This window comes from Aquiflexum sp. TKW24L (genome assembly GCF_023502205.1).
GTDB lineage: Bacteria > Bacteroidota > Bacteroidia > Cytophagales > Cyclobacteriaceae > Cognataquiflexum.
Window position 1 is genome coordinate 115,343 of sequence record NZ_JAMFLG010000004.1, and the last position, 57,671, is coordinate 173,013.

Sequence of the window (57,671 nt, forward strand, 5' to 3'; positions counted from 1 at the left end):
TCTGATGAATCATCAGTTCTTGACTGAAAATCTGTACCGGCTCTACCCATGACATACAACCAATCTGTAAGGTCATATCTCAATGATACTTTTCCCAAAACCCTGTCAGTTACATCCTCGCGATAAAACTGATGCGCCGCCCAATATGGATTGGTCTGGAAAACGTTTGGCTGGTATCTCAATTCAAAGCCATCTTCCTGGGCACCCAATTTGTCAGTTGTCCCTCTCATGGCAGAAAGCGGAAGATTGCCAGGTCTTGTCATCATCGCAAAGTTGGCGTTACCGGGAGAATCTGAAAGTCTCGGACGGTTTTGTGCATTTTGCTTGGAATACTGACCGCTAAAATCTAATGTGAGCTTTTTAAGTTTACTGTTGACATTCATGTTGATTACGTCTCTAGTAAAACCTGCATTTGGCATGATATCATTATTATCAAGCTTAGAATAAGCAAATCTATAAACCCCAGATTCGTTACCACCACTTAATGCGACAGAGTTGTTTACAGTATATCCTGTTTCATAAAAGGCATTTAATCCTTCACCTGTATGTGAATACGGTCTGGATACGCCATCAAACTGAGGTGTGCTTGCACCATTGTATTTACCTCCCCAATGTAAATTCCCTGCATCCAATGCATCACCCGAGCTTGCAGGAACTCTACCATCAATACCCGGTCCGTAAGACCTTTGGTATTCCGTGAAGTCCAGAACATTGTCAAAAGTGATGTTGGAGTTCAAGGATACGCCAATACCTTTTCTGGCTTTACCGGTTTTGGTTGTAATCAAAACAACACCATTAGCTGCTCTTGCACCATATAAAGCTGCGGCTGCATTTCCTTTCAATACTGAAATACTTTCGATATCATCAGGGTTGATGGAGGCAAGACCGTCACCGGCATCATTACCACCCCACATACCCGCACTACCAAGGTTTCCTGTCTCGATTGGCATACCATTGACCACATAGAGAGGCTGGTCATTGCCGGTGAGCGAAGAACCTCCCCTGATTACAACTCTCGTAGAGCCTGCTGCACCTGAAGCAGGGGGAGAAACGTTCACCCCGGCGATTTTACCAGTTAGAGCATTACCAAGGTTAACCGCTCTTGATTCGGTAAATTTATCTCCGCTGACCTGAGTGACAGAAAAACCAAGTGCCTTCTTATCTTTTTCCATACCAAATGAAGTCACCACAACCTCAGATAATTCGGAAAGATCTTCCTGCAAATTCACATCTAGTGAACTTCTGTTTCCAACCAGAATCTCTTGAGGGGAAAATCCGATAAAAGAAAATACCAATAACGATGTATTGGTCACCGTAATTGAATACCTACCATCCAAATCGGAGGTAGTACCCGTATTTGCTTGCTTGTCCAGGATATTTACTCCTGGGATTGGCTCTCCGGTAGAATCTACTACCCTACCTGTGAGCACTCTGCTTTGGCCATATGCCTCAAAACCTGAGGCAAAAATCATGACCATCGCTAACATAATTAGTACAACTCTGTTCATAGGAATTATTTAAAGGTTACATTTTTATTGGTTTAGGGAATTTTAATGGTATTAGTTTACTCATTTTGATTTTTAATTCGTCAAATGGCGGATTTCCCCAATAAATGTTTAATCATTTTTAGATTAAACAATGAAATAATAGAGGTTAAATACGATTTATTGAAATATCAGCCATTTGTAAATGTATCTAAAAAAAATTGTTGTCAAAAATATTTAATAATTTTTTTTAATTAAGTTCATCGACTTTTATGATTTATTATATTTAATAAAACGGTTTAGCAAATAAATTTACTTATGGCCCTTTTTTTGAAAGAATTCGAATTCGTTTACATAATAATGTCGTACACCACTCAAAAGTATATGATTCCATTCAAAACCAATAATTTATGGTTCAATTAGGAATTTAGGATTTGACCAGGAATTTCGGGCATGATTGATTTTTGTCAACTTTTTGAAAAAAATTGTAAAAGATTATAGTATCAATCTATGTTTAAACAAGGGTTAAGCGGATTCAAACCAAAAAAAAACCGCCCGAAGGCGGTTTATTCAATTATTTGATAAATAACATTTCTCTATACTTCACCAAAGGCCACAATTCGTCATCGACGACAAGTTCAAGTTTGTCAACTGCATACCTGATTTTATCAAAATAAGCTTCTTTCACATCAGTGCAATACCCTTTCGCTCTTTTGACGATATCGTCTTCTTTGTTCAGTTGTTTTCTTGCCTCAGTCATCCCCTGCACATTCTTATTGATCGACTCTAGATGTTTGCTGATTTCCTTGATGGTTTCAATGGCAGCAGTGTTGTCCAAGCCTAATCCTGCCAAACCATTTGCATTTTCTATCAGTTTGTTTTGATACATAATAGAAGTTGGAATCACATGATTCAATGCCAAATCTCCTATCACCCTTGATTCAATCTGAACCTTTTTAATATAATTTTCCAACATGATCTCATGTCTCGCATGAAGTTCAATTGAATTTAGGACATTATGTCTTGAGAATAGTTCTGCCACCTTTTTGTCATGATAGATATCAAGTGCAAATGGGGTACTTTTCAGATTGGATAAACCTCGCTTTTCAGCTTCCTTAGCCCATTCTTCTGAATAACCATCTCCTTCAAATCTGATTTTCTTGCTGTCTTTGATATATTTTCTCAAGACATTGACAATCGCAATTTTCTTTTCTTTGCCTGCATTCACTTCTTTATCGATGTCTTTCAACAAGCTTCTCAAAGTTTCCGCAACGATGACATTCAAGACTGTCATTGGTTCAGCTGAATTTGCACCTGAACCTACCGCTCTAAATTCAAACTTATTGCCTGTGAATGCGAATGGCGAAGTCCTGTTTCGGTCTGTGTTGTCCAATATAATTTCAGGAATCTTGGAGATCCCTAATTTCATATACATGTTATCCCCCTTTTCAATTTTTACATTTCCGTTTTTCTCCAATTCATCTAAGACGGATGACAATGTTGATCCTAAGAAAACAGACATGATGGCCGGAGGAGCCTCATTGGCACCTAATCTAAAATCATTGCTAGCTGAAGCGATACTGGATCTCAGCAAATCTGCATGGTCATATACTGCTTTTACTGTAGCAATCACAAAAGTCAAAAACTGAAGGTTTTCTCTAGCAGAACTGCTTGGCTGGAATAAATTAACACCTGTATCAGTGATCAAAGACCAGTTGTTGTGCTTTCCACTTCCATTGACACCTGCAAAAGGTTTTTCATGGAACAACACTTTCAAATTATGTTTTTCAGCTACTTTATCCATCAAGTCCATCAACAGTTGGTTGTGGTCGATGGCTTTATTGATTTCCTCAAATAAAGGAGCAACCTCAAATTGGCCCGGGGCGACTTCATTATGACGTGTAGAAACGGGAATACCCAATTTGTGCGCTTCAATCTCAAAGTCCATCATAAAGTCTTTGACTCTAGTAGGAATTGATCCAAAATAGTGGTCTTCTAATTGTTGACCCCTCGCAGGACTATGGCCAAATACAGTCCTACCTGACATGACCAAGTCGGGTCGAGTTGCAAATAGCGCCTTGTCAATTACAAAATATTCCTGCTCGACTCCCAAGGATGGACTTACTTTTCTGACATTTCTATCAAACAATTGGCAAACTTCAACCGCAGCAGAGTTGATCGCTTCCATTGATTTCAATAATGGAGTTTTGTAATCCAGTGCTTCTCCAGTGTATGAAACGAATATAGTAGGGATACAAAGAGTCTTGTCGAATATAAATATTGGAGAAGAGGGATCCCATGCAGTATAACCCCTAGCTTCAAATGTCGATCTGATTCCTCCATTAGGGAAAGATGAAGCATCTGGCTCTTGCTGAACCAAAGCAGAACCTTTGAATTTCTCCAGCCCCGCATAGGCGTCAAAGAAAGAATCATGTTTCTCTGCTGTAGATCCTGTAAGTGGCTGAAACCAGTGGGTATAGTGGGTAACACCTTTGGAAAGAGCCCAAACTTTTACAGCCGATGCAATTTCTTCTGCGGTGGAAGAATCAATCTTGCTACCTTTATCTATAGCCTCCATAACCTTTTTGAATACTGAAGGAGCCAAAGATTCTTTCATTTGTTTTGTCCCAAAAACCTGAGTTCCATAATAATCGGAAATCTTATTAGAAGGGGGAGTCACAATGACTTTTGACCTGCCTTGGGCCAATAATAGTGCTGTTTGTCGTAAAGTTGCCATTTTCTACAATAAGTGGTTTGATTATACCCACAAAAATAGGAAAATATATGAATTTCAAAGCCAAAGGGTAAAAAATGGGGTCATTTTTAATAAAATTTACATTTTTTCTAATTAAATAACCCAAATTATCCCTAAAAATGTCAAAAAAATCAATTTTTGATCTCAAAAAATAGAAAATTGAAAACTGAATGATAATATTTAAATTTGCGACCGGTAAAAAGAAAGGTTAGCGTGAAAAAAGTTGCATTTTATACTTTGGGCTGTAAGTTGAATTATTCAGAAACTTCCACTATCAGCAGGATGTTTGAAGCGAAAGGCTATGAAAAGGTCGATTTCGACAATACGCCTGATATTTTTATCATCAACACCTGTTCTGTGACAGAAAACGCAGACAAAAAGTGTAAAAAAATCGTCCGTGAGGCAAAAAAAATCTCTCCCAATTCTTATATAACGATTATAGGTTGCTATGCGCAATTGAAGCCGCAGGAAATCTCAGAAATAGAAGGAGTCGACGCCGTCTTGGGCGCAGCAGAGAAATTCAGGTTGATCGAACTGCTTGATGGCTTTGCCAAAGAGCAGGAGACCAAAGTTTTGGCATCTGAAATCCAAGAGGCGAATATTTTTAACAATGCCTACTCGATGCATGACCGGACTAGGACGTTTTTGAAAGTTCAGGATGGCTGTAATTATGGATGTGCTTTTTGCACCATTCCTTTGGCGAGAGGGAAAAGCCGGAGCGATACCATTGAAAATATTCTGAATTCTGTAAAAGAAATCGCTACAAATGAAGTGAAGGAAGTGGTTTTGACAGGAGTCAATATCGGGGATTTTGGTATTCAGGAAGGAAAAAGAAAAGAAAGGTTTGCAGACCTTGTGATGGCTATAGATGAAATCGAGGGAATTGAAAGGTTCCGGATTTCCTCCATTGAACCAAACTTACTTACAAATGAGGTCATTGAGTTTGTATCCACTTCCAAAAGATTTGTTCCCCATTTTCATATCCCACTCCAATCCGGCAGCAATACAATATTAAGGAGTATGGGCAGAAGGTATCTCAGGGAATTATATGAGGATAGGATTTCCAAGATCAAATCCCTGATGCCGCATTGCTGCATAGGAGTTGATGTGATTGTGGGATTTCCGGGCGAAACAGATGATTTGTTTTTGGAGACATATAATTTCTTGAACGAACTCGATATCTCCTACCTGCATGTTTTTACGTATTCCGAAAGGGCAAATACGCGTGCAGTAGAATTGGATGGGGTCGTCCCAATCAAAAAAAGGAATGAGCGCTCAAAAATGCTCAGAATACTATCTGAAAAGAAAAGGAGAAAATTTTATCAGGAGAATCTCGGAAGAACCTTCACCGTCCTATTTGAAGAAGATGTGGAGGATGGTAAAATGCACGGCTTCACAGAGAATTATATCCGTGTCGCAGCCAAGTACGATCCTATTCTAATCAATGAACTGAAGACCCTCACCCTCAGCGAAATCAATGAAAAGGGCAATGTGGAAGCTGTCGAACCTGAGATGATGTACGAAAGGCATTGATTATTGCTTAAACTTCCAAACAGGGCTTAGTTAACTGTAATAAATTTGGCTTAAAGGTTTACAAAAGCACTAAAAAATAATCAGATAGGATTATAAATCCCCTTTTTTAAGGCTTTTGACAGCATAATCTACTGCACGGGCAGTCAATGCCATATAGGTAATGGAGGGATTTTGGGTTCCTGTGGATGTCATACAAGCGCCATCCGTGACAAAAACATTCTTGCACAGGTGTATTTGATTCCATCCATTCAATAGAGATGTTTCAGGATCTCGGCCCATTCTTACCCCTCCCATTTCATGGATATCAAGTCCTGGTGCCTGCATGGAATCTGATGTTCTGATGTTTTTGCAACCTGCTTTCTTCAGCATTTCAGTTCCTTGTTCAAAAAAATCCCTTAATACTTTTTCATCATTCTCATCATAATCGACCTTGATCTTAAGTAATGGGATTCCCCATTCGTCTTTCTCTGTGTCACTCAAGCTTACAAAATTTGATTCTTTGGGAATCGTCTCCCCCTGCATCATCATCGATACATGCCATCCGCCCGGGATTGAATTTTTTTCTTTGAATTCTTCACCAAAAGGTACATTTTGTGCACCTCCCCACCCACCTCTTCCGGCGGTATAAAAAGTCATATAACCACGGAGGAAGTCCATTTCCTGCTCCTTCACATTTCTGAAATTAGGCATCATGACCGCTGTCGGTCTTCTTCCAAAATAATAAGATTCCTCATGGCCTTCGTAAGATGCTGAAATATTGCCCCTGTAATTATGGAAAGCAATGAATTTGCCAAGCAGGCCATTGTCATTTCCGAGGCCATTAGGAAATCTTGCCGATTTGCTATTGAGGAGGATCAGATTGGAATTTAGTGCAGCGGCATTTAGAAAAATTACTTTGGCAAAATATTCAATCACTTCTTTGGTATTCCTATCCACTACCCTGATTCCTGTCACCTTTTCCTTTTTGTCATCAAAAATAATAGAATGAACCACGGAGTCCGGTCTCAGGGTAAGGTTACCCGTAGCAGCAGCAACAGGTAAAGTAGATGAATTTGAACTGAAATAGGCACCGAACGGGCAACCTCTGTAGCATTGGTTCCGGGCCATACATTGACCGCGACCCTGCTTAGAATGATGTTCTTGGGGTTTGGTCAAATGCGCACACCGCCCGATCATCACATGACGGTCTTTATACTCGGAAACTATCCTGTCCCGGATTTCTTTTTCTACACAATTCATCTCCCACGGGGGTAAAAAATCCCCATCAGGCAATGTTTCTACTCCATCTTTGTTGCCACTGATGCCGACAAAGCGCTCTACATAACTATACCATGGATCAATATCATCGTACCTGATAGGCCAATCAACTGCAAAACCATCCCTGCCCGGACCTTCAAAATCATACTTGCTCCACCGCTGTGTCTGACGCGCCCAAATCAAGGATTTTCCTCCAACTTGATAACCCCTTACCCAATCAAAAGGCTTCTCTTGGATGTAAGGATGCTCAGTATCTTTTACAAAAAAATGCGCAGTATCTTCTTTGTAAGCGTAACATTTATTGACAACGGGATTTTCCAGTTTATCTGCCAAAGGAATCTGATTGCGGTGAGGCATATCCCAAGGTGCAGCAGTCATAGTTGGATAGTCCTTGAGATGCTCTACATTTCTTCCACGTTCAAGCACAAGGGTTTTCAGGCCTTTTTCACAGAGCTCTTTTGCTGCCCAGCCACCGCTGATGCCTGAACCTATCACAATCGCATCAAATGTATTCTCTTGAGACATATTTTATTCGTACCTGAGTGATTCAATAGGATCCAATTTGCTTGCTTTTCTGGCAGGAAGATATCCTGAAGCAAGCCCGACAAAAATACAAATCCCAAAAGATACAATTATCCAAAGCCATGGGATCAGAAATCCACCTGGTCCAATAAGATTGGCGACTACGTTTCCGATTGCTATGCCAATGATTACTCCTAAAATTCCACCTAAAATACAGATCACGATGGCTTCAATGAGGAATTGTTGTCTGATTCTAAGCGGTGTGGCTCCAAGTGCTTTTCTGATTCCGATCTCACGGGTTCTTTCTGTTACAGACACCAGCATGATATTCATCAAACCAATGGATGCCCCCAAAAGGGTAATAAATCCAATTCCAAAACCACCGATTCTGAGGTATCCTGCTACTTCTTCCAAACTCTCTCCTACTGATTGGCTTTTGACCAATTCAAAAGAATCTTCCTGCCCAATCTTATCCTGACGTATTTTTCTCATCATCCCTGTGGCTTGTCCCATTTCATACTCAAGCTTCAGAGGATCAGAGCCACTTGCAGTAATCGAATATCGAAAACTTCCTCTTGAGTCGAGCTTACTCGCATTTTCTACAGGAATAAAAATAGCCCTGTCAGCACCAGATCCACCTCCCACACTTCCCTGCTTCTCCAAAATTCCAACAATGGTATATCTTTTGCCAAAAACGGTAATATAGTTATTCAGCGGATCTTCATTTTTTTCAAAAAGTGTTTCAACAATATCCAGTCCTATGACGCATACATTATTGCCATACCGAACTTCGGGGTTGCTGAAGTTCCTGCCTTTTTCAATTTTCAAACCCTTAATTTTAAAATACATGTCATCCCCACCTGTCACCCTTACATTGGGATTGGTCTTTTTTGATCCTCTTTTGACTTCTGCGGCACCAGATACACTTGAAAAAACCGTTGAAGGACCTGTGGAACTGAACTCCTCCTGAAATCTTAGGGCTTCCTTATACCTGACGATGGGGAAAGTTTTTTCGGAAACTCCCTGCTGAACACCCCTTCCTCCAGAAAAACCTTTTGACCTGACATCAAAATTATTAGCACCCAACCCTGAGAAGCTATCCTCAATCTGTGCTTTGATGCCGTCTATGGCAGTAAGCATTCCTACCAAGGACATGATGCCTATAGCAATGATGGTTCCTGTCAACACCGTCCTCAACAAATTGACCTTGACAGACCTGAGGGCTTCCTTTATATTTTCGACCAGATTCATAATTTGTACGAATTAGAACAACTTCAATAATAATTTTTGAAATGCAGTTTTAATATTAAGCATAATGGTGAAAAAAACGGCTGAAAACTGAAAAATATTTCTATTAAATAACCCTTCATTCCATTCTTTGATTTTCAATGCATTCTGTCTCCCCGGATTTCAAGGTTATTTATCACATCAGCTTCATAAGCTAGCCATTCTTTCCAGCGAACATTTACTTTTTCAGGATCCTGATATTTACGAGCCAGATCAATGAAATTAACAAAATGACCCGCCTCTGATACCATCAATTCGTAATAGAATTTTTTCAGTTCTTCGTCTTGGATTTCCTTGGAAAGTAATTTAAACCTTTCGCAGCTTCTAGCTTCAATCAGGGCATTCATCAGCAGGTATTCTGTCAGCTGATGTACCTTACTTCCTCCTTTTCTCACAAATTGGCATAGCTTTACTACGTATTCGTCTTTTCTTGGTTTGTCAAAAGGAATTCTCCGCTTTCTGAGTTGGTCCATGACCCTCTCAAAATGACTCCACTCCTCCGCTACCACAGGCGTCAAGGTATCTACCACCTCACTGAATTCATGAAAATTGACTATCAATGAAATACAAGAAGATGCCGCCTTTTGTTCACAGTATGCATGGTCAACTAAAATATCACCGATATTCATCTGGGCAATATTTACCCACCTCGGATCCGTAGGGAGCTGCAAATGCAGCATTTTTTGTTTTGTACTTTCCTCCCAGCTCATGATCAATCAAATAAAGGCCAACTGATACCGATGTCTAGTGTTCTTCTTAAGCCTGTAAAATAAGGAGTTACAAAATATCCCGGTTGCTCCATCATATTGATATTTATATGATTCATTCTTAATAAAATCCTGGTCCTGTTGATCCTTGCATTAAAGAAAAAATCAACAACAGGATAAGCATAAACATTAAATGTGTTTTGGATATGGAATTGCTGAATGGCGGGATTGTAGAAGTCCGCGAGGTTATCACTTCTGTACCTCCCTTCCAAACCAATCTGGACAAAGATATTTTCATCAAACATGGGACTTTCATAGAAAACTCTTGAATTGACCAATACATCAGGAATCCTGAAATTGTCTTTGCCATCACCTGTTATCAAAGTGTAATAAGCATCTGCCTCCCAATAAAGTTTCTTATTGAGATTCACAGAAAACTTCAATCCCGGAATTACCATAAATGCATCACCGCTTGCCTGTGCTGCTTGTTGGTCATTATCAAAGAAAACATAATTATTCACCCTGTTCAGGGTGACATTGGGGCGAAGCGACAAACTTTTAAAGTCTGCTTTCAAAACTGCCTGGATCTGATCGACTCCTATATTATCAAAGTTGTTTTCCCATTTATGGTGATTTCCCACATAAAACTGCTGCATGGCGGTGGGCTTATAAAGGGCTTTGGTATAGGTAGCTTCCAAATACGGGGATACAAAAGTGCCCTTGATCCTGAAGGCATCAGGCAAAGAATATTCTCCTTCTGCCTCAAACCGCCATTTTTCACTGATTTCCCCACGCAAAGCTCCCCCAATAAAAAATTCACTGAATGATCCCGGTTCATCAAAATTGGGAGAAATGAGTCTGCCACTTCTGAATTTAACAAAGGCATTATAATAGAGCGGCCCGATATCTCCTTTGAAGCCCAATTCATTCCTCCAATCTGTAAACTGGTTTCTATTATAAGTAGTATCCTGATCTAAAAACCTAGCCGGACTGAAAACCTTAAAAAATGCAGAATCTGAAGTTGTCAAGGGTGAAAAGAAAGATACGTCCTGCTTTCTCCTATCAAAAATATGGTACACCTGCCATCCTTTGACGAGTTCATATTCATGATACAGATGATAATCTTGCCGTAGGTCTATGGCTTGGGATTCCCTCAACCATACCTTGGCATCTTCATAAGCAAATAGTAAAGAAGTCGAATCAATATCCGGGGAAATAATACCGCCTTGTTCATTTACTTCATGCCGCATTCGCGAAAAACTCCCCAAAAGGAAATATTTCCCATTTTCAGACCTGTAATTTGTATGAAGGGCATATGCATTTTGCTCGGTCAAATTATCATCTCTAGCATTGGGGTTAAGGGTTTTTTTTGCCCTGATGGTTTTAAAGTTAAAGCCGATATTCCATCTTGGATTGACGTTTCTTGCAAACACCAAATCTAGCATGTTTCTATTGCCCCCTCCAAAAAAAGCATTCATTTGCGTGTAAGGAGACTTGGTATCGTAATACCTCATGCTGTCGGGTCCGTAATAGTATGGGTCGTAAGCTTCGAAACCTGAAGTGGTTCCAATCATAGTAGGCAGTTGATAAAAAATCGGTTTGGCTGCGCTTCCTACATTACCAAGGTCCTGATACATCCATCCTGACTTGGCCACAGGTTCAAAATAATGGAAATTATACAGTGAAGTATCTCCTTCAATTTTTCTGATTCTGTTCTTTTTTACATCCTTTTCCAAAAAATAAAGGCTTGTATTGGGTCCGAAAACCATCTTCGTACTATCGTCAATCAGCTTTTTCCTTCCTTGAGTTTCATTTTCAGTTTCTTGATTTCTTTCTGGATTCTGTTGAGGTGGAATGCCTGTAGGATTACCAGTCTGGGGAACTCTTGGTCTGACCTGTGCATACAGTCCTAGATTCCATAAAGAGGAAAAGAAAAAAAGAAAAAGAATTAATTTAAATCTCACGGATATATGCTTTGTCCTTGACAATATTGGTGATGCGCGCAATAAGGTATTGGCCATCATTTTCTGCCAGATCAACTTTGATAGGCAGCGCAAAAATCGGAATTTCTACCAAATATTCATGAAAAGCCCCATCTTTAAGTTTGACAGCATCTTTTTCTGTGGTCAAGACCATGGCTCCTTCATGTTTTTTGGCAAGTTCTGAGATCCTTCCTACATCAGCTAATGTATACCGATGGTGGTCTGCAAAGGTTATTTTTTCCACGACTTCAAATCTTTTTTCTGCCTCCTGTTCAAATAATCTTTCATTCGCAATTCCCGAAACAAGGATGGCTTTCTTAGGAGGTTTTGCAGTTTGCTGAAATAGAGGTTCCGGATTGCTATATTTTATCCCTGCAAATAATATAGGCACATCCGCAAATTCTTTGATTTTACCTTGAATTGTAGTTTTCTCATCATAACTCAGGTTGGGTGGGCACTTCGTTACTATAATGACATCTGCCCTTTTTGCTCCGGTAGCACTTTCGCGAAGTGTGCCTATTGGCAAGACTTTGTCCCTGAAAAACGGATTTTGGTAGGTAGTCAGAAGGATATAAAAATCCGCTTTGACATACCGATGCTGAAAAGCATCATCCAGAACAATCAATTCTGTTTCGGGTCTGTGGTAGATTATCTGCGGAATCGCCATGACCCGTTCCTCCCCTACCGCCACGGTGACTTCATTTCCAAATTTGGAAAAAATCTGGAAAGGCTCATCGCCCAAATCAGAGGGACCGAGGCCTTGCGATGCAAGTAAAAAACCTTTTGTTTTTCTCCCATATCCCCGGCTTAATGTGGCCAATTGATATTGATTTTTTAAGGATTCAACCAAGAACTCCACCATAGGCGTTTTTCCAGATCCTCCCAGATTAAGGTTTCCGACCACCACTGTTGGAATCAAAAATTCGGTGCTTCTCTTTTTTCCACTGTCAAACATTTTGTTACGGTATCTGGTGATGCCATCATATATTCTTGAGAGGGGATAAAGAAGAGGGACGTACCAGCGCATTGGCTATTTTTCCTTAGTTTTGGACAAAGTAAAACAAAAAATATGGTTTACAAGATCAGGGATATCGTTTCTTACCTTGAGAAAATCGCTCCCCCCTCCTACCAAGAATCTTACGACAATGCCCAGCTGATTACAGGAAATCCCCATGATTCTCTAAAAGGTGTTTTGTGTACTCTTGACGCTACGGAGGCCGTGGTTGAGGAAGCAATTTCTTTGGGCTGTAACCTTATCGTCGCTCATCATCCCATTGTGTTCAGGGGTTTGAAAAGTCTGACAGGTAAAAATTATGTGGAAAGGACAGTGATCAAAGCCATCAAAAATGACATCGCCATATATGCTATCCATACCAACCTGGACCATGTCTCTCAGGGAGTAAATAAGAAAATCTGTGATGTTATCGGATTGAAAAACACCCAAATTCTCCAACCTAAAAAAGAACTCCTTTTGAAGTTGGTGACCTTTGCTCCTCACGAGTCTACTGAAAAAGTCTTAAAAGCACTTTTCGATGCAGGTGCAGGGAAAATAGGTGAATATTCAAACTGTAGCTTTTTGGCTGAAGGTATAGGTACATTCACACCCTCCACAAGTGCGAATCCACACAAAGGAACTCCAGAATCTGCCCATCGCGAACCCGAGACGAGGATTGAAGTGCTCTTGCCAAGTTACCTCGAGAGAAAAGTACTACATGCCCTCAAAGATGCCCATCCATATGAAGAAGTCGCTTATTATATCCAAAAGTTAGAAAATGAAAATCAGGAGGTCGGAGCGGGGATGATCGCTGAATTAGAAGAAGCAATGGATGAAAGGGAGTTTTTGGAAATGCTAAAACTGAAGATGAACCTTATTGCGATCAAGCATACCCATCTTCTTGGTAAAAAAGTAAAGAAAATAGCAGTTTGCGGTGGTGCGGGGATATTTCTCCTCCATGATGCATTAAAATCAGGAGCGGACATATTTATAACTTCGGATGTCAAGTACCATGAATTCTTTGATGCTGAAAATCAACTTGTTATTTGCGACATTGGACATTATGAAAGTGAAATTTATACAAAAGAATTACTCAGGGATATATTGTCGCAAAAATTTACTAATATTGCACTCTATTTGACAAAAGTCATTACAAATCCCATAACTTATCTGTAGTAAATGGAAAGTACAGTTGCACAGAAGCTTGAAGCCTTACTAAACCTTCAAAAATTAGATTCCAAACTTGACTCGATTTTTAAAGTTAGAGGAGCTCTCCCCGAAGAAGTCCAAGACCTTGAGGATGAAATAGCAGGATACGAAACAAGATTACAAAAATTCCACACGGATACTGTAGCCTTGGAAGATGATATCAAAAGATTCAAAGATAACATCAAAGAATCGGAGAAACTCATCAAGAAGTATCAGGAACAGCAGATGAACGTCAGAAACAATCGTGAATATGACGCCATTACTAAGGAACTTGAACTACAGGATCTAGAAATCCAAGTATCAAAAAAGAAAATCGGAGAGGCCCAAGCCAAAATCGAATTCAAAAACAAAGAGGTGAATGAACTTCAGGAAATTTTGAAGGAGAGACAAAAAGACCTTAATAACAAAAAGGATGAATTGGGCACCATTGTTTCAGAAAGTGAAAACGATGAATCCAAATTAAAAAGTGAAAAAGACAAGGCTGTTAAGAAGATCGAAGAGAGGCTGATAAAATCTTATACCAAAATCCGGACCAACGCAAAAAACGGATTGGCGGTAGTCATGGTAAAAAGAGGTGCCTGCGGAGGGTGTTTTAACGTTGTACCTCCTCAACGGCAAGCTGATATCAGAGAGAAGAAAAAAATCATCGTCTGCGAACATTGCGGTAGAGTATTTGCCGGAGTCGAAGACGAGATTGAAGAAGAGGGTTTGAAGAAAAAAAGAAGTAGAGTATAGACTATAAAAAAAGCCCGATTCCATCGGGCTTTTTTATTTTCATTTTTTTTCTATTTGGGCATAATTTTGGGTTGCTTAAAAGTATACCTTTTTGTACTTTGCACTGATGAAAAAAGCATTACCCATAATAATCCTTTGTTTTTTAACGTTTTCAGGATTTTCAAAAATTCCAGATGGCAAAACTTTTTTATTGATCTTCGACAAATCAGAATTGAAAGCCAACAAGACTAGTACAGATTATATCGAGTTAAGCTTATTAAACCTTTTTTCAACAAAAGCATTTAACGGAAATTCTGACGCAGCCATTTTGGTAAAAATCCCTTATCATGGTATTGACAAATGCCAGCTTGGAGATTTGGTAGTCAGGGTAAATTCTACTAAAGTTACTACATTGAGCGAAATCGCTGTTCAGATCATCGATCTAGATGAATCCAAGTCAACTTATTCGACATTGCTTGCCTCCTATGAGGACAGGATGCTTAAAACCAAAAAAGCAAACAAATCCATTAAAGCATTGCCTGCACCTTAAGGTGCTCTCCACAATTGTACTTTTCGATCCGGAATAACCCCATTTGGTTTTGATGCAAAAGGTATAGGCCAAGGTTTTGGTGCAAAAATACATCCATATACCTAAGGTCATACCCCAAAAGTAAACCTAACAGAATGCGCATTGCCCTGCCGTGCATGCATATAAGGATTGTTTCTTCAGGTTGAGACAATATATGTCTAATCCCATTTTCCAATCTCTTTGCCACCAAATTTGGGCTTTCCCCACCTTCTATCGCATAATCCAAATCACCTGAGGACCATCTTTCGAGCATATCGATATAATAATGGTTTTCTTCATGTGTCATGGGAACACCTTCGTACCTCCCCCATGAAATTTCATTTAACTCAGGTATAGCCTCATGGGGCAATCCTAAATCAAGAAATCCTTGGACAGATTGTTTGGTTCGCTGTAGGCCGGTATAAAAAACTTTTTCAAAAGGAACGTCTTTGTAGTATTCAAAAAAAGCCCGGGCTTGCTTGTGTCCATTCCAATTTAACGGGGCATCGATTCCACTTCCCTGTACTACTCCCTTAAGATTATAATCAGTTTGTCCGTGGCGGACAAGGTAGATTTTTTTAGTTAGCAAGATTACTTATTTTTGTTTCTGACTTCAAAGAAAAAACTTTTATCCTGGATTACATGATATTTAAGCCAAACATTAGCCTTGAAATTCTCAATAGTTGGGGAGAAAATACGATGACAGATTTTTTGGACATCCAATTCACCAAAATAGGAGATGATTTCCTGGAGGCCACCATGCCCGTCACCCACAAAACCAAACAGCCGCTAGGTTTGTTACATGGAGGAGCAAATGTGGTGTTGGCTGAAACATTGGGAAGTCTCGCCGCTACCTTGACAGTCGATGGTACAAAGCAATACTGCGTAGGATTGGAAATCAATGCAAATCACCTCAAATCAGTAAAGGAAGGAATCGTGACAGGGGTAGCCAAACCTGTTCACCTCGGCAAAAAAACCCATGTTTGGGAGGTGAAAATCTATACCGAGCAAGGAGATCTGAGCTGTATCAGCAGGATTACCATTGCCGTCATTGATAAAAAATAACATGGATATAATTTTTGAGACCCATCTGAAAAATCTGGAGCACTACCTTCTCAGTCTCCTGTCCAAAAATATGGAGAAAGGCAACCAAATTGCGATTTGGAGAAAGCCGAAATCCTCTTTTATCCAAATTCTGATTGATAAAACCGGAATAACAAAAAGAGTATCACCCAATCTTGAAGAACTGCCTTCCGGATTTATCATTCATCCCTTTGAAGACCAAGCGGACCAGAAAGCCTATTTCATGGAAGCTGATTTTTATTTCAAAATCAATATTGCTATTCCACTCGAAGAGCAAAAAGACACTCTGGAGGAAGTTGAATTCTCTACCCCGGTTTCAGACTTGAAAAGAACAATGAGAAAAGTCATCTCGGAAATCAATTCACATGAGGAGGTTTTCAGGGATACAGAAAAAGAAAGTTTCATGGAATTGGTGGAAAAAGGAATCCACTCCATTCAAAAAGGGGAACTTCACAAAATAGTCCCTGCAAGAATCAAAAAAATCAAGTTGAGTCCTGAATTCGATTTGGTAAAATCATTCAACCGTTTGGTTCAATCTTACCCAAATGCCTTTGTCAATTTCTTTCATATTCCTGACGTAGGCACATGGATGGGAGCCTCTCCGGAGATTCTTATCCATACCAAAGGTGATGAATTTCAAACCATATCATTGGCAGGTACCCAAAAGGCACAGGGAGAAAACCCACTCAAATCTGCCGCATGGACCCAAAAAGAAATTGAAGAACAGGCTTTGGTGAGCAGGTATATTGTGGATTGCTTTAAAAAAATCAGGCTTCGGGAATACGATGAACACGGACCCAAGACAGTTTTGGCCGGTAATCTTCTGCATCTCCGTTCGGACTTTAAGGTGAACATGAAATTTACCAACTTTCCCCAACTGGGCACTGTCATGCTCAATCTCCTCCATCCTACTTCGGCGGTATGCGGAATGCCAAGAACTGCAGCGTTGGAATTTCTACACAAAAATGAACCCTTTAACAGGTCTTTTTATGCTGGTTTTCTAGGACCTGTCAATATTGAAGACGAAACCTCCATCTATGTCAACCTCAGGACCGCAAGGCTTGTGGATGGTCAGGCAATATTATACGCCGGTGCGGGTGTTACAGAAGATTCCAATCCTGAAAACGAATGGGAAGAAACAGAAATGAAATGTGACATCATTGCCAAACACCTTAACTAGACAAAAATTTGGTCCTTCAGCCTATTATAGATTTAGCTTCCATCTGCTCACTAAAGGGCATCAAAAACGCCGTTCTCTCCCCGGGATCGAGATGTGCGCCAATTACCCTGGCATTCGCCCGACATCCAGAAATAGAGACGAGGACTATCTCGGACGAAAGATCAGCAGCATTTATTGCAATGGGAATTGCCCAGCAGCTTAACCAGCCTGTGGTGTTGGTTTGCACTTCCGGGTCAGCAGCATTCAATTATGCCCCTGCTATCGCTGAGGCATTTTTCCAACAGATTCCACTTATCGTCATTACTGCCGACCGGCCTCCAGAATGGATCGACCAATGGGACGGACAGACTATCCGACAAACAGAAATCTACGGCAAGCACGTGAAGGGATTTTTTCAATTTCCTGATGAATTTGGACATGCTGACAAGGTTTGGCATGCCAATAGGATTGTAAATGAAGCCATCAACCTAGCCAATGAATTTCCTGCAGGTCCAGTACATATCAACATTCCTTTGCGGGAACCATTTTATCCAGAAAAAGGGGAATCTTTCGATTTTTCGAAACCTGTCAGGATAATTGAACCCCTGTATGCGGAACCAAAATTATCAGAAGATAACAAAAAGGCTTTGGCTGTAGCTATATCAGGATTCAAAAGAATTCTGATCGTTCCCGGTCAGCAGAGGCCCGACTCTGACATTCAGCAGACTTTGGATGATTTGTCAAAAAGTGAAAAAGTGGTAATTGTAACTGATACAATTTCTAATCTTCAGTCTGACCACACCATCAACTTCCATGATCATTTTGTAGGAAATGAGGACTTGAATTCCGGACTTAGCCCTGATCTGATTATTACTTTTGGTAAATCGATTATTTCCAAAAACCTGAAGCTTTTTTTGAGAAAATCAAAAGCTGCACATTGGCATATCCAATCTGCGGGATATGTTCCGGACACGTTCCAAAGTTTGACAAGAACTATCCATTGCCAAGTGTTGGATTTTTTGAAATTTTTGAATGAGACAGTAACGCCCGAAATCAACTTTATCTCGTCTTGGAAAACCTTGGAAAATAAAATGAGACAAAGCTTTCCTTCTATCATGGAAAGCGCAGAATTTGGGGAATACCAAGCGATTTCAATTTGCCTGAAAGCAATTCCTGAAACCTCCAAAATCCACCTTGCCAACAGCATGGCGGTCCGATATGTGAATTTTCTAGGCGAAAGAAAACAGGAAATCATCTGCAATAGAGGCACAAGCGGCATAGATGGCAGTAGCAGTACTGCAGTTGGTTGTGCCTTGACCACGGAGGAATATGTCACCCTAGTGACTGGAGATATGGCTTTCTTTTATGACCGAAATGCCTTTTGGCACAAATACCAAATACCCAATCTTCGCATAATTATGTTAAACAACCATGCGGGGGGAATTTTCAGACTGATTGAAGGACCCGCAAAACAACCGGAATTGGAGGAGTATTTTGAAACAAGCCAAAAGTTAGATGGGAAAAGTCTGGCTAATGAGTTTGGGTTTGGCTATCATCTTGCCATGGATGCGGAAAGCATAAAAATCGGTTTGAATGATTTTTATTCCAAATCGACTGTTTCACAAATTCTTGAAATTCAATCCGAAAGCCCCAAAAATGCAGAAATTTTAAAATGGGTAAAATCAAAGATCCAAGAAAGGTTATAAAAAACCGGAAGATTTACTTCCGGTTTTTTTTATATATTGTTTAAGTCGATTTCAATTTTTCTGAAACACACGGACATAATCTACCACCAATTGTTGTGGAAAAACAGTTTCACCACTTGGGCTTCCGGGCCAGTTTCCTCCTACTGCTACATTGAGCAATAAAAAGTGCGACGCTCTAAATTCATCCAAACCAACTGGCCGTGTGTCAATTTCATGAAATGGGACATTGTCTAATAACCAAACAATTTTTGCCTCATCCCAGATAATAGAAAATACATGGAAGTCGTCCCTGAATATGCCTGAAACTTTCCTTACACTCCCTCCATAATTCGCCCAGGATCCGTTGTGATCCCAATGTACTGTGCCATGAATGGTATTGTCTCTTCCATCAGCATTTCCTCCAACCATTTCCATGATATCAATTTCCCCACAGGCAGGCCAGCCTACGGTGGTGATATTGTCACCGAGCATCCAAACGGCAGGCCATAGTCCTTGTCCCTTAGGCAGTACAGCCCGCACGTCAATCCTCCCATACTTAAATGACTTTTTACCTTGGGTCTTTATCCTTGAAGAGGTATAGTTTTTATTACCAAAACCTTCCTGCTTGGCAGTTATGAAAAGGTAACCATCCTTTAGTTCCACATTTTCACGACGATAATACTGAAGCTCATTGTTGCCCCATCCACAGAGTCCGGGACAACCGTCTCCTATTTCAAAAACCCAATCATCTGAAAGACTCGTGCTTGCAAATTCATCATTCCAGACGAGATCATACCCTGCATAAGTCAAAGGGCTTACATATCCTGTGGTGGGCACGCCAATACCAACTTCAGCCGGGGTGATTTCTACGGTCTTTGACGCTGTAATGAAATCAGTCTCTGTGGCATGAGCTTGAACTGTGACGACAAAGGAACCGGGCGTAGTATAGGCGTAGACGACAACATTGCCTGTCATTCGCTCAGGGGTAAGATTGGGCAATCCATAATTGACTTTGTAGAAATTGGCATTATTTGCCTGAACACTGATTTTGACAGATCCCTTTCCCAGGTTTTCTACAGTAACTTCCAGATTAGTCGGCATTTTAGCCTGTTGATCTACATCTTCCTGATTGCAACCCAGGACGAGCCATATCAAAGCGATCTGAACCCACCATAAATTCCATTTTAACTTCATTGGCTAAGGGGTGTATAATTATGAATTTCACAAATATAAGGTAATTATCACCAATCTTTAAAAAGCCACCTAAACGTGAAACCAAAAAATAATCCAAAAATAAACCCCTGTTTCGAATACCAAAACAGGGGTTTTGTATAAATCAGAATTGTAATTATCAAATGGCATCGCCCCTTGGTTTAATTCAATAACCAATAACCTATTCCCCACCTTTCACCCAAAAGCGTGGATATCCATATTTTTTGGGCTCGGACTTTTGCCTGTAATGGATTCATATGCTTTGTAGAGTAGAACGAGTTGCAGGATTTCGAAGATGGTAAAAACAAACAAACCGGGAATAGCCAATATGATACTTAAGAAAGCGATTCCTGAAATGATGCTCAAAATCCCTGTGACCAAGGCAAAAGACCCGAATTCAGTTTGATACCGGATCAGTCCCAAACCAAAAACGATGTAAAGCGCACCAAAAAGAATGGCTTTGGAAAACTGGACTGATTGCCAAACGGAAGCATTGTTGAATCCATAAATATCTGCAGCTACACCAAAGCATGTCGCAATGATCAATAGGATACTTGCGGCCTTCACTATGACGTTTGGCTTGATTATACTCAATCTATAATAGCCAAAAGTGAAAACCCCAAAAGTAAGCATGATACCGATCTTGACCGCGATATACCAAGGTGCTGCTTCTGCGCTGACAGTCTCTCCTGCTTCCCAAAGTCCATAATCAAATATTCCCTCCACAAAAGCCAAGAGGAAATAAACGATTCCTACAAAAAAGGCTATCTTCAGAAAAGCTGCTTTCCCGATCGTTTCAGGATTGATGACTGCATTTTCTTCGGTGGTATGTTGGATTTCTTTGAAATCATAACCCAATACTTCCAAAATACTTTTGATGGTATAACTCCTCGGAGTCACTTCCCCGGCTTCGATGCGCTGAATGGTGCGCACGTTGATATTGCATAGCTCCACAAGTTCTTCCTGTGTCAATCCCTTGGCCTTTCTCAGTTCGAGAATCTTTTGGCCCAATTCCGGTTGTTTCATGATAATAGGGTTTTGTTTTACCATCGCAATTTGGGTTGAATTTCAGAAAACCAATCCGAATTTGGGGAGGATTAAGCCCGACATTTACACGGCATTTGAGAATTAGACTATGGATCTGATCTATGGAATATGAGATTTAGTAAAAATAGGGATTTTGGATTGAATAAATTTGAATGATTTGGTGCAGATTCTATATTCATGGATTTCCGACATTTGAATAAAATCAGATCAAATTCGCCACAATAAATGACTCTAGATTAATTAATTTTTGGTAAATTTACCTTTTTAATACGGTATATTTTCCCTATATTTGAATTCTAAATTACTTACATCATGAGTGTGGCCATATTTCCAAAATTCAGCAAATCGCATGTTCCTGCCATTGGCAATGACATCGACATCTTGTTTTTTATCAAAAATGAGGAAGTGGATCTGCAATACCTCAACTACCTAAAGGAGATTACTTCATTCAGCGATGAGGTGATAGCCCATTGGCTGGATGTCAGTGTCAAGACGCTGAGGAACTACCGCAAATCGGATTCGGACCTGAAAGAAAGCTTAAAAGAACATTTGGTTTTGCTTTTGTCCTTGTACCAACACGGAACAGATGTTTTTGGAAATGCTGAAAACTTCGACAAATGGCTTGATACCAAGAATTACTTTTTTGACAACCAAGCACCAAAGGATTTTCTAAGCACTTCGTCCGGTATCAGGTTTACAGACGACAGGATGACGGCCATGGAATATGGCGATAACGTGTAATTATGTTGGCATATCGGATCAGCAAGGCAAAATATGCCGAAAAACTTGAAGCTTCAGGTGTAGCAAACAGATGGAATAAAGCCGGGCAATTTGTAATCTATGTTTCGGAAAGTAGGGCTTTGGCAAGTTTGGAATTGGTTGTGCACCGGTCGGCAATCATCCAATCCGAAACTTATAAAGTAATGGTCATCGAAATCCCTGTTGGAAATCAGGAAATAGTGCGGGAAATACAGCTTTCCGACCTTCCACCGAATTGGAATACCCTACAATCCTACCCCCGCCTTCAGGAAATCGGAAGCACTTGGTTTGAAAAAAACGAAAGCCTGATACTCAAAGTCCCTTCAGCATTGATCCCCCAAGAGCATAATTTTGTCATCAACACAAAACATGATCTATTCTCCACCCATGTCAAACTTATTGGCTTGGAAGATTTTTATTGGGATGGGAGGTTGTTTTGAAAACAATTGTCTTCTTAGATTTTGTTTTTAGAAATTGGTTTTTCTTTTGAGTTCCTAGTCACAATATTTCCAAAACATGCTTCAGTGCCGGATTGCGGTTTTCAGTTTTCCAAATGGCAAAAAGTTCTGTATGCTGTGGAATCCCCTTGATCTCGATAAATTTCACAGCTAGATTATAGCCTTCCTTTAGCGAACTCGGCACAATCGCCACCCCAAGTCCTGCTTCCACCAATTTGAAAATGGTCAAGGCATGCACAGATTTGTGCGATATTTTTGGCGTAAATCCTCTGTCCTCACAGATACTCATGATTTTATCAAAATAAATGCTGCTATAGTCACTGGAAAACAAGATGAATGGCTCTTCCTGAAGTTGTCCGACATGCTCAAAAGTATCCCCATCAATCGGGTGGCTAAGCGGCAAGACCAACGAAAAAGTATCGCGATTCACTGCCTTCATACTGAGTCCATCCGGCACCCGCGCCAACCTGACAAAACCCAGATCGAGCTTGTCTTTCTCCAGCATCTCCACCTGAAAATGGTTGCTCAACTCTTCCAAATTCGTTTGAATTCCGGGAAATTCCCTGCTCAAGCGAACCAACAAATCCGGAATGACCTGATGTGCTGCCGAACCCAAAAACCCAATCCGCAACTCCCCTGTTTTGCCTGAAGCGATGTTCTTGACCTGTTGGGTGGTCAGTTCCAAATGGTTGAAAATAAAATCAACCTCACCTTTGAGAAATTCTCCGGCGGCAGTCAGGGTCACTGATCTTTTGGTACGGTAAAAAAGCTCCACCTCCAAAATCTCCTCCATCTGCCTGATCTGCCTACTGAGTCCCGGTTGGGAAATAAAGAGCCGCTCAGCAGCTTTTCTGAAGTTCAGTTGCTCGGCAACGGCTCCAAAATATTCCAGGTGTCTGAGTTCTAAATTCATATTATTTCCCGCAAAGACCCAAAGTCGCAAAGATTTTTAAATAGATGTTCATTTGCCAAAATTTGAATTACTATCGATTGTACCCAATCAGTATTCCAACACTTTTCTGTTTTGCATTCTAAGTCAAAATCTAAAGAAATTTTTTAATAACTCAAAGTTATCAGTTATTGACAATCTTGGTATCAATAATTATCAAAGCAGAAAGTTATTTTTGTAATTGAAACTCTCCTAAACTTTGCGCCTTTGCGTCTTTGTGGGAGACAAAAATCTGAATAATGAAAAACACCTTCTCATTTGGCCAAGACCGACTCACTGCATCCCTCGCACTTGCCATTTGCAGGGGCAATGTCAAAGGCATCATCTCTCCTGAAAGCAGGGAAAAAATCAAAGCTAGCAGTCAGGCTGTCGAAAAAATAGTCAGCAAAGGCCAACCTGTTTATGGCATCAACACCGGTTTTGGGCCGCTGTGCACTGCCATGATCTCTCCCGAGCAAACCAAAAAACTTCAAGAAAATCTCCTGAAAAGTCATGCTGTAGGGCTCGGAGAACCTATCCCCATCGAAATCGCCAAATTGATGTTGGTGCTGAAAACCCATGCTTTGGCCCAGGGATTTTCGGGAATCCAGGAAAGTACCTTGGACAGAATCCTTTTTTTCATTGAAAACAATATTGTCCCTGTCGTGCCCAAACAAGGTTCCGTCGGTGCGTCAGGTGATTTGGCACCGCTTTCACACTTGTTTTTGCCTTTGATTGGATTGGGAAAAGTCCATTTCAAAGGTGAGATAATTTCAACTGCCAAACTTTTTCAGCAACTTGATTTGGAACCCATTCACCTTGGACCAAAAGAAGGTTTGGCCCTGATCAACGGAACGCAATTCATTGCAGCTTTTGGAGTGACGGTCGTGGACAGGTTTTACAATATCCTTGCCCATGCCGATATCACCGGGGCAATGATGTTGGAGGGATTGTTGGGTTCTACCAAGCCTTTCAGTGCTGACCTCCACCAACTCCGACCATACGACGGAAACCAACATGTCGCCCAATCGATTTTGAATTTGCTTCATGAGTCGGAAATTGTCCATTCCCACGCAGCTTGTGCAAGGGTTCAGGATCCATATTCTTTGCGCTGCATGGCGCAGGTTCACGGTGCTTCCCGCAATGCATGGCTTCACCTGAAGCAAATGATCGAAACTGAGATCAATTCCGTTACGGACAATCCCGTAGTCTTCGACGAAAACCATACCATCAGTGGAGGAAATTTCCATGGTCAACCGATTGCCATGCCTTTGGATTATGCCTGCTTGGCTGCCAGCGAAATCGGCAATATCTCCGACCGCAGGATTTACCTTTCTTTGGAAGGCGACACACCGGGTGTTCCTAAATTATTATTGAAAGAAACCGGGTTGAATTCCGGATTTATGATCCCCCAATACAGCACAGCGGCATTGGCGAGTGAAAACAAGGGGCTGTGTTTTCCCTCCTCGGCAGACAGCATTCCGACTTCTTTGGGTCAGGAAGACCATGTAAGTATGGGCAGTATCGGCGCGAGAAAGGCATTGCAGGTAATTGAAAACGTGGAGAAAATCCTCGGGGTCGAACTCTTTTGCGCAGCTCAGGCAGTGGATTTTCATGCACCTTTGAAATCCGGCAAAATCATGACCTCACTCTACGAACATGTCCGAACCAAAATCAAACATGTCACCGAAGATCAGATCATGTATGAAGACATGGAGATAGCCATTGACATTATTCGAAGTGGAGAATTGTTAACTTTAGCAAAAGAAGTGGCGGTAAGAGAAGGATTGGAATTGGAGACAAAGTGGTCGGAGGAGTTTGATAAGTACTAGTTCAAGTCTTCGGACTTGGACTTCCATATAGTTCAAGTCTTCGGACTTGGACTACCTTTCGCCTTGGACCATTCGATACAAGGAAACTTTTCCAAAGTTCAAAACTTTGGAAAAGGTTGCTATTTACTTCGCAGTCTAAGACTGCATTAAATGGGTCCAAGTCAGAGACTTGAACCAATCGGTAAAAGAAAGCTTTTCCAAAGTTCAAAACTTTGGAAAAGGTTACATAAGATCTTAATTAGTTCCAAGTCAGAGACTTGAACCATCCGAGAACTAGTTCAAGTCTTCGGACTTGGACTTCCCTTCGACCATATAGTTCAAGTCTTCGTACTTGGACTACTTCGACTTGGACCATTCGATACAAGCAACCTTTTCCAAAGTTCAAAACTTTGGAAAAAGTTGCTATTTACTTCGCAGTCTAAGACTGCATTATAAGGGTCCAAGTCAGAGACTTGAACCAATCGGTAAAAGAAAGCTTTTCCAAAGTTCAAAACTTTGGAAAAGATCACAGTTAAATTGAAAATACCAAATATAAATATGGTTAGTTCGGATCAATTAACCAGTTAACCAATTAAACAATCAACCAAACCTATGCCCACATACACCCTTATAGGCCCGATACGACAACTCCTGACCATGCGTGGATTGGAGGAGAAAGGCTCTTTGCAAGACAGTCAACTTGAAATCATTTCCGAAGCAGGAATTTTTTTGAAGGACGATAAGATCCATGAAGTTGGGAATTATTGGGACATCTATCCTGAAGCACAGTCCATCGGTGCCAAAATGGAAACCTTGCAGGGTGACTTTGTAGCAATCCCGGGATTTGTAGATTGCCATACACATATCTGTTTTGCTGGAAGCCGCGCCAAAGATTTTGCAATGCGCAATACCGGAAAATCCTACCTCGAGATAGCCAACTCTGGAGGCGGAATCTGGGATACTGTAACCCAAACGAGGAAAGCGGCCTTGGAACAATTGGTTAAACTTACTGTCAAAAGGGCCAACCGTCACCTAGCAGATGGTGTCACTACCATCGAAGTCAAAAGCGGCTATGGGCTTTCTGTAACAGAAGAAATCAAAATGCTCCACGCCATCAAACAGGCAAATGCCGAAACCAAAGCGGACCTGATTCCAACCTGTCTTGCTGCCCATATGTGTCCAAAGGATTTTGAGGGTTCCCCGAAAGAATATCTTGAAACAATCAGCAATGAATTGTTCCCAATCTTGAAATCTGAAAACCTCAGCAACCGGATCGATGCTTTTATTGAAGATTCCGCTTTCATTGCTGATGATATCGTAGACTACTTCCAAAAAGCCAAATCCATGGGATTCGATATCACTGTCCACGCGGATCAATTCCATGTTGGAGGTTCGGAGGTCGCGGTAGCATTTGGTACCATTTCAGCAGATCATTTGGAAGCAAGTTCTGAAAAGGAAATTGCTTTGCTCGCCAATTCGGATACCGTTGCGGTGGCATTACCGGGAGCATCGATCGGTTTGGGAATGGCTTTTACACCTGCACGAAAACTATTGGATGCCGGCGCTTCCTTGGCCATTGCCTCAGATTGGAATCCCGGTTCAGCACCAATGGGAGACCTGTTGATGCAGGCTTCAGTATTGGGTACATTCGAGAAACTCAGCAATGCCGAAGTCTTGGCAGGAATTACCTGCCGGGCCGCAGCGGCACTTGGTTTGTCTGACAGGGGAAGTATTGTAGGTGGAAAGTTGGCGGATATTCTGCTTTTCCAAACTTCAGACTACAGGGAAATCACTTATCATCAAGGAAGATTGAAGCCTAAGATGGTTTTGAAGAATGGTGTTATGGTTTAAGTACGAAGTGCGAGGTACGATTTACGAGGTTTTTGTCACAATGGAGCCCAGAAATGATGTTCAAGACCTAGAGTGAAAGAAGAACAATTAGCACCAAGAATAAAGGCAACTTGAAAACTGACAACCAAAACAAATAAGTCCCTCCGTACCTCCCAATGACGGGAATATCCGAGTCGTCACTCTGAGTGTAGCGAAGAGTCTCTGTTGAATGAGATTCTTCACCTTCGCAAGCTGCGGTTCAGAATGACGCCGGAACAACCGTCATTTCTTTTCTGAACATTCTAAAATGTTGGGGACTCAGGGTGAAAATCCCGAAAACTCGACAACAACGACAACCTGATAACAATTAAAACCAATACAACAACTATAACAATTACAACCATATAACCCAATGACCTTCCAAGACCAAATCCTCCAAGGCATCCCCTCCACCCTTCCGGCAAGAAAATCACCTGATCCTAGTTTTAGCCATCCGCCAAAAAGAAAGGATATTCTAAGCCCTGAAGAGAAGAAACTGGCTTTGAGAAATGCCCTGCGGTACTTTCCGAAGGTTTGGCATGAGGAATTGGCAAAGGAATTTTTCGAAGAATTACAGCAATACGGGAGGATTTACATGTACCGCTTTATGCCGGATTATGAGATGCGGGCAAGGCCGATTTCCGAATATCCAGCAAAATGTCAACAAGCCGCGGCCATCATGCTGATGATCCAAAACAACCTCGACCCTGCCGTGGCACAGCATCCACAAGAACTCATTACCTATGGAGGAAATGGCGCGGTGTTCCAAAATTGGGCGCAATACCTCCTTACCATGAAGTACCTCGCCGAGATGACCGAGGAACAAACCCTCCACATGTATTCCGGCCATCCGATGGGACTTTTTCCTTCTTCCAAAGATGCTCCACGAGTTGTCGTCACCAACGGCATGATGATCCCAAACTATTCCAAACAGGATGATTGGGAGAAATACAATGCCCTCGGAGTGACCCAATACGGACAGATGACCGCCGGTTCTTACATGTATATCGGACCTCAGGGAATCGTCCACGGCACCACCATCACGGTGATGAATGCCTTTCGCAAGAAACTTGGCCCAACCGTAGACCCCAAAGGCAAAGTCTTCCTGACAGCAGGTTTGGGTGGGATGTCAGGCGCACAACCAAAAGCCGGAAACATTGCAGGCTGCATCACGGTCTGCGCAGAAGTCAATCCGAAAGCTGCTCACAAGCGCCATGAACAAGGTTGGGTGGATGAACTGATAACCGACTTGGATAACCTTGTGATACGGGTCCGTCAGGCGCAGGAAAATGAGGAAGTGGTTTCAATCGCTTTCCTCGGCAATGTCGTGGATGTTTGGGAGAAATTTGACCAAGAAAATATCCGGATCGAACTCGGATCAGACCAGACTTCCCTCCACAATCCATGGGCGGGAGGATATTACCCGGTGGGATTGGATTTCGAGGAAGCCAATGAAATGATGGCCAATAAACCAGAACTTTTCAAAACCAAAGTACAGGAATCCCTCCGTCGACATGCTGCTGCAGTCAACAGGCATGCTGCAAAAGGCACCTACTTTTTTGATTACGGCAATGCTTTTTTATTAGAAGCTTCCCGTGCCGGAGCCGATGTCATGGCGGCCAACGGTATTGATTTTAAATACCCTTCCTATGTTCAGGATATTTTGGGGCCGATGTGCTTTGATTATGGATTTGGTCCATTCCGTTGGGTTTGTACTTCAGGAATCGCAGAAGACCTTGCCAAAACCGACCGCATAGCTGCCAAAGTGCTCAAACAAATCAAAACTTCAGCGCCCACCGAAATCCAACAACAGCTTCAAGATAACATCACTTGGATCGAGGAAGCTGGTAGAAACAAATTGGTGGTGGGTTCACAAGCAAGAATCCTTTACGCAGATGCAGAGGGTAGGATCGAAATCGCCAAAGCATTCAATTCGGCAATCCATGCAGGGGAAATCTCCGCCCCGATTGTACTCGGAAGAGACCACCACGATGTTAGTGGCACAGATTCCCCCTTTCGGGAAACGAGCAATATTTATGATGGCAGCAAATTCACAGCTGACATGGCGATCCATAATGTGATCGGTGACAGTTTCCGTGGAGCGACTTGGGTCTCGATCCACAATGGTGGCGGTGTTGGTTGGGGTGAAGTGATCAACGGTGGATTCGGTTTGCTGCTCGACGGAAGCGAAGAAGCCAACCGCAGGCTCCAATCCATGCTTTTCTATGATGTCAACAACGGCATCTCCCGGAGGGCTTGGGCAAGAAATGATGAAGCATTATTTGCGATAAAAAGAGAAATGGAAAGAACCCCAGGCTTGAAGGTGACGCTACCGGAAATGGTGGATGAGGAATTGTTGAAGTTCTAAACAGATTTGATTAAAAAATTCCAGCTAGATACTTACCGAATTTTTCTCCAAAATGGAAGGTAAAGTAAAACAGGAAAGAACCTGTCAGCACACTTAAAACAATAAGTAAATGGATTAGATAATGGTTTTTCATAAGGTTTAAATTTGCTAAATTAATTTAACAATTTTTTCAAAAAACCATCGGAATATCTCCCCCATTGGCTTTCATATCTTCAAGATATAATGAAATCACTTCAGCCGCCATGTTCTCGGCCTCTTCGATTGTTTCACCATAAGTAATGCACCCGCGAAGAGAGGGGACAATTACAGTAAAGCCACCTTCAGGCTCAGGATTAAGGATTATCCTAATCATTCTTTCCATGAATCGAATTTATTTAAATTTGGTAGTTATTCAATAGATTCGAGAACCAAAGAATCAAGCTTTGGTTTGGGCAAGAAAAAAGACCACATCGAATCCCCCCTATTCCGATCCTAAACTGATTACCGGATTGACTTTCGCAGAACGGATGGCTTGAAACCTTACAGTCAGCATAGTGATTTTGAGTGCACCAATCCCAGTGGCTGCAAAAATCCACCATTCGATCTCACTCCAGTAAGTATATTTTTTAAACCAATTCATGAAAACCTCATTATTCAGTTTTGATGGACTTGATGGGATTTGCCAAAGCAGCTTTTGTTGCCTGAAAACCAGAACTCAATACGGCTACCAATAAGGTGATAAGACCTCCAAATAAAAACATCCACCAAGACATTTCGATGCGGTAAGTAAAATCTTCCAACCAATGCTGCATCAGGAAATAGGCAAAAGGCATTGCCAATACAAAAGCTATTCCTATCAATAGCGTAAATTCTTTGGAGAAGAATAGGACTATCTCAGTTACTGTAGCTCCCAATACCTTCCTGATTCCCACTTCTTTGGTCCGCTGTGTTGTGATGAAAGTCATCAATCCTATCAAACCAAGGCTACCTATCACAATGGCGATGATAGAGAATAATGTAAATCCTTTGAACGACAGGGCCTCAACGAAATATTCCCTTGCAATAGATTCGTCAACAAACTCATATTTGAATTCAGATGTGGTAAAGGAATCTTTCCAGGACTTCTCAATGGATTGTAAAACCTGAGGGTTTAGGTCGCTGATTTTGATAAATGCCTGATCTTGAAAATAATCCCAGTTGACAATGATGCATGGAGAAATGTCATGTTGAAGTGAATTGTTGTGATAGTCCTTGGCAACTCCGATGACTGTCGCTTCCCCTTCATTTATGGTGATTTTTCTTCCTATGGCATCCTCAGGCGTCCATCCAAGTAACTTTAGAAGGCGTTCATTGACAATGAATTCATCGAAGTTTGCTTTGTTACCGGAGAAATTTCTCCCCGCAATCAGGTCAAGTTCATAAAAATCCAAATAATTGGTATCCCCGATTTTCAACTCCGTCTCATAAGCATTTTCCTCAGGCATATCCGAAGTTCTGAATCTTGTTCCCAATTGAAAACCATTGACTGCCATCGGTGGACCTGAACCGATTGCTATATCTTTGATATCGGGATTTTGTTCCAATTGATTTTTGAAGATTTCAACTTTATCAGATTGTGGAACAGGCAGCATCAGAACAGCTTCTGAAGAGAAACCAAGGGATTTGTTCCTGAACAGATCCATTTGAACCGCCGCAATAATGGTCGCAATCACAAATAACTGGACAATGGCAAACTGAAATACCGTGACTGCCTTTCTCATAGATAATCCCCTTGTCCGGGCAATCGGCAAGTCATTTTTGATGATTTGTAGAGGTTTGAATGCAGAAAGGAAAAGTGCAGGATAGGCAGTTCCCAATAGTACAGTGACTCCTCCTAAAACTGCTACCAGTCCCAAGTCAGTCCAATTCAATTTTAATTGCAGGTTAATAACTGAAAATGCTGAGTTTGCTTCATTGATTAATACAACAGAAAATACCAGTGCAAGTAAAACAGAGATGGCAACAAGAAGGGAGTTTTCAAGGGTAAATTGCTTGAACAGATCAAACCTCGTACTTCCAATCGTTTTTCTAATCCCAACTTCCTTGGCCCTAATCACAGATTTGGCAGTCATAAGGTTGACGAAATTGCCAATAGCTATCAGCAATATAAAAATGCCAACATATCGGGCAGTCTGAAGAATACTATTGGGCATTAGGTAACTTCCGGGACTGTTTCCATAAAGCGTTTCGGTGTGAATAGTAGCCAAAGGCTGAAGTTTATAGGAAATCCGGCTGTCATCATCCTCATTCAAGTATTTCTTTTTCCAAGAGGATATGGACGATTCGATTTCTTCCAGTTCATGTTGTTCCGAAGCCACCACAAATGTTGTCCCTCCATAATTCCCTGACCAGTTGGATGCTGGATATGGATTGTTCTGTCTGAAAAACTCATAAGGAACAAGCATTTCATATCTAAGGGTCGAATTGCCAGGAACATCCCTGACCAGTCCTGTCACTTGCAGTGGATCTTTTCCAGCCAACATGATTGTTTTGCCCAATATGGATTGGCCAGATACATATTTACCAAAGAATTTTTCAGCGATACTTTCAGTTAATACAATGGAATTGGGTAGTTGAAAAGCAGAATTTTTGTCCCCTGCCAGCCAAGTGAGATCAAATGCTTTTGGATAGAAAGGATCAACAAACAGGACATAATCCGATTCGAATTGAAATTCTTCTTTCCCTCCATTATCGACCGTAAAAAATCTTTGAAATGGTCCGGCAGTTTGTGTGACCATCTCAAACTCATGAAAATCTGCCCGCAATGCTTCTGCCAAAGGATAGGCCGTTGTATTCCAATAAAGTGTCTGATCAGGATATTTGGTATGCTGAACGATTCTGTAGCTGCGGGTGGCATATGGATGGAAATTATCGAAGCTTGATTCATATTCCACAAACACCAACAAGCTGAGACAGCAGGCAATTCCCACAGAAAGTCCAAAAATATTGATCGCGGAGAATGCTTTGTTTCGGAGGAGGTGCCTTCCCCCAATTTTGGCATAATGTTGAAACATGATCGGATAGATGAAGTGACTGATATCGAATTTTTTGATGTTTCTTAACCTGAATGAGCGGATCACATCCCAGGTGAATTTCCATTTTGCCTTGGAAGGTGATAAGTTGCTATACCTATTTTCAAACAATTCCCTCAGATCCCCCTCGATCTCATCTAGGTAATCCTCCCGGCAAAACCAGCGGAGGAAAGCGAGTGCTTTTTTGGGTGGATACATCAGCCGAAGGAGATTTTAGGAATCCTGTTGTAGATACTGCTTCTCAATGCAAACTGCTCATCCAGAACCCTTTTTCCTAAGGCGGTAATTACATAAAACTTTTTGCGTCGGCCTCCTCTGTCTTCAGTGATCCCCCCAAACCTTGACTTTAGAAAATCCTTATCTTCCATGCGTTTCAGCGCAACATGTACAGCGCTGATGTTCATTGATTTGCCTAGTTCTTTTTCCAATCCGGATAGGATCGATACACCATATGCTTTGTCGTGGAGTGCCGCCACCATCAGCAATACCAGTTCTTCAAATTCGCCCAAAGAATGTTGTCCCATATTGGATTTATTTACTTAACAAAAGTAAATGTAATAATTAGATTCATATTTGTTAAGTAAATAGGGAAAAAAATTTTGAGTGGAAAAACAGATTTTTCAGTCGTTCCTCCTTCGAAAAGACAAGGTGGGGTTATTGACAAAACAATAGTTTTTAAAGAAAAAGAAAGCATATTATCCAATCAACTTTAAAGATTAAACAAAGCCTTTCCTTGTCATTTCAACGTAGGAGAAATCTTTAACTATTAAAAAAGACCTATCCTTGTCACATCGATTCAGATTCCTATTGCGGAAGAAGTCTATTTAAAAAATCACTAGAAATCCACCTAAGGCTTGATAATTTCCCACTTTACTTTTGTTCCGTTTTTATCAAATTTATTTTTGCCTTAACATCATATGTTCCGGCTGACCTTCAGGACCAAATCCAATTACATTACCATCAACATCCAAATATATTTCCCAATCAATGGATTGATCCTTAAAGTAAAAAGTGGTTTCAGAGGAAGGGATAATCTCTATTTTGCTGGGATTACCATCAGGTTGAATGAACAGCTTTCCGTTTTCTGTTGTAATATGCATAAAGCCGTTTTCTCCGTAGTCTCCAATGTATTTGTTCATCAGTTCTTCGGACAGGGTAAAGACGATCCTATTTTCCGGAATTTCATAGGGTTTCCCTTCCCAAATATTTTTGACGGTCATGTATACATGATAGGCATGTTCCACAGATTGATCATGAAGTATTATTAAGATGTCTCCTGAATCAATGTAGCGTGTGACTACAGCATTTGATGTGGTACCTTGTCCCATATGCTGAAATTGTCTCTTTCCTGCCTCTTTTTCTATCAAACTACCGCCATATCCAAATTTGCTTTCTCCGGAAGTTAGATTAGCCGGGACATAACCTAATTCAATATTATCCTTCATAAAGATCTTTTCGGATCGAATTGCCTGATCCAATTTGAAAAGGTCATTGGCGGTAGACTGCATGTTTCCGTCGCCCAACATTCTTGCAAAAAGGTTATCGATATTGGCTTTGCCAATATTTTCTAGGAATTCAGGTTTTTCAACATTGAAGTTGGTGTTTTCCAATCCCGCTGGTTCAATAATATACTTTCTTACATAGTCAGTAAAGTTTTGACCGGAGACCTGTTCTATGACTTTGGGTAATAACATATATGCCGTTTGGTTATATAGTTCTTCAACGCCTGGTTCTGACAGAGGAGGAAGGTTTAGCTTTTCAATCAATTCTACCATCGCTACAGGAGTCAAAAATTTATCCTGAGGCCAATGACTGTATACTGCTTCAAAGAATTTTGGCATACCACTAGTGTGGTTCAATAGGTGTTTGATTTTTACTCCAGGATAATTTATCGTAGGATAATACTTTTCTAAAGGATCGTCTAGGCTGAGTTTTCCATCTTCATATAGTTTTAATATGGCCAAAGAAGTAAACCATTTTGCAACAGATTGAATGTCTATGGAGGTTTGGGTAGTGAATTTTAAACCTTCTCTATTTTTACCATATGCTTTGGAGAATTTTAATTCTCCATTCTCAGAAATCAATACTTGTCCATGAATAATTTCCTCCTTTTCCAATACTGACATTACCGAATCTAATTCATAAGGCCAAGTTTGAGCTTGAACAATAGTGCACAAAAATGTGAAAATCAAAACTGTAGTGTGTCTTTTCATGAGGTCTTTGAAATTTGATTTGCATTCCTCAAAACTGAGCAAAACAGATCTACTTAGCAAAAAATAAGTATAGACAACGAATAGACTTGGTTCGAATTCTTCAAAAATTGTGTATGAATGCAAGAAGATCTTGATCCGCAGAAAGTCCAAATTTCTTTCTGAGGCGGTATCTGGCTGTATTAACACTTCCTGGGGAAATATTTAACAGAACTGCAATTTCTTTTGAGCTTAAATTCTGTGTTAAAAGCTCACAAAGTTTAATGTCATTGGTTGAGAGATTTGGAAATTTAAGAACTAACCTCTTTGAAAACTCATCCTCTATCTTACTGGTGATTTTGGAAAAAATCTTTTCTTTCCTCTTGTTGGATTTAAGATTAAGACGACTTAATTGGAAAAGGGCGAATGAAATTGGAACCGCAATAAAAATTAAAGTAAGGCCAGTCTGCTGAAACATAATGACAATGATGTATTGCCTTTTCTGTTTTTCGGATAGGGTTTTTGACTTCTCCAGTTCTATTTTCTTAGATGTAATTGAATCTATAATATTCTTTTCTTTTAGCCCCATATGAATAAAAAATATCAAGATAATGAACGCATACACCGACAAAATAATAGAAATATTACGGTGGATGCCTTTGAAAAATCTAGGTTTCAGAATTCCTACCATACAATTAAATAATCAAAGTCCTGATTAGTAAGATCACCTTGCTAAATAAAATGGTTATTGGAATAAAAGAAGGCTATTATTCCTCCATCGAAAAGACTTGGCGATATTTTTTCTTCAAATCTTTATGGTTTTATAATCGTTCCATCAGCCTTCCTGACTGTCCAACTGGATTTGGTCATCATGGGATATTTTGCGGCGAGGGTTTCATTCACTTCTACACCAAATCCCGGGGCTTCATTGACTGACATATAGCCATTGTTCATGGTTGGGCAACCTGGAAACACTTCTCTCAACTGATCTGAAAATTGGGCAGCTTCCTGAATGCCGAAATTCCATATTGCTTAATCCATATGGGCTTGAGCAGCATGACCAACAGGAGAAACGTCTCCTTAAATCGAATTTATTTAAATTTGGTGGATATTCAATAGATTCAATACCCAAAGAATCAAGCATGAATCAAATTATCAAAAACTGAATTCTACTTGAATCCTCCCACACATAATAATTAACACCTATGAAAAATATCCAAAACGATAAAGATTATTCCGAACTCAGAAAACGGATATTGGCACTTTCAAACTCAAGTCCGAGGAAATGGGGCAAAATGAGCTTACAGCAAATGCTTGTCCATTGCATCACGCAATTGAAAATGTCGTTGGGAGAACTTCCCTCCAAGGCCCAAGGTCCTGCATATATGCGGACAAGATTGGGCAAATGGCTTATATTTTCGACTATTCCTTGGCCCAAAGGAGCAGATACGCCTGACGAAATGAACGTAGAGAAAAATGAATTTCTCTTAACTGGGATGGAAAACGAAAAAACAGAATTGTTGCATTATCTCGAAAAGGTAAAAGCCCAAGTCAAGTTATTCCCTCATCCATTTTTTGGGGAACTCACCCTCAAGGAATGGTCAAGGATGATATATAAGCATCTTGATCATCATTTGAGGCAATTTGGCAGTAACTGAATCTTATAATTGTTAAGCCCTCGAACGGTCCCGTTATTCTGCTTCTCCAGAAGCCGGATAGACTGCTTCTCCGGAAGCTGGATAGACTGATTTTTTACCGCAAAGGGCCCAAAGGTTTCGCAATGGGGGCAAAGGGTATTGATTTTTTTACCACTGGGGACACAGAGGGCACAGAGGAAGAGATTAGTAGAACAAAAGACCCATGAGGGGTCTCATTCTTTTCATTCTCCGCCAATATTTGTGTAACCACAAATATTCCCTCTCCTCAAACATCATCTTCAATTTTTCACCTTTTGCTCTGCGTCTTTGAGTGAGGTATTTTTTTTACCGCCAAGGAAAAGAAGGTTTCGCAATGGGACGCAAAGGATTTTCGAACATCCTTGTTTTTGGCGGAAACCTTAATTCACAATTTCAATTTCCTCGGCCAAAAACCAGAATCCCTGTTCTCGTTTCTTACCCCGAGTTGCGTTCCTTACTCGGGGCTACCCATATTTGACCACTACGTGGTCGGCCGCCGATGCCAATGTTTATGTCTCCGCTGGGTGGGATTTGTAATTCCACCCTTTTATTTTTTGGGATTTAAAATCCCAATTCACCCCAAATGTTTACCTGTCCACAACATCATCTTCAATTTTTCACCTTTTGCTCTGCGTCTTTGAGTGAGGTATTTTTTTTACCGCCAAGGAAAAGAAGGTTTCGCAATGGGACGCAAAGGATTTTCGAACATCTCTGTTTTTGGCGGAAACCCAAATTCCCTATTGGAAGTTATTTCGGCCAAAAACCAGAATCGCTGTTCTTGATTCTCACCCCGAGTTGCGTTCCTTACTCGGGGCTACCCATATTTGACCACTACGTGGTCGGTCGCCGATGCGTAGTCCTTTCCCTATTTGGTGAACTGATTCGTCTCTGAGACGAACTCATTGACCTTTTTGCTTAACTGATTCGCCTATTTGGTGAGTCGGTGGTTTTCGGAAATGGGTAGATTTTAGATTGACCCATCGAATTTTAGAAACCTATTAAGTCTCTCCATTTTTTTTAAACTTCCCAAAACATTGCCATTCATTTTTTATTTAAATTTCGAAGATCAATACAACGTAAGGAATGGATTTCAATCTCGACTGGCTCTTAGGAACGGATTACACTGAACCGGGAAATTTTATCATCATCTTTTCGCTTTTATTGGCCGGGATTTTCGGGAGATACATGCTTTTGGCTTGGTTGTACCATGAGTTGGTTTATAAAAAATTGGGCGATGCCCTACCCCACCGGAGGCTGCACCAACAGGTCAAAGTCCCCCAAGTCAAGACGGAAATCTGGTATTCTTTTCTCGGTGGGATCATATTTGCTCTTTCAGGGACGGTCATGTTGATCTGCTGGCAGCGAGGATACACCAAGCTATACACGGCACTTTCCTCTTGGGATGTATTATGGCTTCCGATCAGCTTTTTCTTGGCCATGTTCATCCATGAGACCTATTATTATTGGCTTCACAGGTGGATGCATCGACCAAAAGTTCTCCGTCATTTTCACCATATCCACCACAACAGCCTTTATACAAGTTCATTCACTTCCTTTTCCTTCCACCCGGTTGAGGCATCGCTTCACGCGGTCTTTTTGCCTGTTTTGGTTCTTATCCTTCCCATGCATTTTACAGTTTTGCTGGCTTTGTTGGTGACCATGTCCATCACTGCCGTGATCAACCATGCCGGTGTAGAAGTCTACGGCAGTTCGGCACTTCGCTCGCCGATTGCAAGATGGATGGTCGGGGCAACCCACCATGACATGCACCATCTGAGGTACCGATGCAACTATGGCCTGTATTTCACTTTTTGGGATGTGTGGATGAGGACAGAAGATGCGGGGTTTGAAAAGAGGTTTATCGACCATACTTCAAAGGAAAAAAACTAAACAAAAAAAGGTGATCTGTTTCCATACCACCTTTCCTATCAAACAAACTTATCCAAATATTAGGCTAGGTCAAATCTGTCAAGGTTCATCACCTTGTTCCAAGCAGCCACGAAGTCGTGTAGGAATTTATCTTTTCCGTCTTCGCATCCATAAACCTCGGATACTGCTCTCAGTTCTGAATTGGAACCAAAGATCAAGTCCACTCTGGTTGCAGTCCATTTAGGTTCTCCGGTTACCCGGTCGCTACCTACGAATAGGTTCTGTCCGTCAGAGGTTGCTCTCCAAGTTGTTCTCAAATCCAGTAAATTCAGGAAGAAGTCATTGGTCAAAGTCTCAGGACTGTTTGTCAAAACACCATGTCTGGATTTGTCAAAGTTGGTGTTCAACACACGAAGACCTCCAACCAAAGCAGTCATTTCAGGGGCAGTCAGGTTCAAGAGTTGCGCTTTGTCTACCAACATTTCTTCTGCAGAAGCCATGCTTTTTGGATTGAAATAATTGCGGAATCCATCTGCTTTAGGCTCTAGGAATGCAAAAGAATCCACCTCAGTTTCTTCCTGAGAAGCATCCATTCTGCCTGGAGTAAAAGGTACGGAAATAATAACCCCGGCATTTTTTGCAGCTCTTTCTACGGCAGCACAACCTCCGAGGACAATCAGGTCAGCAAGGGATACTTTCTTGTTTCCAGACTGAGTGCTGTTAAACTCCTCTTGAATACTTCCAAGCGTACCCAACACTTTGGCAAGCTGGGCAGGATTGTTGACTGCCCAATCTTTCATAGGAGTAAGACGGATACGTGCACCGTTGGCACCACCCCGCTTGTCGGAACCTCTGAAGGTAGAAGCGGAAGCCCAGGCAACGGAAACCAATTCAGAAACCGTTAGACCAGAAGCTAAGATATTGGCTTTCAGACCGTCAATATCAAAGGAATCTACCAATTCATGGTTGACAGCAGGAATAGGATCTTGCCAGATCAAGTCTTCAGTCGGTACCTCGGGACCCAAATAGCGAGATTTTGGTCCCATATCACGGTGGGTTAATTTGAACCAAGCTTTAGCAAAAGCATCGTTGAACTCATCAGGATTTTGGAGGAAATGTCTCGAAATCTTCTCGTAGATTGGATCTACTTTCAAGGCAATATCAGTGGTAAGCATAAATGGAGCATGTTTTTTAGCCGGATCATGCGCATCAGGAATAGTGCCTTCTCCGCCATTGTTGACAGGCTTCCATTGATGTGCTCCCCCAGGACTTTTGGTCAGTTCCCATTCAAATTGGAAAAGGTTTTCGAAGTAGTTATTGCTCCATCTGGTAGGCGTAGTGGTCCAAGCTCCTTCCAGTCCGGAAGTGATGGTATCTCCTGCATTTCCGGTTCCAAAAGTATTTTTCCAACCCATTCCCATTTCTTCAATTGTAGCACCTTCGGGCTCAGGACCTACATATTGGGCCGGATCAGCGGCACCGTGAGTTTTACCTAGGGTGTGACCACCTGCGATCAAGGCTACCGTTTCGTAATCATTCATGGCCATACGGCCAAAAGTCTCTCTGATATCATAAGCCGCTCCCTGTGGATCAGGCTTGCCTTGTGGACCTTCAGGATTGACATAGATCAGACCCATGTGGGAAGCTCCCAATGGCTGCTCTAATTCTCTCTCTCCACTGTATCTTTTATCATCACCCATCCACTGACCTTCAGAACCCCAATACACATCCTCAGCAGGCTCCCAAACATCAGCCCTGCCACCGGCAAAGCCATATGTCTCAAAACCCATTGTTTCCAAAGCCACGTTTCCGGTCAGAATCATCAAATCTGCCCAAGAAAGCTTCTTTCCATATTTCTGCTTGATTGGCCAGAGAAGCAATCTTGCTTTGTCCAAGTTGGCATTATCAGGCCAGCTGTTGAGCGGAGCAAATCGTTGGGTACCGAATCCTGCTCCACCACGTCCATCCTGAACTCTATAAGTTCCTGCACTGTGCCAGGCCATTCGGATCATCAAAGGCCCATAATGACCATAATCTGCCGGCCACCAGTCCTGTGAAGTCTGAAGTACATCGGCAATATCTTTCTTTACTTCGGCAAGGTTCAAAGACTTGAACGCCTCAGCATAATTGAAATCTTCACCCATTGGATTGGAAAGCGAAGAATGCTGACGCAAAATATTCAGTTTCAACTGATTTGGCCACCAGTCACGGTTACGGGGTCCCGCACCGGCCGCTTGTGAGAGTTGTCCATTGTGAAATGGGCATTTGCTCAAATCGCCACCATTTTGATTTGTGTTATGATCCATAATTGTATTGATTATTTTGATGTAATTGCGAATTTACTAAATATAAAGGCTATTGAAGTTATTTTTCGATTGATAAAATCTATGACTCTTATGCAAATTTAATAAGGTTTGAACTTAAAGAAAATCGTTTAAGGAAAACATGATTTTGATCAGGAGAATGAAGTGCGACTTCCCCTTTAGTGAAAAAGTCGAGCATCCGATGTGCTATTGATTCTATTTTATCTGATATTAATCGATCATTCAAAAAAACCTATTCTTTATGGTAGTCACCCTTGCAAAATGGACAGTAGTACTTTTTGGGTTTTTTTTTATTGCAACAGGGTTTTTGATGCTTTTTGCACCCAGAAAAGCACGGGAAATATTGCGGAAAGCAGGAAGTACCAACTTGATCAATTATACCGAAATTACAGGGAGGATGATTCCTGCAATTGGATTGATCGTGTATGCAGACTATTCCAGGTTTCCAGAAGTATTCAGTGTTGTGGGTTGGTTTATGTTGGGTACCTCGATTGTACTCTATTTTGTACCAAGGAGGTTGCACCACAATTACTCTTTGAAAAGCGCAGAGATCCTCAAACCCATCTACTTTCAGATCATTTCGCCTTTTGCCATGTTAATTGGGATAGCAATATTTTATGCTGTTTTTTAAGATCTTTATTTTTGGGATTTAATTCTCAAAATTACTAGTTGGATTTTTGCGACCCGCCTAGTTTTAAGATATTATTATCAAAATCTTAAACTGGCATTTTTGGTTGATAATGTTGCGGGTAAATCTGATATTGATTCCTAAATCCTCAAACATGACTACAACCCAATTGCTCCGCTCCTACCTGATTATCATGACTTTATTTGTTTTCGGGCTATTTCAACAAGGACATGCATGTACCAGGGTAGTATATAAAGGACCAAACCAAACCGTAATCACGGCCAGGTCTATGGATTGGAAAAGTGAAATCCCCGCCAATCTGTGGGTTCTTCCCAGAGCTACAAAACGTTCGGGAATTGCCGGAGAAAATTCAATCGAATGGACATCCAAATATGGAAGTATTGTGACCACTGCTTGGGATATTGCATCTGCTGACGGAATGAACGAAAAGGGACTTGTTGCCAATCTCCTTTGGCTCGTCGAGTCAGAATATCCGAAATATGACCCCAAGGCAGGAAAAAAAGGATTGGCGATTTCGCTTTGGGCCCAATATGCCTTGGACAATTTCGCATCTGTTCGTGAAGCTGTCGACCATTTTAGACTGGGAAATATAGTATTGGTTTCTGACTACATTCCGGGCACTAAGATGTTTACGACTGTACACCTCTCCATTTCAGATGCGTCAGGAGACAATGCCATTTTCGAATATGTGGGAGGAGAACTTGTCATCCACCATGACCCATCATACACTGTAATGACCAATTCACCAATTTTTGAAGAACAGCTTGGTCTCAACAAATATTGGAAAAATATACCGGGAACTGTGATGCTCCCCGGTACCAACCGCGCTGCCGACAGGTTTGTGCGGGCATCCTATTACATTGAAGCCATTCCCCAAACAGACAAGATGGAAGTAGCCATTCCTTCAGTTTTCAGTGTGATCCGCAATTGTTCCGTTCCTTTTGGGATCTCAACCCCCGATGAACCAAACATCTCCTCTACGAGATGGCGATCTGTTTCAGATCAAAAAAACCTCATTTACTATTTCGAAACAGCTTTGACTCCGAATACTTTTTGGGTGGATCTTAAGAAAATCGACTTCAGTCCCAAAGCGAAAACCAAAAAGCTAAGTGTAGAAAAAAATGAAACTTATGCCGGCGAATCATCGACACAGTTCAAGATAACGGCTCCTTTTGAATTTCAAGGGGTAGGATTGTAAAAGGGATTGGGTTCCGGTAGATTTAAACTTCCACTTTAACCATTTGTCAGTAGACTCCGATAAAAAAAAAATTACCACTTTATGTAAAACATGATTATCATCATGGTTTGAAGATGATTAAATCATTTTCTTGATGATCTTTATTTGCCAAATTGCTTCCAATAAAGGTTCTTTACCTTCCTCCTTTTTTTTATAAGCCCCTATAGAATTTATTGCTCTTTCCAAGAAAAATATTTTCTCCGACCCGTAAGAAGGTCTTGGAAAATAATTCTAAAAAATTGCAGGTCAGTGCTTATTCCCTGACCAACAGGAATGCTTTCAATACGCAAAAGACAATGTGCACCTTAACTTTTCACTATGATGACCAAAGCCAAAAGAAACTATCCTACCTTATATCAGGTCAATATCAGGGTCTGGTTGAATTCCATTTCTATAAAACTTTGCAAACGGGCCACACTCGATGACATTCCCGACCATGAACTTGACAAAATCAAGGAAATGGGTTTTGAATGGGTATGGCTGATGGGTATCTGGCAAACAGGCAGCAGGGGCAAAGAAATCTCAAGAACAAATCAGGACCTATTGGATGAGTTTGAAAGAACCCTCCCTGACCTCAAAATGGGCGATATTGGAGGTTCAGGATTTGCGATTACGAGTTATGAAATCCACGGGGACTTGGGTGGTAATGAGGCCTTGGGCAGAATCAAGAAAAAAATGAAGGAAAAAGGCCTATTTCTGATGTTGGATTTTGTGCCCAACCATACCGCCATTGACCATCAATGGGTAACAACACACCCTGAATTCTACATTGAAGGAAGCAGGGATGATTTGCAGCGGGAACCACAAAATTACATTTCTATACCATCCAAAGATAAAGAAAGGATTTTTGCCTATGGACGGGATCCATTCTTCTCTGGTTGGCCGGATACACTCCAACTCGATTATAGCAACCCAGAGCTACAGAAAGCGATGGAAATCGAACTTGGCAAAGTCGTTAAATTATGTGACGGGATCCATTGCGACATGGCCATGCTAGTCATTCCTTCTGTTTTCGAGAAAACATGGGGAAAAAGCTGTGACAGCTTTTGGCCAAAAGCCATCCAAAAAATCAAATCTAAAAATCCAGAGTTCAAGTTCCTTGCAGAGGTCTACTGGGACCTTGAATGGGAACTACAGCTGCAGGGGTTTGACTATACCTATGATAAGAAACTACTTGACCGACTGACCGAAGGCAAATCTCAACCGATCCGTGACCACCTCAGTGCCGGGTTGGAATACCAAGGCCATACGGTCCGGTTTTTAGAAAACCATGATGAACCCCGTGCCGCTTCCATATTTGATCAAAAAAAGCATGAGGCTGCAGCGATCATTACCTATTACTCTCCCGGTGTCCGATTTTTTCATCAGGGACAATTAGAGGGAAAAAAAACACGTATTTCTACCCATTTGATTCGGGGACCTCATGAACCTGTAGATCCTGTCCTACATCAATTTTACCTGCGATTGCTTCAGGTGTTGAAAAACCCCCTGTTTGAAAAAGGGCGGTGGAGACTCCTCGACACCAAAGAAACCTGGCATGGCAACAGTACATGGGATTCATTTGTGGCCTTTTCATGGGAAAGCTCCCAAAATAAAATGGGAGTCGTGGTAGTAAATTATGCCCCTTATTCCGGTGAGTGTTTTCTTGAGCTACCACTCCCTTACCTGACAGATAAAACCTGGAGCCTTCAAAACCTGATGGGCGATGAAATCTATGTACGGGAAGGAAATAGCCTGCTTTCCGAAGGACTATTTTTAGACATGCCGGCATGGCATTATCATGTCTTTGAATTTAAGCAGTTGAAAAAAGAGAAGAAATAATGAAGAAAGGTAGCGATTCACTTTTTTCAAAACATAACAAATTACCACTTTTTAATCTGTATTCTATGGACAGATTGGATATTCAAACAATTAGTTTTAGGTTTAGGAAATTCCAAATCTATAAAAATCCAGTCCACCCATCTATTGAATGTAAAGCATGAGTCTTTTTGAAAAATTACAGCAAGTCAGAAGTGAGGAAGATGTCAAAGATGCCTATATCAAAGCCCTAGGCCTCAAAGGATACTCCAAAAACCTCATAGACATCCAAACAAAGGAAATCTGGTTTGAAGCAAAAGATACCAGCAAACATTCGACCTATGCGATGTTTACCCAACTGATGCATTATGTCCAACAGGCTTTGGATCGGGGGCAATACATCCCTCCTTTTTTGGCGGTGATTGATACCAAGAAAGCTGCCATCATGAAAAGCACGGATGTCATTCCTTTCCTTGCCAAAAAGACCATCAAATGGGGCAAATCAGCAAGCGGATATACCATCGAAGCTTTGGATGCGATTTCAGCGCACATAGGAACCCACTTTGTTTCCTTCAAAATCGAAACCCACGAGGAGGAATTTATCAATACGATCAAAAACGCCATCACAAACGGCGATATCATCCGGACTCAAATCACACCGGATAACCTCAAACAGGTATTTGATAAATGGGTCCAAATGATCGGAAGGGAAATAAACGGCGTCGAAGAAGAAAACTACGCCCTACTGTTTTTTGCCGACATCATGCATGACGGCACTGTCTCTACGCACCATAATCTCCCTGCCGAACTTATGCACAAAAACGGCTCGCCGGTATTTAGTCTGGGAGGCAAGATCTATGAATTGGGAAATAAAGAAGGTTACAGACAGTTTTGGGCGATATATCACAAACCGCCTAAGGCAGAATACCGGAATTATTTGTTGGAAAGGCGGGACAGCCTTATCCCATTGGATGAGCGGAGTTTTAAGGGAGCGTTTTATACGCCTTTGGCTGTGGTGGACAAAGCTTATGACAAACTCACCGAAACCCTCGGCAAAAACTGGCAGAAAGAATACATTGTCTGGGACATGTGCTGCGGGGTCGGTAACCTTGAAGTCAAGCACTCCAATCCACGGAATATCTACATGTCCACCCTCGACAGTGCAGATATCGATGTGATGAAAGCCACCAAGACCTGCGTGGCCGCACAGCGCTTCCAATATGATTACCTCAACGACGACATTACCGAAGACGGACGGATCGACTATTCACTGACCAATAAAGTACCCGAAAGCCTCCGAAAAGCCATTGCTGAAGGAAAAAAGATTTTGGTCTTGATTAATCCGCCTTATGCGGAGGCGGGAAGTTCTGATACAATAAGTGGCGGTGAGCACAAAACAGACGTTGCAAAAACAAAAATTGCCAAGCATCTGCCGGATTATGGATATGCAACACGCGAATTATTTACTCAATTTATTGGTCGAATAGCGAAAGAAATTCCAACTTCAACGATTGCAATTTTCAGTAAATTAAAGTACGTAAATGCCCCAAATTTCGAAAAGTTTCGGGAATTATGGAATGCAAAATACCTTGGTGGATTTGTGGTTCATAGTAAATCCTTTGAAGGATTAAAAGGAGAATTCCCAATAGGATTTTTGGTTTGGCAAACAAATCAGAATTCAGATATAAAAAGTTCTATAGTTGAAATTTCTACCGAAGTTTATGATAAAAATGTCAAACCAATTGGCGAAAAAACATTTTATAATTTTCCGAACAATTATTTTCTTAGCGAATGGATTTCTCGACCCAAACCAATTGAAATTGATTCCCTTCCGCTTAAAAATGCAATTACTCCTGCAACGGTGACCAAAGATCTTCGAGGTAAAAAATGGGTTGAAGGAGGAATAGGTAGCATGTTATCCAATAGTAATATGCTTCAGAATGCAGGTACATTAACTGCAATATTTTCTTCAGGATTTGGAAGCGCAGGTGCATTTTTCATTATTCCAGAAAACCTTTGGAAAGTGGCTATAGTTTTTTCAGTAAGGAGATTGATTAAACAAACCTGGCTGAACGACCGTGATCAATTTTTACAACCTTCCGAACCTTTGACCGAGGAGTTTAAAAATGACTGTCTGGTTTGGATGTTATTCAATGGCAGTAACCTGACAGCCGGAGCTGATGATTTGGAATGGAACGGAAAGAAATGGTCGCTTGTCAATCATTTTATTCCATTTACCGAGACGGAGGTCAATGCGCCGGATCGGTTTGAGTCTGATTTTATGGTGGAGTATATGGCCGGAAAAGACTTTTCTGAGGAAGCTGCAAGCGTACTTTTGGCGGGAAAATCTCTTTGGCAAAGCTATTTTGCCCATACCGATGTGAGGTCAGTCAGGGACGAATTGAAGTTGAACCGTCCCGATGCCGGGTGGTATCAGGTCCGTAAGGCACTACAGGCGAGGAATGCAAGCGGTGACTTTCCACCTGTCAGTTTCAAAGCTTTTGAAACTGCTTATAAAACCCTGACCGAAAAATTGCAGCCTCAGGTTTATTCCCTTGGTTTTTTGAAAATTTAAATTCAAATCATCGAATTTTAACTTTCATGGTGTTGGGTTAATGCCACCTCATTTTATCCAAAATTTCGGATGACAATGTCATTGCTGTTTTTTCAAATTCTATTTTTTGTATCCCTTTTTTAGAGAGTTGAATCTCACTTTTGCTAGAAGAATTCCAGTTAAAAAATATCGGTTTTTGTAAGCTAAGAGGATCAATCCATCTTAAACGATAACGTTTAATAATACCATTTTTCAAGGGTTAAATTTATGATAAGGATATCTCCAACCAAATAAATGGCGAAAGCATTGTATGCTACTAGATTATTCAAATTCACCCCGAGGCCACTTTCCAATCACCTAATTAAACAATCAAAAAACCTAAAGCTTACCCATTTCAAATGAAACCTCTCTATATATTTTGTTTTGCATTTCTATTCATTGTCTCAAGTGCACAGGCTCAGGTTTTTTCCAACAAAGTTGTAGGTGAAAAACACCAATCCAAAAGAGACAGCCTAAAAAATTCCGAATACCCATATATCTTGCCGATTTGGGGAGGCAAGGCAACACAAGCCGGATATACGCTCCCCTATTCTGCCGGATTAAGCGTCAATTATTTTTGGCAGGAATCTGACATCATCATCGAAAACCTCATGGTGGGATTCAATGGTGGCCAAATGTATAATGTCGATGATGTGGTGAGGTTCAATAAAGCTATTGCAACTGCAAGTGCTATTTCTGTAAGACCCGATGTTTGGGTATTCCCATTCTTAAATGTTTATGGGATTTTGGGTAAAACCCAAGCATCAACAGAAGTAGGATTTGGCCTTTGGCTGCCTGACTCGACCAATACCTATTCAGAAGTGTTCAATGCAGAATCAAAAGTAGATTTCACGGCAGGGACTTTTGGATTAGGAATGACACCTACTATTGGTGTCGGTGGGGGATTTTTGGCATTGGATATGAATATCGCATGGACTGACGTACCGCAACTCAGCAGGCCTACAAGGACTTTTGTCTTCGGCCCACGATTAGGCAAAAACTTCAAACTTCCAAATCAGAAAAGTAACATAGCGATTTGGGCAGGGGGATTCAGGGTTCACCTCAATTCTGAAACCAACGGTTCTGTCAACTTCAGCGATGTCATTGACACAGATGGGCTTCAGCCAAGGATAGACGAGGGCTTCGAAAAAGTAGGAGGTGCCCATATCAAAGTGGATACATGGTGGGAAGGACTCTCCCCTGCCGACCAAAAAAACCCCATCAATATCGCCAAATACAATGCCGCAAATTCGACTTTGACCCGGGCAAGTGAACTCCTCGTGGCTGCAGATGCGGCGCTGAATGATGACCAATCTGCTTCAGTCCAGTATTCGATGGACAAAAGACCTGCCGGTATGTGGAATTTTATTGTTGGATCCCAATATCAGTTAAACAAAAGTCTGATGTTCCGTATCGAGGTCGGGTTTTTGACTTCAAGAACCCAAGTAATGACAGGTATTCAGTATCGCTTTGGGCTTTAAAAGATCTCAGATATATAATTCAATATCGTTTAGGTAGGGAAGATTCGATAAACTTTTCCAAAGTTCGGAAAGGATGTTTTAAGATTCTCATGGACTAGTCCCAACTTTGGAAAAGGTTTCCAAAAAGCAACAGCTTATTTAAATGACATTGATTTATAATTCACAAAATGTCAATGAATTACCGAAATATCATAACCTGAAAATAACCATTAGAGAAAGTGTAAATGAAACAGCCATAATGATGTAGGCCAAAAAAGAGCTAATGGATTTTCGCATTTCAGGATATGTTTCCTTCAGTTTGGACATATTTTGGTGATGCTGAATGGTGGCAAAGAGCAATACCACGAAGGATAGCATAACCAATAAAATCCCGACTTGGGAACCTGTTAGGTGTTTCAAAAAACCTGTTCTCCCAGATTCGATTCTCTCAAAAAAATACTGATAAGCTCCAATACCTACCACCAACAATGTTACAGATGTCCTGATCCACGCGAGCTGAAGTCTTTCGAATGAAACCCTGGTCCTTTCGTTTTGTAGAAGTTTCTCGGCTTTTTTCTTTTCCTTCTTCTCTTCCAATTCCTCATCGGACATTTGTTCAGTTTCCACGGGTTTAGGTGTTTCCATTGGGGTTTTATTTGTACCAAATTAAATAAGTTATTTGATAATTTATAACCTCCTTCGGTTAGTAATATTATTCCAATTGAACCTCAAACACCAACTGCAACCGGATTTAAAAAATTAGACATAACATGAAAACCAGCTGCCATACCATTCTTGAGGACAAGAGTCTCGATCCCTGTGATTATAGGGCTGCCATCGATTCCCTCGGGCAAGAAAAGATCAGCATTTGGATAGATGTCCAAGGAGCCAATAAGGAAGAATTGGAACAAATAATGGGAGATCTCCATGTTCAGGGTCTGATCAGGAGGTTTTCTCTTGATTCCCGTGATCATCCCGGTTATTATCCTTTTAGGCCACTTTCATTGCTTGTCATGCCTGTGATTACTGACACGAAAGACAACCGAAAAATGGAATATCTTGGTGTTTTATTTGGAAGTGGCGTGCTCCTGACCTTCTACGAAAAGGAATTCTCCAGATTTCAAAAAGACATTGATCCCGAAGGTTTTGCTTCCGTCCTTCCCGACAACAGTATCTCCGGAATAATCTCCTCCTTCCTTTTGGGCTTGTCAATGGTTTTATTAAAAAGAACAGCCTTTATCAGCGAAAGTATCCTTCAGTTAGAGAAAAAAATGGATGCGCAGCCGGGAGAAATCAATATGGAGGAAATTGCCGATTTGCAATCAGGCATCCTTTTACTCGAATCGATAGTTCAAGGCCAATTGCCTGTTTTTACTGCATTTGCTGCATCCGATAAATCTTCCGAAAGTGGGGAAAAAACAAAAGAATATCAAACGCTATCTTCTGCAAATCTGCAATCAGCTGACAGGACTTTGGAATTATTGGAAAGGAGATTAAATGCCGTCCGTTCATTTTATGATGCACAGGCTAGGGAAAAAACCAACCGCAGACTAGAAAGGCTTACCATCATGTCTACGATTTTTATGCCGATTACATTTCTTGCAGGAATTTGGGGAATGAATTTCCATTATATCCCACTGATCAACAATCCCTTTGGTTATGCCTATGCCATAGTCGCGATGATCCTGATCAGTGCTGGGATGTATTTCTACTTCCGTAGCAAGGGTTGGTTTGATTAAAACAAAATAGAAAATATAAAAGCATGAAGTGCAAAAGACCTGTGAATCCCTAAAAAACCAAAGTATGGAACATCCAACTCAAAAGAAAACTTTCAAACAGAAATTGGTCCACGAGCTTACCGAATATGGCATCAATGTACTCTACTTGGCCCTGTGTTTTAGTGTGCTCATCTTTTACCGAAGGGTACTGCTCGCCCAATACGGAATCATCTTGGATGATTACTTTATCGGGGTTATCAAAGCCTTGATCATTGGGAAAGTTATTATGATCGGGGCTTTTTTGGACATCAGCAAAAAATTTGAAAATAGGCCTCTCTTCATTCCTGCTTTATACAAAACCTTCTTCTTCAGTATTTTTGTACTCCTTTTTGAGGCATTGGAGGTTTTGATCAGGGTATTAATCAAAACTCCCACTCTTGAAGGAATCGCAGAAGGTTTTGCACACCATTTTGACACGGTATTATTTGCGAGCCTTTTGGTGGTAAGCCTTGCTTTCTTTCCTTTTTTCGCTTTTAAAGAATTGGCCAGACACTTGGGTCAGGACCAAATCAGAAGATTGTTCTTCCAAAAAAATGAACATGTTCGACTCAATAAACAATAATCTTTATCCGATTATAGAAAAACTTATTCTCAAAATCAACCAATCTCATGGCAAGTAAACTAAAAATTATCCTTCTCCTTTTGTTTTTGACAGTTTCAGGAACAATCAAAGCACAGGTTCTTATTTCCTTATTATTTGGGGATAAATTAAACACTGAAAAAATTGAATTCGGTCTGACGGGAGGAATGAACCGCTCCTATTTTAATGGATACAATGGTTCGGAGGGACTGAACAACTTTAATCTGGGAATTTATTTTCACATCATGCTCAAAGAGAATTCCTTTATCAGCACGGGAGTGCTGGTCAAATCCAATGTTGGCGCAACAGGAATGCCTACTTATCCGCTAAACGACCCGGATTTTGATGAAGTTTTCGAAGATGGCATCTTGACCACCAAGGTAAATTATTTCTATGTTCCGATCATGTACCAACAAAGGATCAATAATCGGCTATTGTTAGAGGGCGGCATTCAATCGGGCTTGCGGTCTAAGGCTTTCGACTATTTCAATCTTGAAAGTAATGGCGGAGACTTGGAATTTAGGAGGGAAGTCAGCGATGATTTCACAAGATTGGATTTCGGACTTGTAGGCGGTATGGGATACAAACTCAAAAATAAATTGAAAAGCATGAGTGTAGGAGTTCTTTATTTCTATGGTATAGTGGATGTCAAAAAAAATACAGATGCCATGGTCAACAATTCTTCTCTGAATTTCTACCTGAGAATTCCGATCGGTGTAGGGTCAAAAGATCCTAAAGATTGAAACCATCCTCATTTTATGGTAACTTGATCTAATGAATAAGCTCCCTATTATCTTCCTCTTACTTTGGACATTTTCCTGTCAGCAGCCTGCTGAGCAAAAACAAACCTTTATCAAAGGCGTTTACGGCAATCCTGCTACCCTTTTGGATGCCGGATATAGGTTTGATTCTTTGGGAATGAATGCGGTATTTGTACGCAGTATATCCTTGAATAGAGAGTTTTTTGATATTGCAACCCAACAAGGGGCAAAGGTTTTTGTAGAGTTTCCGACCCTAAACGGAAAAGACTATCTTAAGGACCATCCTGAAGCTTGGCCTATCACAGAAACGGGCGAAAAAGCAGAACCCGCAGATTGGTTTATGGGGATTTGCCCTACCGATCCCGATTTTAAAAACTATCGGATTGGCCAACTGAAAAAAATTCTCCATGAATTCAAAGTGGATGGGATTTTTTTAGATTATGTCCATTGGCATGCCCAGTTTGAAACCAAAGATCCGATCCTTCCCGAAACTTGTTTTTGCGACCGGTGTACCGGCCAATTTGGAGAAAGTACGAGGATAATAATCCCGGGAGACAGTATCAGCCACAAAGCCCAATGGATTTTAAAAAATAAAGATAAGGAATGGAGAAATTGGCGAAGCGAGGTGTTGAATGGATGGATCGCGGATATGGGAGATGTAGTCGATGAAATCCAGCCGGAAGCAAAGTTAGGCATTTTTTATTGTTCATGGTATCCAGCGGATTATGATTCGGCACTCTACCGGATTTTGGGTATTGACCCTAAGGCTATTTCAGAAATTGCCGATGTCATGTCGCCAATGTTGTTTCACCAAATGAAGGCTCGGCCCACGACATGGGTGGGAGAATATGTAAAATGGTTGGGAGATTTGATTGAAGCAGGGTCCAAGTCTGAAGACTTGAACCAAGACTTGAACCAAAAATTTGGACCACAGATTTGGCCCATTATTCAATCTCATAACAATCCCGGAATCATCAGTCCTGAAGAATTCAGGCAAGTCATGATTGAAGGCATGAAAGCACCCGCATCAGGCATCATGATGTTTTCTGACCAATCACTCGTTGAGAACCCGGAGAAAATTCGGGTAATGAAAAATCTCTATACCGAAGGAATAAAATGAGCCGCTAACAGGAAAAAACGTATACTCAGCCTTTGCTTTTCAAAAAATCAATCCACTCCTGAATCTTGTTTTTCATGGCAACCAATTCCTCCAAATTGGACTCCTCAGGGGAAATGTCTGCTAAAAGACTAAAAGGAATATGGGCAGCTTCTGCTTTCATAGTACTTCCTTTTGGTGTCAGCGTTAGGATAACCTTCCGTTCATCTTCTTCAGATCGCATCCTCGTGACCAATCCTAATGTCTCCATCCGCTTCAGCAGCGGGGTCATGGTATTGGTATTCAAAATCAACTTGTGGGCAATGTCATTGACAGAAATCCCATCCTCTTCCCAAAGGACCAACATCACCAGATATTGGGGATAGGTAATCCCGAGTTTGTCCAGATGGGGCTGGTATTCCCTGATGATCAACCTTGAGGCGGCATACACCGGGAAGCAAATCTGATTATCAAGTTTTAGTTGCTCCATTTCATTTAAATTATCGAACGTCTTATCAGTTTTTTAACATTTGCCTAATCCAATGGACTAGATATTTAAATGGATATTGATTGATACTAGATATTAGTTGATACTTTTAACCAGTCGGGCATTGATTATTCCCATTTGAGAAGAAATGTCTAACCCAATAACCATTGGTTACTTCATCAATATCTATCAATATCTAATATCAATGAATATCTTAATAAGCTTGGTTTACAATTAATTAACAAGCAAAGGAATCGCATATAAATCAATTCACTCTTCTAATTTTTATTTCTCCAAGCCTGCCAAGCACCCGTGGACCACAATGCCATGACTATCAGAACCGGCTGAAAGAACAAGCGGATAAATCGCGCCCTATCCGTATCCAATCCAAAGGCGTCGATCCCATTGACATACTGCGAAACGTTGCCCGGAAAAATCAGCACAAAGAAAAGCGCCACTACCCAACCGACTTGTACCCTTTTCGAAGCAAGGAAAAGCAAGGATGCTCCAAGAAGGATTTCCACTATTCCTGACAAGATTACAACTAGATCGGGATCCATTGGAACCCAAGGCGGTACCTGCGCCAAAAACTCACCGCGATTAAAGGAAAGATGGCTGATGCCTGCAAAAAGCAGAAAACTACCTAGCAGGACCCTAACGATAGTCTGTGCCATGTTGGTTTTGGGCTGAATGGTGGGATTGAAAATTGATTCCATAATTATTGGAGATTTTAGATTGAAAATAAAAATCAGGATGCCCTTTCCTTGAGCACCCCTTTTCTTTTAAATATCAGTTTATATGCGAATTTCACAAAAACAACAAAAGCAGAAAGGTTTGGCTTTGGTTCTATTCCTTTGCCCATTCTTTCTAGCTGTTCGCGGTACCACACTGTCTCCATCACGCCCATTTTATCTATGGGTCCGATTCCGGTTTTGATGGGTTGGATGGAGATCTTTGGCGATTGTCCGGTCAGAAGTCTGCGAGGGGCATCCGGTTCTACGGCGATCAATCTTGCCAAACCTACAAAATCCACGTTTCCTGACTGAATGGCATCTGCCATACCTTCATAGCTTTTAAACCCACCTGTTACTACCAAAGGTAGTTTGACTGCCTTTCTTGCTTTGTCCGCAAAATCCATAAAATAGGCTTCCCTTTTTTGGGTGCTTTCTTTCCATTTAGTTCCCATCATCGCAGGTGCTTCATAGGTTCCACCGGATATTTCTATCAGGTCAATACCTGACAATTCTAATGCCTTGATGGTTTCCAATGATTCTTCATCTGTAAAACCACCTCGCTGAAAATCAGCCGAGTTGAGCTTGATCCCGATAGGAAAATCAGTTCCCACTTCATGTCGCATCGCCTGATAAACTTCCAATACAAACCTTCTCCGTCTTTCAGGATCACCTCCCCACTTGTCAGTTCGCTGATTATGATGGGGAGAAAGAAACTGACTGACAAGATATCCATGGGCACCATGAATCTGAACACCAGAAAAACCAGCTTCTTTTACCTGTTTCGCAGCAAACCCAAATCTTTTGATCAGGTCTTGGATTTCCGCTTCGGTCAGTTCCCTCGGGGTATTGAAAAAAGACTGCATGTCCTTTCTAAACGGGATAGCCGAGGGAGAAACTGTTTCCTTGTTCAACCCTTTCGGTGCTTGCTTTCCGGGATGGTTCAATTGAACCCAGCAATGTGTCCCATTGGCGGTAGCGTTTTTTGCCCAAGATTTCAATCCTTCCAATCCTGAGGCGTTTTCTATGACCACATTTCCCGGCTCCCCAAGTGCGCGTCTGTCAATCATGACATTTCCTGTGACGCAAAGACCTATCCCTCCCTCCGCCCATTTACGATAAAGTAGATCGAGCATCGGTTTGGGGGAACCATCCTTGTTGCCGAGTCCTTCACTCATGGCGGATTTGAAAAGTCTGTTTTTGATCAGCACGCCATTTGGAAGGGTAAATGGCTGGTTTAATGGATTTTCAGGCATTATTTGAGGAAAAGAAATAAAAACAGTTTGATTACTTTAAAATTTTTCTGAGGTATTTATCGATTTCCGCAGGCTTGGTGATGGGTGAAAATCTCTTGGCAGGTTTTCCATTTGCATCTACCAAAAACTTGGTGAAATTCCACTTTATACTTGATCCAAATATGCCTCCCAATTCATTTTTGAGGTATTTAAAAACCGGATGGGCATTTTTTCCATTGACTTCAATCTTGGAAAACATGGGGAAGCTTACCCCATAATTCAGGAGGCATCCTTCTGCAATGTCCTTGGAATTGCCAGGCTCCTGATTGCCAAATTGGTTGCAGGGAAAGCCGAGGATGACCAAACCTTTGTCTTTGTACTTTTGATTGAGTTTTTCCAAGCCTTCATATTGTGGGGTCAAGCCACATTGGCTGGCGGTATTGACCACCAAAATCGTCTTTCCTTGAAATTCGGACATGGATACTTCTTTACCCTGAAGGTTGTTGGCGGAAAAATCGTAAAACTTGTTTTTCATAAATCGCATATTTGATTTCTATTATATCGTACGCGATACAAATATAGTCTTTATTTATATCGTATGCGATATATTATAATCATAATTCTTAGATTTTGTTTTTGAATGGACGAGGAGAATTTTAAAAAAAAAGGTCTGAAAAATCAGACCTCAGATTAGAATTACATTTTATGTTTTTCCTTCTCAATGACTCCATTCAAACCCGTCAAGTTCCTCCAGACAAGCTTTCAGAAGTAAGATACTATTGGAAATATCTTCTTTGTGGGCCATTTCGATGACCTGATGCAGGTGACGTGTCGGGATGGAAATCGCCCCGGCAATAGCACCTTGTTTGCCCATACGCTGCACTCCGGCGGTATCGGTACCTCCTGCGGTTAGGATTTCAGGTTGCCATTTGATCTGATGCTGATCGGCGGTATGCTTCATGAAGGCGACCATTCTGTAATCGCAGATAGTCGAAGCATCCATTATTTTGATGGCAGTTCCTTTACCGAGTTCTGTTACCTTCTCATGCGGCTGTGCTCCCGGCACATCAAAGGCGATGGTGGTATCCAAAGCAATCCCAAAATCAGGGTTGATCCCATGCGCTGCAACATTTGCTCCTCGGATACCCACTTCTTCCTGAACGGTAAAAGTGGCATACACATCATAGGCCGGATTGTCCAGAACCCTCAAGGTCTCCAAAAGGATAAAAACTGCTACTCTGTTGTCAATGGATTTGCAGTTGACACAGGCTCCCATTTCTATCAGTTCTCTGTCTCTCGTAATGGGATTGCCGATGGTCACGTATTTTTCAACCTCCTCTTTGTCCATGCCCAAGTCTATAAAAAAGTCGGTAATCTGAGGCAACTTGTTTTTTTCATCTGCTGTCATGACATGGATCGGTTTACTTCCCATGACTCCAACAAGATCCTTTTTGCCGTGGACGATTACCCGCTGAGCGGTCAGGGTCTTGGGATCAAATCCACCCAAAGTATGGAATCGAACAAACCCCTTGTCATCTATGTGGGTGACGATAAATCCGATTTCATCCATATGAGCAGCTACCATCACTCTTTTGGAATCGGGATTTTTCTTGGATTTTTTGATGGCAATGACACTGCCCAAATTGTCTACCCTGACTTCTTCTACGAGCGGAGTCACCAGTTCAATGACCAAATCCCTGATTCTTTTTTCAAAACCCGGCGCTCCGGCGATTTCACAAATCTGCTTCAATAAGGGTACGTTGGCTTCCATAATTATGGGTAGATTTTATTTGAGTAGTTATTTAAACAACCAATGACCAAAAACAAGGGCTTTGCCGACTTGAATTTTGGTCATTGTTTTCAATAATGAGAATGATCAATATGCCCTGACCACTTTCCCTTCCATGTAGTTGGCAAAAGCCCTGTTTACCACGCGCATCCCTCCAGAAGTCGGGAAATCGCCTGTAAAGTACCAATCACCGGAATGGTCGGGGATACATTTATGTAAATTGTCGACTGTTTGGTAGATGACTTTTACCTCTGCGTGGATCTCGTCCGTGGTGATGATATCGGCGATTTTATCAGAAATCTCCTGATCCGTAAATGGCTCATAGAGGGCTTTTACATAGTTTTCCGTCAAAATCTGATTGGTATTGCACTTCTCATAGACTTCGTCCATCAAATAGCTCATGCCTTTGTCTTTCAGCAATTCTACCGTGGCCCGGAAAGCGATAAACTCCCTGAGCTTTGACATGTCGATTCCATAGCAATCCGGGAATCGGATCTGAGGAGCCGAAGAGACGATGATAATCCGCTTGGGATTGAGTTTGTCCAAGGTGGTCAGAATACTTTTTTCCAAAGTAGTCCCTCTCACAATACTGTCATCTATGACCACCAAAGTATCAAGTCCTGCCCTGACGACTTCGTAAGTGGTATCATAGACATTAGCCACCATGGCATCCCTGTCGGAATCATTGGTGATGAAAGTCCTCAATTTGACATCCTTGCTGACAAGTTTTTCGACCCTTGGCCGGAAGTTGAGGAGTTCTTCCAGGTCTTCAAGATGAGGTTTTCCTTCCAGTAGCACTTCCCTCCTTTTGGCACTCAAATAATCCTCGAGTCCTTCGATCATGCCCAAAAAGGCTGTTTCTGCAGTATTTGGGATATAAGAAAAAACAGTGTTTTTGAGGTCGAAATCTATGGCTTTCAAGACCTGCGGTACAAGTGCGCGGCCAAGTGCTTTTCTTTCTCTGTAAATATCGGGGTCT

At 41.3% G+C, this 57,671-nt stretch carries 48 protein-coding genes and 1 pseudogene (2 of these 49 running past the window's edge); 23 read left to right on the forward strand and 26 right to left on the reverse strand.

Annotation, left to right across the window (positions count from 1 at the left end; all coding sequences use genetic code 11):
• Positions 1-1,508: the start of a SusC/RagA family TonB-linked outer membrane protein gene (locus M3O96_RS04280; protein WP_249719061.1), read on the reverse strand. 1,618 nt of this gene lie to the left of the window's left edge; the window shows 1,508 of its 3,126 coding nt (coding positions 1-1,508); its start codon is at positions 1,506-1,508; its stop codon lies beyond the left edge, outside the window.
• Between the two features lie 550 nt (positions 1,509-2,058).
• A complete protein-coding gene (locus tag M3O96_RS04285; RefSeq protein ID WP_249719062.1) occupies positions 2,059-4,221 on the reverse strand; it encodes a glutamine synthetase III family protein in 2,163 nt (720 codons plus the stop codon).
• A 231-nt stretch (positions 4,222-4,452) separates the two neighbouring features.
• Between M3O96_RS04285 and mtaB the strand changes: the two genes are divergently transcribed.
• Positions 4,453-5,772, forward strand: a complete 1,320-nt coding sequence (gene mtaB / locus M3O96_RS04290) for a tRNA (N(6)-L-threonylcarbamoyladenosine(37)-C(2))-methylthiotransferase MtaB (protein ID WP_249719063.1) — start codon at positions 4,453-4,455, stop codon at positions 5,770-5,772.
• A 90-nt stretch (positions 5,773-5,862) separates the two neighbouring features.
• Here the strand turns inward: mtaB and M3O96_RS04295 are convergent, their stop codons facing one another.
• The 5 genes from M3O96_RS04295 to lpxK form a co-directional block, all read right to left on the reverse strand.
• On the reverse strand, positions 5,863-7,554 hold the full coding sequence (locus M3O96_RS04295; RefSeq protein WP_249719064.1) for a GMC oxidoreductase: 1,692 nt from the start codon (positions 7,552-7,554) through the stop codon (positions 5,863-5,865).
• Between the two features lie 3 nt (positions 7,555-7,557).
• Positions 7,558-8,802, reverse strand: coding sequence for an ABC transporter permease (locus M3O96_RS04300; RefSeq protein ID WP_249719065.1), 1,245 nt, complete (start codon positions 8,800-8,802; stop codon positions 7,558-7,560).
• Positions 8,803-8,936: 134 nt separating this feature from the next.
• Complete coding sequence (locus M3O96_RS04305) at positions 8,937-9,548, reverse strand: MiaE family protein (protein ID WP_249719066.1); 612 nt, start codon at positions 9,546-9,548, stop codon at positions 8,937-8,939.
• 2 nt (positions 9,549-9,550) lie between these two features.
• Positions 9,551-11,509, reverse strand: a complete 1,959-nt coding sequence (locus M3O96_RS04310) for a putative porin (RefSeq protein ID WP_249719067.1) — start codon at positions 11,507-11,509, stop codon at positions 9,551-9,553.
• Positions 11,499-12,554, reverse strand: coding sequence for a tetraacyldisaccharide 4'-kinase (gene lpxK, locus M3O96_RS04315; RefSeq protein ID WP_249719068.1), 1,056 nt, complete (start codon positions 12,552-12,554; stop codon positions 11,499-11,501). Before lpxK ends, M3O96_RS04310 begins: the two co-directional genes overlap by 11 nt.
• A gap of 42 nt (positions 12,555-12,596) precedes the next feature.
• Between lpxK and M3O96_RS04320 the strand changes: the two genes are divergently transcribed.
• From M3O96_RS04320 to M3O96_RS04330, 3 genes are all read left to right on the forward strand, one after another.
• Positions 12,597-13,697, forward strand: coding sequence for a Nif3-like dinuclear metal center hexameric protein (locus M3O96_RS04320; protein WP_249719069.1), 1,101 nt, complete (start codon positions 12,597-12,599; stop codon positions 13,695-13,697).
• 3 nt (positions 13,698-13,700) lie between these two features.
• Positions 13,701-14,465: a zinc ribbon domain-containing protein gene (locus M3O96_RS04325; protein WP_249719070.1), complete on the forward strand. Its 765-nt coding sequence runs from the start codon at positions 13,701-13,703 to the stop codon at positions 14,463-14,465.
• 106 nt (positions 14,466-14,571) lie between these two features.
• The gene (locus tag M3O96_RS04330; RefSeq protein WP_249719071.1) at positions 14,572-14,994 is read left to right on the forward strand and encodes a hypothetical protein; all 423 of its coding nucleotides are present in this window, start codon (positions 14,572-14,574) and stop codon (positions 14,992-14,994) included.
• Here M3O96_RS04330 and M3O96_RS04335 read toward each other — a convergent pair.
• The gene (locus tag M3O96_RS04335) at positions 14,972-15,601 is read right to left on the reverse strand and encodes a histidine phosphatase family protein (protein ID WP_249719072.1); all 630 of its coding nucleotides are present in this window, start codon (positions 15,599-15,601) and stop codon (positions 14,972-14,974) included. The two genes, M3O96_RS04330 and M3O96_RS04335, sit on opposite strands and share 23 nt — an antisense overlap.
• Positions 15,602-15,654: 53 nt before the next feature.
• Here M3O96_RS04335 and M3O96_RS04340 point away from each other — a divergent pair, with 53 nt between their 5' ends.
• The 3 genes from M3O96_RS04340 to menD are packed head-to-tail and all read left to right on the forward strand — an operon-like array spanning position 15,655 to position 18,960.
• Positions 15,655-16,077, forward strand: coding sequence for a hotdog fold thioesterase (locus M3O96_RS04340; protein ID WP_249719073.1), 423 nt, complete (start codon positions 15,655-15,657; stop codon positions 16,075-16,077).
• A gap of 1 nt (position 16,078) precedes the next feature.
• Entirely contained in the window at positions 16,079-17,275 is a 1,197-nt protein-coding gene (locus M3O96_RS04345) for a chorismate-binding protein (protein WP_249719074.1), read from the forward strand.
• Positions 17,276-17,283: 8 nt separating this feature from the next.
• Positions 17,284-18,960 (forward strand): 2-succinyl-5-enolpyruvyl-6-hydroxy-3-cyclohexene-1-carboxylic-acid synthase, encoded by a 1,677-nt coding sequence (gene menD / locus M3O96_RS04350; RefSeq protein ID WP_249719075.1) that lies wholly within the window; start codon positions 17,284-17,286, stop codon positions 18,958-18,960.
• 51 nt (positions 18,961-19,011) lie between these two features.
• On the opposite strand, the gene M3O96_RS04355 is transcribed toward menD, so the two are convergent.
• On the reverse strand, positions 19,012-20,133 hold the full coding sequence (locus tag M3O96_RS04355) for a glycoside hydrolase family 16 protein (protein WP_249719076.1): 1,122 nt from the start codon (positions 20,131-20,133) through the stop codon (positions 19,012-19,014).
• Between the two features lie 213 nt (positions 20,134-20,346).
• Positions 20,347-21,177: a helix-turn-helix domain-containing protein gene (locus tag M3O96_RS04360; RefSeq protein WP_249719077.1), complete on the reverse strand. Its 831-nt coding sequence runs from the start codon at positions 21,175-21,177 to the stop codon at positions 20,347-20,349.
• Between the two features lie 333 nt (positions 21,178-21,510).
• Between M3O96_RS04360 and M3O96_RS04365 the strand changes: the two genes are divergently transcribed.
• Together M3O96_RS04365 and M3O96_RS04370 are read left to right on the forward strand one after the other, a co-directional pair.
• Positions 21,511-21,939, forward strand: coding sequence for an Xre family toxin-antitoxin system antitoxin (locus M3O96_RS04365; protein ID WP_249719078.1), 429 nt, complete (start codon positions 21,511-21,513; stop codon positions 21,937-21,939).
• Positions 21,940-21,941: 2 nt separating this feature from the next.
• Positions 21,942-22,397, forward strand: coding sequence for an RES family NAD+ phosphorylase (locus M3O96_RS04370; protein WP_249719079.1), 456 nt, complete (start codon positions 21,942-21,944; stop codon positions 22,395-22,397).
• 58 nt (positions 22,398-22,455) lie between these two features.
• On the opposite strand, the gene M3O96_RS04375 is transcribed toward M3O96_RS04370, so the two are convergent.
• Positions 22,456-23,328, reverse strand: a complete 873-nt coding sequence (locus tag M3O96_RS04375) for a LysR family transcriptional regulator (protein ID WP_249719080.1) — start codon at positions 23,326-23,328, stop codon at positions 22,456-22,458.
• A gap of 275 nt (positions 23,329-23,603) precedes the next feature.
• Between M3O96_RS04375 and hutH the strand changes: the two genes are divergently transcribed.
• From hutH to hutU, 3 genes are all read left to right on the forward strand, one after another.
• Complete coding sequence (gene hutH / locus M3O96_RS04380) at positions 23,604-25,175, forward strand: histidine ammonia-lyase (RefSeq protein ID WP_249719081.1); 1,572 nt, start codon at positions 23,604-23,606, stop codon at positions 25,173-25,175.
• 591 nt (positions 25,176-25,766) lie between these two features.
• Entirely contained in the window at positions 25,767-27,005 is a 1,239-nt protein-coding gene (hutI, locus tag M3O96_RS04385; RefSeq protein ID WP_249719082.1) for an imidazolonepropionase, read from the forward strand.
• A 391-nt stretch (positions 27,006-27,396) separates the two neighbouring features.
• Positions 27,397-29,391, forward strand: coding sequence for a urocanate hydratase (gene hutU, locus M3O96_RS04390; RefSeq protein WP_249719083.1), 1,995 nt, complete (start codon positions 27,397-27,399; stop codon positions 29,389-29,391).
• 169 nt (positions 29,392-29,560) lie between these two features.
• Here hutU and M3O96_RS04395 read toward each other — a convergent pair whose 3' ends face one another.
• The 7 genes and pseudogenes from M3O96_RS04395 to M3O96_RS04425 form a co-directional block, all read right to left on the reverse strand.
• Positions 29,561-29,752: a type II toxin-antitoxin system HicB family antitoxin gene (locus M3O96_RS04395; RefSeq protein WP_249719084.1), complete on the reverse strand. Its 192-nt coding sequence runs from the start codon at positions 29,750-29,752 to the stop codon at positions 29,561-29,563.
• 99 nt (positions 29,753-29,851) lie between these two features.
• The gene (locus M3O96_RS04400; protein WP_249719085.1) at positions 29,852-30,010 is read right to left on the reverse strand and encodes a hypothetical protein; all 159 of its coding nucleotides are present in this window, start codon (positions 30,008-30,010) and stop codon (positions 29,852-29,854) included.
• Positions 30,011-30,020: 10 nt separating this feature from the next.
• Positions 30,021-32,639, reverse strand: coding sequence for an ABC transporter permease (locus tag M3O96_RS04405; RefSeq protein WP_249719086.1), 2,619 nt, complete (start codon positions 32,637-32,639; stop codon positions 30,021-30,023).
• A complete protein-coding gene (locus M3O96_RS04410; RefSeq protein WP_249719087.1) occupies positions 32,639-32,965 on the reverse strand; it encodes a PadR family transcriptional regulator in 327 nt (108 codons plus the stop codon). Before M3O96_RS04410 ends, M3O96_RS04405 begins: the two co-directional genes overlap by 1 nt.
• A 372-nt stretch (positions 32,966-33,337) precedes the next feature.
• Positions 33,338-34,654 carry a serine hydrolase domain-containing protein gene (locus M3O96_RS04415; protein WP_249719088.1) on the reverse strand — a complete coding sequence of 439 codons (1,317 nt, stop codon included), beginning with the start codon at positions 34,652-34,654 and terminating at the stop codon, positions 33,338-33,340.
• 100 nt (positions 34,655-34,754) lie between these two features.
• Positions 34,755-35,219 (reverse strand): helix-turn-helix transcriptional regulator, encoded by a 465-nt coding sequence (locus M3O96_RS04420; RefSeq protein ID WP_249719089.1) that lies wholly within the window; start codon positions 35,217-35,219, stop codon positions 34,755-34,757.
• Positions 35,220-35,443: 224 nt separating this feature from the next.
• Positions 35,444-35,710 (reverse strand): annotated as a pseudogene (locus tag M3O96_RS04425) (enolase C-terminal domain-like protein); the annotation flags it as partial.
• Between the two features lie 125 nt (positions 35,711-35,835).
• Here M3O96_RS04425 and M3O96_RS04430 point away from each other — a divergent pair.
• Both M3O96_RS04430 and M3O96_RS04435 read left to right on the forward strand, forming a co-directional pair.
• Positions 35,836-36,288, forward strand: a complete 453-nt coding sequence (locus tag M3O96_RS04430) for a DUF1569 domain-containing protein (RefSeq protein WP_249719090.1) — start codon at positions 35,836-35,838, stop codon at positions 36,286-36,288.
• Between the two features lie 1,101 nt (positions 36,289-37,389).
• On the forward strand, positions 37,390-38,196 hold the full coding sequence (locus M3O96_RS04435) for a sterol desaturase family protein (protein ID WP_249719091.1): 807 nt from the start codon (positions 37,390-37,392) through the stop codon (positions 38,194-38,196).
• Between the two features lie 59 nt (positions 38,197-38,255).
• Here M3O96_RS04435 and katG read toward each other — a convergent pair whose 3' ends face one another.
• Entirely contained in the window at positions 38,256-40,481 is a 2,226-nt protein-coding gene (gene katG, locus M3O96_RS04440; RefSeq protein ID WP_249719092.1) for a catalase/peroxidase HPI, read from the reverse strand.
• A 259-nt stretch (positions 40,482-40,740) separates the two neighbouring features.
• Here katG and M3O96_RS04445 point away from each other — a divergent pair, with 259 nt between their 5' ends.
• The 5 genes from M3O96_RS04445 (at position 40,741) to M3O96_RS04465 (ending at position 48,256) form a co-directional block, all read left to right on the forward strand.
• Positions 40,741-41,130, forward strand: coding sequence for a hypothetical protein (locus M3O96_RS04445; protein ID WP_249719093.1), 390 nt, complete (start codon positions 40,741-40,743; stop codon positions 41,128-41,130).
• Positions 41,131-41,281: 151 nt separating this feature from the next.
• Positions 41,282-42,346 carry a linear amide C-N hydrolase gene (locus M3O96_RS04450; RefSeq protein WP_249719094.1) on the forward strand — a complete coding sequence of 355 codons (1,065 nt, stop codon included), beginning with the start codon at positions 41,282-41,284 and terminating at the stop codon, positions 42,344-42,346.
• 357 nt (positions 42,347-42,703) lie between these two features.
• Entirely contained in the window at positions 42,704-44,206 is a 1,503-nt protein-coding gene (locus M3O96_RS04455) for an alpha-amylase family glycosyl hydrolase (RefSeq protein ID WP_249719095.1), read from the forward strand.
• 157 nt (positions 44,207-44,363) lie between these two features.
• Complete coding sequence (locus M3O96_RS04460; RefSeq protein WP_249719096.1) at positions 44,364-46,757, forward strand: hypothetical protein; 2,394 nt, start codon at positions 44,364-44,366, stop codon at positions 46,755-46,757.
• A 377-nt stretch (positions 46,758-47,134) separates the two neighbouring features.
• Entirely contained in the window at positions 47,135-48,256 is a 1,122-nt protein-coding gene (locus M3O96_RS04465; protein WP_249719097.1) for a hypothetical protein, read from the forward strand.
• 189 nt (positions 48,257-48,445) lie between these two features.
• Here M3O96_RS04465 and M3O96_RS04470 read toward each other — a convergent pair whose 3' ends face one another.
• Positions 48,446-48,880 carry a YidH family protein gene (locus tag M3O96_RS04470; RefSeq protein ID WP_249719098.1) on the reverse strand — a complete coding sequence of 145 codons (435 nt, stop codon included), beginning with the start codon at positions 48,878-48,880 and terminating at the stop codon, positions 48,446-48,448.
• A 125-nt stretch (positions 48,881-49,005) separates the two neighbouring features.
• Between M3O96_RS04470 and M3O96_RS04475 the strand changes: the two genes are divergently transcribed.
• The 4 genes from M3O96_RS04475 (at position 49,006) to M3O96_RS04490 (ending at position 52,474) form a co-directional block, all read left to right on the forward strand.
• Positions 49,006-49,974, forward strand: coding sequence for a magnesium transporter CorA family protein (locus M3O96_RS04475; protein WP_249719099.1), 969 nt, complete (start codon positions 49,006-49,008; stop codon positions 49,972-49,974).
• 64 nt (positions 49,975-50,038) lie between these two features.
• Positions 50,039-50,575: a hypothetical protein gene (locus M3O96_RS04480; protein WP_249719100.1), complete on the forward strand. Its 537-nt coding sequence runs from the start codon at positions 50,039-50,041 to the stop codon at positions 50,573-50,575.
• Positions 50,576-50,622: 47 nt separating this feature from the next.
• Positions 50,623-51,336: an outer membrane beta-barrel protein gene (locus M3O96_RS04485; RefSeq protein WP_249719101.1), complete on the forward strand. Its 714-nt coding sequence runs from the start codon at positions 50,623-50,625 to the stop codon at positions 51,334-51,336.
• A gap of 31 nt (positions 51,337-51,367) precedes the next feature.
• Positions 51,368-52,474 carry a hypothetical protein gene (locus tag M3O96_RS04490; protein WP_249719102.1) on the forward strand — a complete coding sequence of 369 codons (1,107 nt, stop codon included), beginning with the start codon at positions 51,368-51,370 and terminating at the stop codon, positions 52,472-52,474.
• Between the two features lie 25 nt (positions 52,475-52,499).
• Here the strand turns inward: M3O96_RS04490 and M3O96_RS04495 are convergent, their stop codons facing one another.
• The 6 genes from M3O96_RS04495 to M3O96_RS04520 form a co-directional block, all read right to left on the reverse strand.
• Positions 52,500-52,940, reverse strand: a complete 441-nt coding sequence (locus M3O96_RS04495; RefSeq protein ID WP_249719103.1) for a MarR family winged helix-turn-helix transcriptional regulator — start codon at positions 52,938-52,940, stop codon at positions 52,500-52,502.
• Positions 52,941-53,215: 275 nt separating this feature from the next.
• Complete coding sequence (locus tag M3O96_RS04500; protein WP_249719104.1) at positions 53,216-53,653, reverse strand: DoxX family protein; 438 nt, start codon at positions 53,651-53,653, stop codon at positions 53,216-53,218.
• 32 nt (positions 53,654-53,685) lie between these two features.
• Positions 53,686-54,924 (reverse strand): NADH:flavin oxidoreductase/NADH oxidase family protein, encoded by a 1,239-nt coding sequence (locus M3O96_RS04505; RefSeq protein WP_249719105.1) that lies wholly within the window; start codon positions 54,922-54,924, stop codon positions 53,686-53,688.
• Between the two features lie 31 nt (positions 54,925-54,955).
• Entirely contained in the window at positions 54,956-55,438 is a 483-nt protein-coding gene (locus M3O96_RS04510; RefSeq protein WP_249719106.1) for a glutathione peroxidase, read from the reverse strand.
• Positions 55,439-55,621: 183 nt separating this feature from the next.
• The gene (locus tag M3O96_RS04515; RefSeq protein ID WP_249719107.1) at positions 55,622-56,674 is read right to left on the reverse strand and encodes a M42 family metallopeptidase; all 1,053 of its coding nucleotides are present in this window, start codon (positions 56,672-56,674) and stop codon (positions 55,622-55,624) included.
• A 105-nt stretch (positions 56,675-56,779) separates the two neighbouring features.
• Positions 56,780-57,671, reverse strand: the 3' portion of a protein-coding gene (locus tag M3O96_RS04520; protein WP_249719108.1) for an amidophosphoribosyltransferase. 992 nt of this gene lie beyond the right edge of the window; the window shows 892 of its 1,884 coding nt (coding positions 993-1,884); the start codon falls outside the window, past its right edge; it ends in the stop codon at positions 56,780-56,782.

Excerpts from the sequence above, each read along its gene's own strand:
- M3O96_RS04285 (WP_249719062.1), bottom strand. The coding sequence starts at position 4,221 with ATGGCAACTTTACGACAAACAGCACTATTATTGGCCCAAGGCAGGTCA.
- M3O96_RS04295 (WP_249719064.1), bottom strand. The coding sequence starts at position 7,554 with ATGTCTCAAGAGAATACATTTGATGCGATTGTGATAGGTTCAGGCATC.
- M3O96_RS04300 (WP_249719065.1), bottom strand. The coding sequence starts at position 8,802 with ATGAATCTGGTCGAAAATATAAAGGAAGCCCTCAGGTCTGTCAAGGTC.
- M3O96_RS04305 (WP_249719066.1), bottom strand. The coding sequence starts at position 9,548 with ATGAGCTGGGAGGAAAGTACAAAACAAAAAATGCTGCATTTGCAGCTC.
- lpxK (WP_249719068.1), bottom strand. The coding sequence starts at position 12,554 with ATGCGCTGGTACGTCCCTCTTCTTTATCCCCTCTCAAGAATATATGAT.
- M3O96_RS04320 (WP_249719069.1), top strand. The coding sequence starts at position 12,597 with ATGGTTTACAAGATCAGGGATATCGTTTCTTACCTTGAGAAAATCGCT.
- M3O96_RS04325 (WP_249719070.1), top strand. The coding sequence starts at position 13,701 with ATGGAAAGTACAGTTGCACAGAAGCTTGAAGCCTTACTAAACCTTCAA.
- M3O96_RS04330 (WP_249719071.1), top strand. The coding sequence starts at position 14,572 with ATGAAAAAAGCATTACCCATAATAATCCTTTGTTTTTTAACGTTTTCA.
- M3O96_RS04340 (WP_249719073.1), top strand. The coding sequence starts at position 15,655 with ATGATATTTAAGCCAAACATTAGCCTTGAAATTCTCAATAGTTGGGGA.
- M3O96_RS04345 (WP_249719074.1), top strand. The coding sequence starts at position 16,079 with ATGGATATAATTTTTGAGACCCATCTGAAAAATCTGGAGCACTACCTT.
- M3O96_RS04355 (WP_249719076.1), bottom strand. The coding sequence starts at position 20,133 with ATGAAGTTAAAATGGAATTTATGGTGGGTTCAGATCGCTTTGATATGG.
- M3O96_RS04360 (WP_249719077.1), bottom strand. The coding sequence starts at position 21,177 with ATGAAACAACCGGAATTGGGCCAAAAGATTCTCGAACTGAGAAAGGCC.
- M3O96_RS04365 (WP_249719078.1), top strand. The coding sequence starts at position 21,511 with ATGAGTGTGGCCATATTTCCAAAATTCAGCAAATCGCATGTTCCTGCC.
- M3O96_RS04370 (WP_249719079.1), top strand. The coding sequence starts at position 21,942 with ATGTTGGCATATCGGATCAGCAAGGCAAAATATGCCGAAAAACTTGAA.
- M3O96_RS04375 (WP_249719080.1), bottom strand. The coding sequence starts at position 23,328 with ATGAATTTAGAACTCAGACACCTGGAATATTTTGGAGCCGTTGCCGAG.
- hutH (WP_249719081.1), top strand. The coding sequence starts at position 23,604 with ATGAAAAACACCTTCTCATTTGGCCAAGACCGACTCACTGCATCCCTC.
- hutI (WP_249719082.1), top strand. The coding sequence starts at position 25,767 with ATGCCCACATACACCCTTATAGGCCCGATACGACAACTCCTGACCATG.
- hutU (WP_249719083.1), top strand. The coding sequence starts at position 27,397 with ATGACCTTCCAAGACCAAATCCTCCAAGGCATCCCCTCCACCCTTCCG.
- M3O96_RS04395 (WP_249719084.1), bottom strand. The coding sequence starts at position 29,752 with ATGGAAAGAATGATTAGGATAATCCTTAATCCTGAGCCTGAAGGTGGC.
- M3O96_RS04400 (WP_249719085.1), bottom strand. The coding sequence starts at position 30,010 with ATGAATTGGTTTAAAAAATATACTTACTGGAGTGAGATCGAATGGTGG.
- M3O96_RS04405 (WP_249719086.1), bottom strand. The coding sequence starts at position 32,639 with ATGTATCCACCCAAAAAAGCACTCGCTTTCCTCCGCTGGTTTTGCCGG.
- M3O96_RS04410 (WP_249719087.1), bottom strand. The coding sequence starts at position 32,965 with ATGGGACAACATTCTTTGGGCGAATTTGAAGAACTGGTATTGCTGATG.
- M3O96_RS04415 (WP_249719088.1), bottom strand. The coding sequence starts at position 34,654 with ATGAAAAGACACACTACAGTTTTGATTTTCACATTTTTGTGCACTATT.
- M3O96_RS04420 (WP_249719089.1), bottom strand. The coding sequence starts at position 35,219 with ATGGGGCTAAAAGAAAAGAATATTATAGATTCAATTACATCTAAGAAA.
- M3O96_RS04430 (WP_249719090.1), top strand. The coding sequence starts at position 35,836 with ATGAAAAATATCCAAAACGATAAAGATTATTCCGAACTCAGAAAACGG.
- M3O96_RS04435 (WP_249719091.1), top strand. The coding sequence starts at position 37,390 with ATGGATTTCAATCTCGACTGGCTCTTAGGAACGGATTACACTGAACCG.
- katG (WP_249719092.1), bottom strand. The coding sequence starts at position 40,481 with ATGGATCATAACACAAATCAAAATGGTGGCGATTTGAGCAAATGCCCA.
- M3O96_RS04445 (WP_249719093.1), top strand. The coding sequence starts at position 40,741 with ATGGTAGTCACCCTTGCAAAATGGACAGTAGTACTTTTTGGGTTTTTT.
- M3O96_RS04450 (WP_249719094.1), top strand. The coding sequence starts at position 41,282 with ATGACTACAACCCAATTGCTCCGCTCCTACCTGATTATCATGACTTTA.
- M3O96_RS04455 (WP_249719095.1), top strand. The coding sequence starts at position 42,704 with ATGATGACCAAAGCCAAAAGAAACTATCCTACCTTATATCAGGTCAAT.
- M3O96_RS04460 (WP_249719096.1), top strand. The coding sequence starts at position 44,364 with ATGAGTCTTTTTGAAAAATTACAGCAAGTCAGAAGTGAGGAAGATGTC.
- M3O96_RS04465 (WP_249719097.1), top strand. The coding sequence starts at position 47,135 with ATGAAACCTCTCTATATATTTTGTTTTGCATTTCTATTCATTGTCTCA.
- M3O96_RS04470 (WP_249719098.1), bottom strand. The coding sequence starts at position 48,880 with ATGGAAACACCTAAACCCGTGGAAACTGAACAAATGTCCGATGAGGAA.
- M3O96_RS04475 (WP_249719099.1), top strand. The coding sequence starts at position 49,006 with ATGAAAACCAGCTGCCATACCATTCTTGAGGACAAGAGTCTCGATCCC.
- M3O96_RS04480 (WP_249719100.1), top strand. The coding sequence starts at position 50,039 with ATGGAACATCCAACTCAAAAGAAAACTTTCAAACAGAAATTGGTCCAC.
- M3O96_RS04485 (WP_249719101.1), top strand. The coding sequence starts at position 50,623 with ATGGCAAGTAAACTAAAAATTATCCTTCTCCTTTTGTTTTTGACAGTT.
- M3O96_RS04490 (WP_249719102.1), top strand. The coding sequence starts at position 51,368 with ATGAATAAGCTCCCTATTATCTTCCTCTTACTTTGGACATTTTCCTGT.
- M3O96_RS04495 (WP_249719103.1), bottom strand. The coding sequence starts at position 52,940 with ATGGAGCAACTAAAACTTGATAATCAGATTTGCTTCCCGGTGTATGCC.
- M3O96_RS04500 (WP_249719104.1), bottom strand. The coding sequence starts at position 53,653 with ATGGAATCAATTTTCAATCCCACCATTCAGCCCAAAACCAACATGGCA.
- M3O96_RS04505 (WP_249719105.1), bottom strand. The coding sequence starts at position 54,924 with ATGCCTGAAAATCCATTAAACCAGCCATTTACCCTTCCAAATGGCGTG.
- M3O96_RS04510 (WP_249719106.1), bottom strand. The coding sequence starts at position 55,438 with ATGAAAAACAAGTTTTACGATTTTTCCGCCAACAACCTTCAGGGTAAA.
- M3O96_RS04515 (WP_249719107.1), bottom strand. The coding sequence starts at position 56,674 with ATGGAAGCCAACGTACCCTTATTGAAGCAGATTTGTGAAATCGCCGGA.